The following is a 57,671-nucleotide window of genomic DNA, read 5'->3' on the forward strand; positions in this document are numbered from 1 at the left end:
TTCAGATCCCGTTTGACCAGCTTCGCACGTATCTGAAAACGCTGTGCGAACGATATGGCATTGCGTACATCGAAACGGAAGAATCGTACACGTCAAAGGCATCGTTCTTAGACGGTGACGCGATTCCGGTGTACGACACAAAACATCCGTATGCCGGTACATTCTCAGGCAAACGCATCAACCGGGGATTGTACAGTACCAAAGAAAACACGCTCGTTAACGCAGACATCAACGGAGCGTGCAACATCGCAAGGAAAGGTAAACAGAACCTCAGCGCTGAGGGACTGTGTAGAGGGCTGTTGGCAAGCCCTTTGAGAATAAGGATTGCGTAAGCAATCAGACTTCTCAAGAATCCCACGTGCTTTAGCTGTGGGAGTGTCAAATGCCGTCGCAAAGAAACCGGGTGAGCTTCCGGAAAAAGAACGTGAAGAGCTGCGCAGGATCATCACGGACATCTTCCAGGAGAAGATGAAGAAGCACAACATCAAAAAGGAAACGAAAAAACAGCGTCATGGGCAGTAGGCTCATGGCGCTGTTTTAGTAATGATGTTATTCGGCGCGTTGCTTCTCCTGGTGCGCGGCACGGGTGCGGTGGGCACTCTTGGCCTGAATCTCGGCAATCGCTGCCTTCTGGTTCAGAATGACCGGAATAACGATCGGGTTGCGGTTGGTCTTCTCGAAGAGATACGGTTCGAGAGCGCTGCGGATGCAGTTCTTCAGTTCACCGAATGTCGTGCGCTGCTGCATCTTTTTCTTCAGAGCATCGTAGACGATCATTTCTGCTTCCTTGAGCAGGGTCTGACTGTCCTTGATGTAGACGAAGCCGCGGCTCACGATCGATGGCCGGCACAGGATCTTGTTGTAACGGGAGTCGATGGTCACGATGACGGCAACCAGACCGCTGTCCGCAAGGATCTGACGGTCCTTGATGACAGAAGTGGAGAGGCCGGAGGCGTCGTTACCTTCGACATAGATGGCATCGGTCTGAATCCGCTCATTGGCCTTGAAGGCGGTACCGTTGCGCAGTACGACGACATCACCGTTGGCACAGATGAGGCAGTGATCTGCCGGAATGCCGGTTTCCTGGGCTGTCTTGGCATGCTGGACGAGCATCTTGTATTCGCCATGGTTCGGCATGAAGTAAGCCGGCTTGATCAGATTGAGCATCAGCTTCTGCTCTTCCTGCGGCGCATGTCCCGTCGTATGGTAGCTGGTCAGCGGCGAATTGGTTACGACGTTGGCACCGACCTTGGTCAGCTGGTTGATGACAGCGGATACGGAGACACCATTGCCCGGAATCGGGTTGGAAGAGAACAGTACCGTATCGCCCGGAATAATGTGCAGATACTTGTGCGTACCGTTGGCAATCCGGCTGAGGGCTGCCATCGGCTCACCCTGGGAACCGGTGCAGACGATGCAGATGCGATTGGGCGGCAGCGTATTCAGATCGTTTCCGGAGATGAAATCCGAATCCTTGATCTTGATGAAGCCGACCTTGCGGCCGATCTCGAGAACGTTTTCCATCGAACGACCGAAGACCGCAACCTTGCGGTTGCAGGCGACCGCTGCCATCAGAATCTGGTTGAGACGGTTGACGTTGGATGCGAAGGTCGAGACGAGAAGTCTGCCCGGCGTGCGGCGTACCTGTTCCATGATCGCCTGGGCAACGCGGCGCTCGGAAATCGAGAAGCCCGGGACGGATGAGTTGGTGGAATCGCTCATGAGCAGCGTCACGCCGACCTGTCCGATATAGGCCATCTTCTGATAATCCGACTGCTGACCGATCGGGGTCAGATCGAACTTGAAGTCGCCGGTCTCAACGATGCGGCCGTTCGGCGTGTTGATCAGGACGCCGAGCGAATCCGGAATCGAGTGGACGGTATTGAAGAAGCCGATATGGAAATACTTCGTATCAATGCGCGAATCACCGTTGATTTCAATGATCTTGCATGATTTGGTGAGACGGTGCTCTTCCAGCTTCTTCTCAATCAGATATTTTGCAAAGCGCGGAGCATAGATTTCCTTCAGATGTACCTGCTGCAGGAAGAAGGGAATGGCGCCGATATGGTCTTCATGACCATGGGTGATGATCAGAGCCTTGATCTTGGACTGATTTTTTACCAGATAGGAATAATCCGGAATGACGTAGTCGATGCCGAGAAGATCATCTTCCGGAAACAGGACACCGCAGTCGATAATGACAATTTCATCATTATGCTCGATGCAGTACATGTTCTTGCCGACTTCGCCAAGGCCGCCGATCGCATAGACCAGCGTATCTGTATCATGATTTACATTTGCTTCGGTGAAATTTGTATCCGGGATCTGAACCACAGGACGGGCCGGACGCCTTCTGGTGCCTGCGGATGTTGCTTTTTTCTCCATTAGGGATACCTCTATTCTTTGAAAAACAGGCGAAAATAAGAAAATGATTCTGTCAAGCGAATTATAGCACGCGCTTACGGAACTGATTCAACTGCCTGCATTATATTTTCAATAAATTAAAACAGCTGTTTACAGATGAATTAAAGGACTAAGGCCCCGTCTACGTGCGGGGTAGGATTGTTCTTGTCGATGTGATCGTAGTAGAGCACACCTTTAAAGTGATCGAGCTCATGCTGAAGGACGATGGCGATGTAGCCGCGGGCCCGGATGGTGATTTCCTTGTTGGTCAAAAGGTCGAAACCCTTGACGGTGACACGGGCGCTGCGTACGACATAGCCCGGATGTTCCTCAGGAACAGACAGGCAGCCTTCACCGGATTCGAGATAGGCTTTCTGCATGCTGCTGGAAACGATCCGCGGATTGGCAAGCATGTACTGGTAGGTGACTTCGTTACCGTTTTTGTCCTCATCATGAACAATGACGGCGGTCAGCTGCTTGGGAATGCCCAGCTGGATGGCACTGATGCCTACAGCCGGCTGCAGATTTTCGCGCTTGGCTGTCTCTTCGTCCGTACTTTTGCGGACATAGTCAAACATTTCTCTGAGCAGGCTGGCATCCTCATCACTCAATGGAAGAGGAACGGGAAGGGACTGCTCACGGATTCTCGGGTCGTTATCTTTAATGATCGTATCATTATTAATTGTCATCGTTGTCTGCCTCGCAGTGTATTTTATGCATAACAGCAGTTAATGTCAAAACAATTGCCGCAGACAATGGGACAATGCTAAAATCGGGGCTATGACAGCAGCACGTGCTTCTACCATCAAGGCTTCCCGCCGGCATCGTCTCTTCTACCGGATGCCGCATTATGCGGATCCCTACATTCACTGGAGCCTGATCATTCTGGCCTTCTATGGCCTTCTCATGATTACCAGCGCATCGATGGGACTTGCCATCGGGCAGCCGGGCTACCTTGCCTTTGTCATTGCCAAGCAGGCAGTCTTCCTGATCGCCGGCTACTTTTCGATGACCTATCTGGCTAACCGGTTTTCGCTGAATTTTCTGAAGAGTCAGGATTTTCCAAAGCTTGCCGTCGGCATGGTGTTTGCGTTGCTTGCATGCCTCGCGTTTCCGGAAGTCAACGGCGCCAAGGCGTGGATCCGTGTCCCGGTATCATCTCTTGATATTTCCATTCAGCCTTCGGAATTTACCAAGACGCTTGTTCCGCTGGTCATTGCGGCATACTGCGGCGATGTAAGCCGGCATTATGAAAAGGGTAGAGATCTCTGGGGGCGGCCGTTTCTGTTTGTTATGCTGTTTGCCTTCATCATCTTCATCCTGCAGTCGGACTTTGGATCGATGGCGGTTGTTCTGAGCATTGCCATTGTCTGCTTTCTGATTCCGCAGAATCCGGCCATGCGGAAATTTCAGCGGGTGCTTGGGGTGTTGACACTGGTCGGCATTGCCGGAATCATCTACCTTCTGACACCGGCAGGCATTCAGCTCGTCGAGATGCTGCCGATTGCCGATTATCAGAAAAACCGCTTTATTTCTGCGTTCAACCCGTTTGCGGATCAGTATGATACGGGCTATCAGCTGATCAATGGCCTGATCAGCTTTGCTTCGGGCGGCTGGAGAGGTCTCGGTTTCGGCAACAGCGTGCGGAAATATACAAGTTTTCCGGCGGCGAACACGGATTTCATTCTGGCCATCGTCGTTGAAGAGATGGGCATGATCGGTTTCCTTTTGATTTTCATTCCCTATCTGATCATTCTCTGCCGCCTGTTTCACTATGCGCTGCATATGAAAAGTGAAAAAGGAAGGATCATTCTGATCGGGACGGCAATGTATCTGCTGATTCACTGCCTGTTCAATATCGGCGGCGTCACGGCCATGATTCCTCTGACCGGCGTTCCGCTGCTGATGATTTCCTCGGGGGGAAGTTCGACGCTTGCCTTCATGGTTTCCATCGGACTGGCACAGGCGGTCATTTCTCAGTACCGCAAGGGGCTGATCCAGTGAGAATCGTCAGCGGAAAATGGGGATCCCGGAAGATTGACGCACCGGAAGGAAGAAGTACGCGGCCGACGCTGGATAAAGTCAGGGAAGCAGTCTTTTCTTCGCTGGGCGGATTCTTTGATGGCGGCAATGTGCTGGATCTTTATGCAGGAAGCGGTGCGGTTGGCCTTGAGGCTTTGTCACGGGGAATGGATCACGGCTGGTTCGTTGATAAGAACCGGATGGCCGTTGCCTGCGTGCGTTCCAACATTGAACGGCTGAACGGGCAGCAGCAGTGTACGGTTCTTCCCATGCCAGCGCGCCATGCGCTGGATGTGCTGGCACAGCAGGGGGTATCCTTCGCTCTTGTCTATATGGATCCTCCCTATCAGCAGCAGGAAAACACGGAAATTCTTCATCTTCTTGTGGAGAAGAAACTGCTGGATGAAAACGGGATTGTTGTCATTGAGGCGGCGAAGGAAGATATCTATGAAGAACGCTGCGATTCCCTTATCTTATATAAGAAGGCACTCTACGGCATTACCCAGGTTCTTTATTACCGTCAGGAGGAAATGAAATGAAGGCGTGCTATCCGGGGACATTTGACCCGATTACCAACGGACATCTGGATATCATCGAGCGGGCAAGCAAGGTGTTTGATTCGCTGGATGTTCTGATCATGGCCAACCCGGCCAAGAAATGCATCTTTTCCGAAGAAGAGCGCAAGGAACTGATCGAACAGAGCGTGGCAGCTCTGCCGGATGTTCATAATGTAAGGGTACATATCGGCAGCGGCCTGACGGTTGACTATGCGAAAAAACTGGGTGATCAGGTGATCGTCCGCGGCATCCGTGCCGTCAGTGACTATGAATATGAACTGATGCAGGCGACGGCCAACCAGATGCTCAATGATTCGATCGAGACTCTGTTCTTCATTGCGCGGCCGACCTATTCGTTTCTTTCGTCTTCGGTAGTGCGCGAGGTTGCGGCCAACGGCGGCAGTATCCGGGGCATGGTTCCGGGCCCGATCCGGGAAAGAGTGCTTGCCAAGCTGACGGGAAATCGTCGCTGAAATATTGAATATAATGGCTAAAAACGGCTTCGGAATGCGGTTTTCCGGAGCTTTTTATTTTTAGCACTTAGCTGTTGACAGTGCTAAACCACAGTGCTATAGTTTTAGCAGTCAGGAAGGCGGAATGCTAAGAGAGGTGAAGAAATGCTGACACCAAGACGCATTGAAATCTTTAAGGCAATTGTAGATGAATATATCCGCACCGCTGAACCTGTCGGCTCTTCCACATTGCGTCAGAAGTACAAGCTGCCGTATTCTTCGGCAACGATCCGCAATGATATGCAGGTTCTGGAGGAGATGGGGTATCTCGAAAAGACGCATACCTCTTCGGGCCGTATTCCCAGTACACAGGGCTACAAGTTCTACGTGGAAAATCTTCTTGAAGATTCCAACGTCGACAAGAAGATGCAGATGGCAATCCATGATGCCTTCGATGTTTCGAACATGAACGTTGAAGACGCGGTGCGCCACAGCTGCCAGATTCTGTCTGAAATGACAAACCTGACGACCGGGGCCATCGGACCGGATTCCAGTACGCAGCGTCTGGAACACGTAAAGATCTTTCCGATCGATGCGCGTAATGCTGTGGCGGTGTTCATTACGAATACGGGTCACACGGAGACCAAGAACTTCCGCTTCGATGAAGACATTCCGATGGAGGACATCGAAAGCTGCATGGATATATTCAACCAGCGGCTGAAAGATGTTCCGGTCACCGAACTGCCGGAAAAGATGGAAGAGATCAGGCCGGAACTGAGTCAGATCGTTCAGAAACATGATGTTCTGTTCATGGCGTTCGTTAAGGCATTTATCAAGTTTGCCAGTGAGAATGTGTATTTCTCGGGCAAGGACAAGATGCTCTATCAGCCGGAGTTCGAGGACATCAACAAGCTGAAGAAGCTGATGAGCGTTCTGGATGATCCAAGCTCCTGGCGCCAGCTGGGAACGGGTTCCACTTCTACGAGTGTCACGATCCCCAACGGTGCACAGCTGACCTGGGTCGATGATGTGGCGGTTGTCCGCAGCACCTTCCGGATCAACAAGGGAGAGACCGGACAGCTGATGGTTGTCGGGCCGAGCCGCATGAACTATGACCGCATTGTTGCAATGCTCGAATATGTATCACGGCTGATTGAAAAGATGTACAACAACGGAGGCAGTGAGAAGTAAATGGCAGAAGAAGAAAAGAAGACGGCGGCTGAAGCGGCCCAGCATATCAAGGAAAACGCGGAGCCTGCAGAAAAGGCTTCGGAACCGAAGGAAAAGGTCGAAGAGAAAAAAGAATCCAGGGAAGAAAAGAAGGAAGAGAAGAAGGAAAAGGCGCCCGAGGAACATAAGCCTGATCCCAGGGATGCAGAGATCAAGACGCTGCAGACGCAGGTCAAGGATCTGAATGATCAGGTGGCAAAACTCAAGAATGCCTATGCGATGGCATATGCGGATACAGAAAATACGCGGAAGCGGCTGAACAATGAATTTGATCAGCATATGAAGTATCACATTCAGGAGTTTGCCAAGGAAGTTCTTCCGGTCATCGACAACTGTCAGCGGGCGCTGGCGGTGAAGCCGAAGGATACGGAAGATGAGAATTATCGCAAGGCATTTGAAATGGTGCTGAATTCACTTCTCAGCGCCCTCAAGAAAGAGGGCGTGGAGCCCATTGACTGCAAAGGAAAGGATTTTGATCCCAACTGGATGCAGGCAGTGATGAGCGAGCACGTCGACGGCGTTAAGACCGGCCAGGTGCTGGAAGTATTTCAGGATGGATACAAATTGAAAGACCGGCTGCTGCGGGCGGCGATGGTCAAGGTCAGTGAGTGACCGGGAGGATAAATTATGAGCAAGATTATCGGTATCGATTTGGGAACGACCAACAGCTGCGTAGCTGTTATGGAAGGTTCGACTCCGAAGGTAATAACAAACCCCGAAGGCAACCGCACAACGCCGTCGGTCGTAGCGTTCAAGAACGGTGAGCGCATTGTCGGTGATGCGGCAAAGCGTCAGATGGTCACCAACAAGAACACGGTATATTCAATCAAGCGTAAGATGGGCACCAATGAGAAGGTGACGCTGGAAGGCAAGGAATATACGCCGCAGGAAATTTCGGCAATGATCCTGTCCTATCTGAAGGATTATGCAGAAGCCTATCTGGGTGAAAAGGTAACGGAAGCGGTCATTACGGTTCCGGCATACTTCAATGATGCACAGCGTCAGGCTACCAAGGATGCGGGCAAGATTGCCGGTCTCGATGTCAAGCGTATCATCAATGAGCCGACGGCTTCGGCACTGGCATTCGGCATTGACAAGGGGGCAAAGGAACAGAAGGTTCTGGTGTACGACCTTGGCGGCGGTACATTCGATGTTTCGATTCTTGATATTGCCGATGGTACGTTCGAAGTTCTTTCGACCGCAGGTGATACACATCTGGGCGGCGATGACTTCGATAACGTGATCATCGACTGGATGGCTGACAAGTTCAAGGCTGAGCACGGCATTGATCTGAAGGCTGATAACATGACTCTGCAGCGTCTGAAGGATGCGGCCGAGAAGGCGAAGAAGGATCTCTCCGGCATGGTTGAGGTTGAGATTTCGCTGCCGTTCATTGCGATGGCAAAGGATGGCTCCGGTGCGCTGAACCTGGATTACAAGCTGACGCGTGCGGAGTTCGATAAGATGACGAAGTTCCTCGTTGACCGTACGATGGGACCGGTGCGTCAGGCGCTCTCGGATGCGAAGCTGAGCCCGTCGGATCTGGATCAGGTACTTCTGGTCGGTGGTTCGACACGTATTCCGGCTGTTCAGGAAGCTGTCAAGAAGGAACTTGGCAAGGAACCGAACAAGTCGGTCAACCCGGATGAGTGCGTCGCCATTGGTGCCGCTATTCAGGGCGGTGTTCTGAACGGCTCCGTAAACAACGTGCTTCTGCTCGATGTTACGCCGCTGAGCCTTGGCATTGAGACGCTGGGCGGTGTGATGACGGTTCTGATTCCGCGTAACACGACGATTCCTACTTCCAAGAGCCAGGTATTCTCGACGGCACAGGATAACCAGCCGGCAGTTGACATTCATGTTCTGCAGGGTGAGCGTCCGATGGCTGCCGACAACAAGACGCTGGGCAACTTCCAGCTCGACGGCATTGCGCCGGCCCGTCGCGGTGTTCCGCAGATTGAGGTTACCTTCGATATTGATGCCAACGGCATCGTCAAGGTATCCGCAAAGGATAAGGGCACAGGCAAGGAGCAGCACATCACGATCCAGAATTCTTCCGGTCTGAGCGATGAAGAGATCGACCGCATGGTCAAGGATGCGGAAGCCCATAAGGCCGAAGATGATCAGCGCAAGTCTGACATCGAGACCCGCAATAAGGCGGAGGCGTTCATCAACCAGGTTGATGAGGAGCTGAAGACTGATAATCCTAACGTCACCCAGGCACAGAAGGATGAAGTCAAGAAGCTACGTGATGAGCTGCAGGAAGCTCTGAACAAGAACGATATGGCTACGCTGAAGTCCAGAATGGATGCACTTGAAAAGGCAGCCAATGATATGGCGCAGCAGATGTATTCGCAGCAGCAGGCTAACGGCGGTGGTTCCGCATCTTCCTCCGGCTCTGCGGACAATTCCTCATCCAGCAATAACGATGATGTGATGGATGCGGATTTCAAGGAGAAGAAGTAATTACAATGACAGATCCCGGGGGCTGGTACTTCCGGGATTTGTTCTACGGATGAAAGGCGGGTATTGAGATGGCCGAAAAGAGAGATTATTACGAGGTTCTCGGTGTAGATAAAAATGCCAGTGAAGATGAGATCAAGAAGGCATACCGGACGCTGGCAAAGAAGTATCATCCCGATGTCAACCACGAACCCGGTGCCGAAGAAAAGTTCAAGGAAATCAATGAGGCATATGAGGTGCTCGGCGATCCTGAAAAGCGCAAGACCTATGATCAGTTCGGCTTTGCAGGCATGGATGGAGCCCAGGCCGGCAATGGTTTCGGCGGCTTCTCGCAGGGCTTCACTTCGGGCAGCTTTGATGACCTGAATGATATTTTCTCTGACTTCTTCGGCGGCGGTTTCGGCGGCAGTACCCGCAGTTCCCGCAGGAGTGCAGACAACGGTCCCCATAAGGGTCAGGATGTGCAGATGCGCATGACGATCAGTTTCATGGACGCATGTTTCGGCACGACCAAGACCCTGGATCTGGATGTCGATGAGAAATGCACGGCCTGCGGCGGGACAGGTGCGGCCAGCCCTTCGGATATTGAAACATGCCCCACCTGCCATGGCTCCGGCTATGTGGTGACGCAGCAGCGGACGATGCTCGGCATTATGCAGAGTCAGTCGGTATGCCCGGATTGCCGCGGTAGTGGCAAGCGTATTCGCAGAGCCTGCCCGAAGTGCGGCGGACGCGGATATACGCGTGAGCATGAGCAGGTGGAAGTCAGGATTCCGGCAGGGATTGATGACGGCCAGATGCTCAGGGTTGCCGGCAAGGGTTCCCATGGTACCAATGGCGGTGAAAACGGTGATCTTTACATCGTGATCCATGTGGAAGAAGATTCGAGATTCGTTCGTCAGGACAAGAACATCTATCTGAATGTTCCGGTGTCCGCCGTGGATGCGACGCTTGGTACGAACATTGATGTGCCGACGATCCATGGTGATGTGACGATGAAGATTCCGGCGGGTACGCAGGATGGGACGCAGCTCCGTCTGAAGGGACAGGGCGTTCCGGATCTGCATGATGGCCGTCCGGGCGATCAGTTCTGCACGATTCAGGTGCAGATCGACAAGAAGCTTTCGCCGCGTGAGAAGGAATTGTACCAGCAGCTCAAGGAACTGCAGGACAATCAGAAGAAGTCTCCGTGGGAAGCATTCAAGCAGAAGTTCTCCGGCCGCTGATTTACGGCAGTAACGAAGAACTGTGAAACACAAACAGGAATTCCTTCATGAAAGGAGGTTTTCAGTATGGATATTGAAAAAATGACAGAAGCGCTGCAGCAGATCATCATGTCTGCACTGCGCAAGGCACAGGAACATCACAATCCGGAACTGACGCCGGAACATGTGCTCTCTGCGATGCTGGAGGACGAAGGTCTCAATGGCATCTGGGAGCGGGTCGGTGCCGATAAGGATGCGATGCTCAGGATGGCCAATGAGGCCATCGAACGCCTTTCAACAACTACAGACGGCGGTCAGCCGGTACTTTCTTCGCAATTGAACCGCGGCTATCAGCAGGCGCTTGATTACATGAAGAAGGAAGGCGACACCTATATGTCGTCGGCTGCTCTTCTGATCGGCATTCTTCTGAGCAAGGCTCCGGTTGCAGAAGATCTGGAGCAGAAATTCAACTTCACGACCAAGGACGTCATGAAGGCGGAGGAAGAGCGCCGGGCCGGCATGAAGATGGATGATCAGGGCAACGAGGCACAGGAAGATGCTTTGAGCAAATACGGGCGTGATCTTGTCAAGGATGTCAAGGACGGAAAGATTGATCCGGTCATCGGACGTGATGAAGAGATCCGCCGTGTGATCGAGATCCTTTCCCGCAAGACCAAGAACAACCCGATTCTGATCGGTGAGCCGGGCGTTGGTAAGACGGCCATCGTCGAAGGCCTTGCATGGCGTATCTACAATGGCGATGTGCCGCTGGGACTCAAGAACAAGCGGCTGATCGAGCTTGATATCGGCTCTCTGATCGCCGGTGCAAAATACCGCGGCGAATTTGAGGAACGTCTGAAGGGTGTATTGAATCAGGTGAAGAAGGCCGATGGCAACATCATCCTCTTCATCGATGAAATCCATAACCTGGTCGGCGCGGGCAAGACAGAAGGCAGTATGGATGCGGCCAACCTTCTGAAGCCGATGCTTGCAAGAGGCGAACTCAAGTGCATCGGTGCAACGACCTATGATGAGTATCGCAAGTACATTGAAAAGGATCGTGCTCTGGAGCGCCGGTTCCAGCGGATTCAGGTATCTGAGCCGACCGTGGACGATACGATTGCCATTCTGCGCGGGCTGAAGGAGCGTTTTGAGAACCATCATCATGTGACGATCAAGGATGAGGCTCTGGTGCAGGCAGCCCGTCTGTCGGACCGCTACATTACGGACCGCTATCTGCCGGATAAGGCGATCGACCTGGTCGATGAGGCATGTGCTGCGACCCGTGTGGCGCTCGATTCCCTGCCGCAGGAACTGTATGACCTTGACCGCAAGGTGAAGACGCTCAAGATGGAGCAGGCTTCGCTGAAGGAAGAGACCGATGCCAAGGCTCTGCAGCGGAAAGCGGAGATTGAAAAGGAACTGGCCGATGTTAATGAGAAGTATGAAGCGGGCATGAGCCAGTGGAACAAGGAAAAGGCCGGTCTCAATTCGATTGCCCAGGCGCAGTCGGAGTTGGACAAGGCGCGCCGTGATCTCAATGAGGCAGAAAACAGAGCGGATTATGAGAAGGCAGGCGAGCTGAAGTACAAGACGATTCCGCAGCTGGAGAAGAAGATTGCCGAGGGCAACAAGTCCGGTGACAATGCGATGCTCAAGCAGACGGTAGATGCGGAGGCCATTGCGAAGGTCGTGTCGCGCTGGACGCACATTGAGGTGACCCGTCTGATGTCTACGGAGCGGGAGAAGATCCTGCATCTGCCGGAATATCTGAAGAAGCGTGTGATGGGCCAGGATGATGCGATTCAGCTTGTATGCGATGCCATCATGCGTTCGAAGGCCAACATTCAGGATACCAACCGTCCGATCGGTTCGTTCCTGTTCCTTGGTCCTACGGGTGTAGGCAAGACGGAAGTTGCCAAGGCGCTTGCGGAGCAGCTGTTTGACGATGAGAAGAACATCATTCGTATCGATATGAGCGAATACATGGAGAAGTTCAGTGTGTCGCGTCTGATCGGTGCTCCTCCTGGATACGTTGGCTACGATGAGGGTGGTCAGCTGACGGAAGCGGTACGCCGCAATCCGTATTCGATCGTTCTACTCGATGAGGTCGAGAAGGCGCATCCGGATGTGTTCAACATTCTGCTGCAGATTCTCGATGATGGCCGGGTGACGGATTCCAAGGGTGTGACCGTTGACTTCAAGAATACGATCATCATCATGACCAGCAACCTTGGTTCGCAATACGCGTTTGATCCGGACAAGGAAGAGCGTGAGCAGCACTATAAGGAAGCGGTTCAGAAGTTCTTCAAGCCTGAGTTTGTCAACCGTATTGATGAGATCATTGTCTTCAATGCGCTGAACAAGAACGTAATGCGTCAGATTGCGGATAAGTTCCTCAACCAGCTGCGCAGCCGTCTGAGCGACCGCGACATCAAGCTGGAAGTGACCGATGCGGCGATGAACCGGATCATCGAACTTGGTACGGATGTCGATTTTGGTGCCCGTCCGATGAAGCGTCATATTCAGCGTGAGATTGAGACAGAAGTCGCCAAGAGGATCCTCGAAGATCCGGACATCAATGGCAAGACGATTGTTGTTGATGCGGATGACAGCGGCTATCATGTGACAATGCGCAAATAATCTTTAACCGGAAGTGCTGTGGCAGGGAAATTTCCTGCCCGGGCTTCCGATCTTTTTTTCCCATATTTATATGATAAATTAAAGTTAACAAAGGAGCAGAGCCATGAATCCGATCGCTGTCATTGCCATCATCGTCATCTGCGTCGCAGCGTTCATCTACTTCCGCTCCGCCGGAAAGCATCTGGACCGGATGTCCAATAATTACGAAGATCCGGATGCGGCGGACAGGAAACAGAAGTAGATTGTGGACGCAGGAAGCGGGCAGCCTGTTAAGCGGCCCGCTTTTTCTGTATCCTGATGATCGAGACTTGTATAATGTTGAGAGATTACGGAGGCGATTATGTTAACAATTCAGGATCTTTATGATCTCAATCATACGGCCGCGAAGGATTATCTGATGCAGTTTACGTATCCATGGGAAGCACTGGACGGCATCAAGGATCTGATTCTCTCTCTGGGGGAACATCTTCCGGAAGATGAATATGACGAAGTTTCGGAACATGTCTGGGTCCATAAGACGGCCCATGTGTTTCCGAGTGCCTATCTTGGTGCGCCATGCATCATCGGGCCGCATACCGAGGTGCGCCACTGCGCTTTTGTGCGCGGCTCGGCCCTGGTCGGTGCGGATTGTGTCGTCGGCAATTCGTGCGAACTGAAGAACGTGATCATCTTCGACCACGTAGAAGTGCCGCATTACAACTATGTCGGTGATTCGATCCTCGGCTTCCACAGTCATATGGGCGCCGGCTCCATCACCAGCAATGTCAAGAGTGACCGCAAAAACATCGTTGTCCATAATGGCGGCGAAAACATCGAGACCGGCCGTCACAAGTTCGGCGCGATGCTCGGCGATTATGTGGAGGTTGGCTGCAATTCTGTGCTGAATCCGGGTACGGTGATCGGCCCTCATTCCCGCGTTTATCCGGTCAGCTGTGTGCGCGGCGTCATTCCGCCGAAGTCGATCTGGAAAAATGACGGGACAATCGTTCCGATTCAGGGAGAGTGATAACTATGATCAACGAAGGCTATGCGGCCATGAAGCAACTGCAGCTGGATCATTGCGTGAAGTCTTTGAAGCGCCGCGGTTTCGGGGCGGAAGTGTTTGAAGATAAGTCTTCGGTTCTTTCGTGGCTGAAGGAGACTATCCCGGTGGGATCAAGCATCGGTGTCGGCGGTTCCGTGACGCTGGAGGAAACGGGCGTCATTGCCTGGCTGACAGGTAATCCGGATTATCATTTTCTGGACCGCTATCATACAGATGATCGTGATCGTATCTTCCATGAGAGCCTTTCGGCGGATTACTATCTGATGAGCTCCAACGCGATTACGCTGGATGGTTCGCTTTATAATGTGGACGGCAATGGCAACCGCCTTGCGGCACTCATCTATGGTCCCAGGAAGGTATTTGTCATCGCGGGCTGGAACAAGATCGTGCGTGATGATGCCTCGGCCAAGGAGCGCGTTGAGATGCTTGCGGCCCCGGCCAATACGCAGCGTCTGCACAAGACGACGCCATGCACGAAGACGGGCTGGTGCATGCATTGCGACAGTGCTGACACCATCTGCAATGAAGAGGTGTTTACGCGCCGCCCGCGGCCGCTGGGAAGAATTACGGTGCTGTTAGTAAAGGAAGGTCTGGGATATTGATATGACAATGGCAACCAATATAACGCTGACTGCGATGTTCGGAGCATTGGGCATATGGATGCTCATGAATCTGCTCAGGACACGCAACAAGGTCAAATATAAGGACCGCATGTGGACGGGGACGCGGATTCTGTTTCTGATCTGCGGCATCCTGATTCTGACGACAATTTTTGCCTACAGCACCTGGCTCGACTATCTGCGTCTTGCCTTCATGCTGCTGAGCATCTTCTGCTATCTCTTCCTGCGTGATGGTGTTGGGGAAGAGGGGGTCTGCAGTACGGGCCGCCTTGTTCCCTGGGATCAGGTGCGCAGCTATGACTATGAAGAGGGCAGGAAAGATTTCAAAGCCTGGTTCACGGTCCGTGATACGGATCGCAAGGGACGTGCTTCCGATTTCAATATGAGTATCAGCTTTGACAAGAAGAATGAAGAAGAGGTCCGCAGATATCTGAATGAAAAGATCGGCCGCAAGTATACGCGCCGGCGCAAGTATTGATCAAGGAATGGATGGGAGAAAGAGTATGACAGAGATTCACGCAGTGCCGTATATTCCGGATGAGGATTATGACAATCCGGCGATGGTCACGGATTTCTATGAATTCTCCATGGCCAACTGCCTCTTCATGCATGGATTCAAGGACAAGATCATGGTATTTGACATGTTCTTCCGCGAAAACCCGGACAAGCAGGGATATTCCATCTCCTGCGGCCAGCATCAGCTGGTACGTTTTCTGTTGAATTATCATTTCACGGACCGCGACCTGACGTGGCTGCGGATGAAGGGAATGAGCCAGGAGTTCTGTGACTATCTGCGGGATTATAAGTGGAAGGGGGATATGTATTCCCTCAGGGAAGGAACAGTGTGCTATCCGCAGGTTCCGATGGTACGGATCGAGTGCGACATGGTCGGTGCCATTCTGATTGAGACCTATCTTCTGCAGACAATGAATTTCCATTCCCTGATTGCGACCAAGGCAACAAAGATATCGGGTCTTTCGACACACCGGGAGCGCAATGTCATGGAGTTCGGTACGCGTCGTGCCCAGGGTGAGTCAGCGGGCAATGAAGGCGCCTACGCTGCGGTTCTGGGAGGCTGTGTCGGTACGGCCAACTGCCTGGCAGAAATGAAATACGGTCCTTCGGTCAAGGCGGTCGGTACGATTGCGCATTCGTTCATCGAGTTCTATGGCGATGAGTTCGAGGCGTTCAAGGCCTATGCCGAGACGTATCCGGAAAATGTTGCGGTTCTGCTGGATACCTACAGCATCTTTGGGTCGGGTCTTCCGAATCTGATCAAGCTCGATGACTGGATGATTCAGAAGTATCCGAATGATCCTAACCGGCGTGTCAAGTCGGCGCGCATCGACTCGGGCGACCTTGCCCGCTGCTACAAGCGTCTGCGCAAGGCGCTTGACAAGGCAGGCAAGCCGTACATTAAGCTGGTGGCGAGCAATTCCCTCGATGAGAAGCTGATTGCCAACATGGAGCTGTATGAAAATGCGAAGTTTGACAGCTATGGTGTCGGTGAGCGTCTGATCACCTCCGCTACTTCGCCGGTCTTCGGCGGCGTGTACAAGCTGGTTGCGGTAAAGGAGGCGGATGGCTCCTATTCGCCGCGCATGAAGTGCTCGGATTCCGCCAGCAAGGCGATTATTCCGGGCAAGCTGATGGCTTGGCGTGTCTTCGATGAAGAAGGCAAGGGACAGTGTGACATCATTTCGCTCGACAGTGAGACGATTGAGGCGGGCAAGGAGATCCATGTCTATGATATGGATCCGGATGCCTATCACAAGGACCGTTACTTTACGCCGTATCTGGTAGAAAAGATTCTGGTTCCGCATATTGTGAACGGGGAACTTGCGATTGATCTGCCGACAATTGATGAGAAGAAGCTGTGGGTCCGTACGCAGCTGGAAGGCATGGTATGGGAGTCGGAGCTGCGTCCCGAGATGCCGCACCGCCACTATGTCGATCTGACGGAAGGTGTGCATAATCTGCGGGAGAAGCTGTATCAGGAGCTTCATGGAGGTGAACTGGCGTGAAAGCATTAATGTTCGGCGGCGCATTCAATCCTCCGACGAAGGCTCATATTGAGCTTGGTGATCTGGTGCGCAGGGCACTGGGCTATGACCGCGTTATCTATGTACCGACCAAGTCGGATTACATTGAGAATACGCAGAAGAAGAATTTCGCCTTCTCCAACGAAGAACGTCTGTCGATGCTGAGGGATGTTTCCGTCATGCGTCCATGGATGAGCGTCAGTGACTATGAACTGACGGCATCCCAGCAGCCGCGTACCTACCAGACGCTGCAGTATCTGAAAAAGACATATCACTGCGATGAGCTGAAGCTGCTGATGGGTACGGACAAGCTGGAGGAACTGGATCCGATGAAGGGAATCTGGATGTTCTCCGAGGAGATCTGCCGGGAATTCGGCATCGTTGTCATGGAGCGCAGCCGCGATGATGCGCGCCGCATCATTCAGCGCAATGCCTTCCTGATGAAGATGAACAAATGTTTTACCATTGTTAAGACGCCGGATACCTATGCCGATATTTCTTCGACACAGGTGCGTAAGCTGTTCTGTGAAATCCAGGATGATATGGCAAAGCTTGATGACATGATGCCGAGAGAACTGAACGGCCTGCGTAATGAAATCATGAAAAAGGTACAGTGACATGAGAAACCGCTGGATCAAAGTTTCAGCAGCTGTTCCATCCTTGAAACCGGGCGATCCTTCCTATAACACGGACCATATTCTGAAGATCATGAAGGCGCATCCGGATTGCGGCCTTCTGGTGTTTCCGGAGCTTTCCATTACGGGTTATACGTGTGCGGATCTGTTTCAGCAGAGTGTTCTGCTGGACGGGGCAATGGAAGGGCTGCTGCGCATAAAGGAAGCGAGCAGGGAGTTTCAGGGAACGGCCGCTGTCGGCATGCCGCTTCGTTTTGAAAACTGTCTCTACAATTGCGCAGTCTATGTTTCCAAAGGACAGATCGTCGGCATTGTTCCAAAGACCTATCTTCCGACCTATGGTGAATTCTATGAGGGGCGCTGGTTTACTTCTGGCAAGAGTGTCATCGGACGCAGCCTGGTCATTGACGGAGAAGAGGTTCCCTTCGGTGTCGATGTATTGATTGAAGACAGCGAAAGCGGCGTCCTGATCGGGACAGATATCTGCGAGGACCTCTGGGTTCCGGATGCGCCGAGTACGCATGCCGCAATTGCGGGTGCCAATGTTCTGGTCAATCTTTCAGCGAGCGATGAGGTCATCGGCAAGGAAGATTATCGTCGCAGCATTGTTCTGAATCAGAGTGCATCCTGCCTGGCTGCCTATCTGTATGTATCTTCCGGGACGGGAGAAAGTTCGACGGATCTCGTGTTCAGCGGCCATACGATGCTGGCGGAGAACGGACGGATGCTCAATGAGATGCTGTATCCGGAAGAGGATGCGGTGCTCAGCGGGCTGATTGATCTGGAGCTTCTGGAACATTGCCGTATCCACGAGACGACTTTTACCAATGAAGACGGGGCGTGGTATCGTCATTGTCCTGCCTCTGTTCCTGCGGTCAATGGCAAAGAGGAGATCACTGCTGAGGAAACGGTCGAAGCTCTGAAATCATCACCTCGCAGCTATCCTAGAATGCCGTTTGTGCCGAGTGATGACAGCGAGCTGCGCAAGCGCTGTGAAACGATTCTTCGCATCCAGGCCAACGGCCTTGCGACGCGTGTGAAGGCAACCGGTCTGAATACGCTTGTCATCGGTATTTCGGGCGGCCTTGATTCGACGCTGGCACTGATCGTTGCCCATGAGGCGCAGAAGATTGTTCCGTCGATCCGTATCCTCACGATTACGATGCCCAATGAAGGAAACACATCGTCGCAGACCTATGACAATGCGATGGAACTGATGCGGGCGATGCATTCCGAGATCCGTGAGATTCCGATCGGTGCTGCTGTTCGTCAGCACCTCACTGCCATCGGCCATTCGCTGGAATATCAGGGAGAAGGCGATACCGCCTATGAGAATGCCCAGGCACGGATGCGTACCTATATCCTGATGGATACGGCCAATATGGAAGGCGGATTGGTTGTTGGAACAGGTGATCTCAGTGAGCTTGCGCTGGGCTGGTGCACCTACAATGGCGACCATATGAGCATGTATGGTGTCAACGCTTCGGTGCCCAAGACGCTTGTACAGTACATCTGCCGCGCCTATGCATTGACATGCGGAGATGAGAGGCTGAAGAAGGTGCTGCTGGCAATCGTTGATACCCCGATTTCTCCAGAGCTTACCCCCAGCAATAACGGTGCAATTGCGCAGAAGACGGAAGACAAGATTGGAAAGTATGATCTGAACGACTTTTTCCTGTACTACACGCTTCGTTACGGCTTCCGTCCGGCCAAGACACTGGCCCTGGCAATGTATTCCTATCCGGAACTCTCGAAGGAACAGATTAAGGAGGCGTTAACCCGTTTCCTGAACCGTTTCTTCCATCAGCAGTTCAAGCGTTCCTGTCTGCCCGATGGTCCCAAGGTTGGTTCTGTCACACTTTCGCCCAGAGGCGATTGGCGCATGCCCAGCGATGCCAGCGTGAATCTCTGGCTTGAAGAGCTGAAAGAAAGCTGATAACAAAGCAAGATATCGCATTATTAAGCCAAAACAAAAGGCTCCTGCCCAATCGCGGGAGCCTTTTCAAATGGGCAATACCGGTCAATCCGCCAATCTCCGTTGACTGCCTGACACGTCCGGTAACGCGCGTATACGCTCACACACGATTTCGATCCTGCGTTAAATCTGCGTTGCGGCTCGGTCAGGACGAAGCTATCGCGTTGCAGGTCGATGATGAGCAACACGATAGGTTTTGATATGCAGTATAATTAATGTCAGAAACATCATCTGGCAGCTGTAAACATCTAATTGCACTTGGAAAAAATTTGGAAAATCTGACGATACATCAACCAATGCTGAATTGGCACGGGCGGATAATTGAAAGCAATGAGACACTTCAGCAAGAAAATACTGTGTTTGGAGGAGAGATAATGGGACAAATTTTATTCTTTGATTGTGAAACGCCAAACCATCGAAATGATCGGATATCCCAGATGGGAATTATTATTGATCGCGATGGAAAAGAGATTTTCAGGAAATCCTATTTGATCAATCCTGAGGAACCATTTGATGAATTTAATGTGAAATTGACTCATATTACCCCTCAAATGGTATCTGATAAGCCTACTTTTCCTGAAATCTGGCCAGAGATTTCCAACTACTTTAACGAATCTCTCTTAGTTGCACACAATGCGAAGAGCGCAGATCTTTCGTATCTTAACAAGGTTGTTCAGCATTACAGACTTGATATCAAAGTTGTCCAGTTTATTGATACTATGCGCAGTCCGTTCGGGTACGATGGCCCGCTACGTCTGGATGCTCTATGTGATTTTTATGGGATTGATTTGAGCAATCATCATGATGCATTTGCAGATGCGGAAGCATGCAGGTCCGTTTTCTATAAGCTGAATGAAGAGAGACCATGGACGAAGGATGATCAGGAAACGTACTGGTTTCATGAAATTGAAAAACACGCTGGTGCGGATGTGAAGGAATCTGCTTTTGCAGATTTGAGTGGACTGCTTGCGGGTATCAGTTTTGATGAAGAAATTGATGAAGACGAGATGCAAGTGCTGAAGAAATGGTTGGAGAACAATCAATACAATGGCGATTGCGAGGAGTTTAAGGAAGTATTCACTATCATTAACCATCTTCTCGAAAGACGTGTGTTAAATGCCGAATTGTACAATCAGCTTTCTGCTGCGCTTGATCATGGCAGTCGTCAGCGGTACAGCAGTGTAACGCATGAGCTGCAAAAACTGAAAGGGATGCTGTCTGGGGTTTCTGCCGACAAGACAATCACAGCGGAGGAAGCATTTCAAATAGAACATTGGATGGAGTCTCATTCCGAGCTTCAAAATAATTATCCTTTTAGTACCATCTTTTCTCGGCTGAAAGAAGTCCTGAAAGATGGTGTATTAACAGAATTGGAAAGTGAAGAGCTTTATCATCTTTTTGATAAATTTGTTGATCCGCTCAAGTATCAGGATCAAGAAGATAATAATGAAATTGAAATTGCTGATAAAAATGTCTGCCTCACTGGAACATTTGATTATGGAGATAAAAGCAGTGTAAAAAAGTGCCTTTCATCAAAAGGGGCTCACATGGTCGATTCGGTGACGAAAACAACAGATTTACTTATCGTTGGTGGTCAAGGAAGCACATCCTGGTCAATGGGAAATTATGGTGAAAAAGTGAAGAAGGCTTTGAGAATGCAGGAAAAAGGAAGCTCAATAAAGATCATTGCTGAGAAAGATATTCAGAATCTTCTTTCTTAGTTGGAAATTTGCGATCTAAGGTCAAGCAAGTATCTTTTTCTTCATGGAATAAGGTTAGTTACAATGTAAATTCGGGGATAAGAAATAGGAATTGTTGATTCGAAGAGATTGCTAACCACTTCTTCGGTAAAGAAGCAACATTAAAGAAACGCATGATAAGGATTATTACAAGACGCAGGTAGCAGAGAAACTGGCAGATGTATTGAATTACTGCATTCTGATGGCAGATAAACTAGGCGTAGATCTTGATCAAATCGTCCAGGACAAACTGGCTATCAATGCCAAAAAGTATCCGGTTGAAAAGGCAAAGGGGACCAGTAAGAAGTATTCAGAATTATGACAGATTAGCCATTGGTTTTTAAGCTAATCAGTCTTGACCAGCATCATGAACCAGAAGGAGGGGAATATGGGGATGTTTGACGCAAAATCAACAGTCAGTATTGTCACTAATGTTGAACTATTGGGAGTTGTAAATAAAGTGGTCGATACAAAGCTTCATGCAGTGCTGAATTTTGCTGAATATGTTCAAGGTGATGAATATTCCTTCTTTGTTTCGACTGAGAATGGCTCTAGGCGGATAACTACCTGTGATCCACATGAAGTTGATGTTTTAACGAGAGCTGCAAATGCTTTTAAAAAGGATAAAGAACTATTGAAGAATCAAAATGGTTTAAGCGATGGGACCGCACAAATAATAAATCAGCTATCGCAGCTGACGGACTTGTTGGAGAAAAATGTTATCTCCAAAGCAAAGTATGAAGAACTGGCCGGCCCCTTGCTAAATTCATTAAATGGTCCAAAACAATCAGCTCGAAAAATACCGGCAAATAATTTCTACGTCTATGAAGTCGATCATGCCACATCGAAAATGATGAGCGCGGTTATTCTTCCTGTCATTGATGGAAAGAAATATAAGAAATCCTCCGTAGGAGCTAATACATATGGTGCTTTTAGCCTTCCGATTGGGGAACATACTTTTCAAGCTAAAATGGGAGCTTTTACATCACTGGAATGGAACTTTAATATTGAAAATGAATATGAGCAAATCGTCATCGTTGTTGAACATGACACCAACAAAGGACAAACACTAAATCTTTTTGTTGAAAGACATAAATAAACCCTGGATCAATTCATTAGACAAGGTTATAGAGATTGCTGATCCAATAACTGAAAATAGTTAAAAATGGATAGGAAACTCTGGAACTTTTTGGATAAGGAAAGGTGTAAGAAGGTCTTCAACTATGACCGGGGTTTATGAGTGTTCTTCTTGTGCTGCAGTCGATTCTCATTGTTTACGTTGTCAAACGCGTATGGAATCTTTCCGTAGCTTTGCATTTATTGGCGACGATGACAGAGGATTTGATTGCGAAGGTCGAGGGATGTCAAATGCCAGTCCGGGAGCATTAAAGCGGGGAATAAACTCCATAATCAACGAAGGGCAATACTGTCGATGAAAAAAACGCATAATAGGGCGTATGCGAAACATCCGCTAATAATTAGTATCTCGGAATTGATTTTTGCTAAAGGAAATGAGATATATTTGTGAAGCGGCAGATTAAGATCCGCGCAGGCAGCAGATTATAATCAGTGAAGATACCGGAAGAAACGTGATGTTCTTATGCACGCAGCACTTTATTGGAAGTAAAAATGCATGCTTATTCCTGCATCTTTGGATTACAAAAAGAACCGGTTTCTGGCCGATTCTTAGCGTAAATCTTTTATGTACATCCCACTTACCTTCAGATAATTGGATAATCCTTGCAGGCATAAATTTGGGTGGCGTTGGTTGTTGTTTTCAATATAACCATGTGCCTGTTTTTTCATCCGCCGCATAAATGCCCGTGTTTCAAACGGATCTTTACCATTGAGATATTCCTTAACAAATTGATTATAGGCCGGTTGATCTCTGAACTCCGGTAATGTTGATGTGTAGATTTCATCTCTCAGGTCTTGTCTGTGTTCATCACACATGCATGTAGATAAGAGATAGCGCAGAGTTATTATTTCCAGCTCAAGTTCTCTGGTCTCCTGAATCATGGAATATACCAGAGTCGCATATTCATTCTCAGTACTGCTCATACCGCCTCTCTTTAAAATGATCTGTTCTGCGCAGCTGCACGGACGATATCTATATTGATCGTCATCGCATTCTGCTGTTCCCCGATATTGATTGAGTCATACATAATATTGTCGATGATACGGGGGTCTCCACCTGCATATCCGTTGATCACACTGATTGCGGCTGGGTCAACGATCGCTTCTGTGCCGCCGGCCTGTTTCAGCTTGAAGAAGATATATTCCTTTACTTCTTCACCAGACAGGCCATTGTATTCATAATGCACCAGTATTCTTTGTTTTAGGGCGGCGTGCACCGGCTTATTGATGACTGTGTTCAGATAGGGTTCGCCGCTTAGTACCAGCGCAAAACAGTTTTTGGAGTCGTAGTCGAAGTTCATCAACATTTGTAAATCATTCAGAATGCCCTGATTCAGATATTGGGCTTCATCCAGGATCAGAATAACTGTCTGGCGTTTTTCTTTGTAGGTATAGGCGATCTGTTCCTTCAGAGCCCTGACCCTGGCAGTCTTGCCTTTGACGTCCGTAATCCCGAACGTATCTGACAACTGTCGATAGAATTCAGGAACGGTTACAGTAGTGAAACTAATGTATACCGGTCTGTACTGATTTGGGTTCAGGCTGTCCGCAAAGACCTTCAGTGCCATTGATTTTCCCATCCCGGGAGGAGCCGTAATCATTCCAATACCACGGGTTGTTTTCAACAGATTCAGGCGGGAAAGAACCTGCTTCAAATCATCTGACTCAAAGTACCGGCCTCCGAAGCTGAAATTCTTATCAAATGGATTTCCAGTCAGACCATAGATATTACCTGACATGTTCGTCACTCCTCATCTTCGAATAATCCAGAATCAGATTCTTCCGCTTCGTATGGGCATTGGCATTCTTATCTGTCCTGTGAATGGAATAATGCTTTCCGTCATAGAGAATATATGCGGTCCGCATATCCGATGGAACATACCGGATTTCTACAGTCTGACGAATGAACTCCATCGGCACATCATACAAAACCCCGCCAATCCGTACTGTGGAGTCCAGGTGTACAAGACGCCTGATCCGGTTGAGGAAACACTCATCCAGCCATTCCTGCGATTTAGGCTTTCGGATATAGTCCTTCGTCTTCTCGTAACGTTCAAATGGTGTGCAGCCGATAGAGCTATGAACCGTTGTATTGTAGCTTCGCACATAATCCCGATACATTTCATTGAACTGTTCAAGAGAATGGATCTCTGAAGGATTCAATTTGAAGAGGAAACGTTCATCCAGTGTTCTCCATGCTCGTTCCCGTTTTCCCTTGGCGGCGCCATCCCGAACAGGCGCATGAATCAACACAATACCTAGTTCTCCGCAGATCAGCTCAAGCTGCTCATTCAGGTAGGAACAGCCGTTATCAACATAAAGCTTATCGGGAATTCCATAGGCGGCGATGGAATCCTTCAGCACCTTCTGGAAATTGACTGCGTTATCCGCGTAGAATAACTGGCTTTTCAGCTCCATTCGGCTATAGTCATCCAGAATGCCTATGCAGTAGACACGGCGGCTGATGCCATCTTCCGTAATGTAGGGGAGATATTTCGTATCGGCCTGCCATATCTTGCCAAACGAGTCTTCTTCAAAGGCTTTTCGATCTTTCACATTTGGATTTCTGGCACTTTTCAGATCGTGATTTTTAATAAATCTCTGCACAGTACATACGTTTACTGTTGAATCGATGAAGGATTCTTTAATGAGCTGATGATAAATCTGAGTGGCATTCATTCTGGGAAATTCCTGCTTCAGGGCATATATTCTCTCAATCGCAATGTCAGGCAGAGCACGGCTGGCTCCCTTATCTTTCCGCGTCACTGGCATAAGGGCATCAAATCCGTAACGCTTATAAAGAGACGTCCATTTTTCAAGCGTCTTCCATGAATACTTCATAGGCCTCCCATCAGGCATCGTAATGGAGGCTGTAGCGGCAACGCGCTGATAGTACTTTTTCGCACTCTTATCAGGGCAGGTTCCCTGAAGAACAGGCGCAATTAAACCAAAACGAAACTGCGCAGCTTCCGCCGCTTTTGCAAGATCAGGATTCATATTAGGGCCATTTTTCATGATGATCACCTCCATTCGTAATGATAGAAGTGATGATGAAAAGGTAAATTAACACGCCGTGCCTATGGCTGGAAAGGAAAAATCAAACTTAGATGTACTGCCCGGATCGCGCATTTCTATGCCCTTGCAGGAAACGATGGTGGTCCGGCATAAGCTTCATGAATCCTCTTTCAAAGTTCATGAAGTCCGGGAAATTCAGCAGATCTTTCAGGAACTGAATCTCAGAGGTAACAGCGTCTTTCAGAACACCGAGCCATAATGATTTGGCATGGAGAAATCTCGCTTTCCACCGATAAAGTGTAGGAGCCGAGATTTTGTACTTTTCGCATATCTGCCTGACTGTGAGCCGATGAGAAAAATAGTCACTCAGAGCCCAAAGGACCGTAAGCAGGCTATAGGGGGAATACGGAATGATCAGCGCCACCAAAAAGGCGTGTGATGAATGACAACTGCCGCAGCGGAACCGCTTTGTATGCAATTCACTTTGGATAATTTGCCCGTTGCGATATTCAAGAATCCAGCGACTGTAATTTCTGTATTTCCTAAGATTCCCAGCGCCGCACAGTGGGCAATGACCGGAAGAAAGGAAACGCGTCAGAAGCAGATCTGTCATTTCCTGCGCAGAAATATTCAGTTTTGATAGCTTGATTAGTTGAACGAAAATGCCTACCATTGCATTTGTAGCCTCCTTTTTGACACAAAAAGGATGTGCTTACACATCGGACGGAGAGAAGATTTCGGTTTGGCGACTTAAGGTCTTCTCTCCCTTTTTATGTCCTTTGATTACAGCATAGAGCATAACGAAAAAATGTGCAGTTATTCACGGCACATTCTCATCACAACATGAAATCTGCTCCTATTTTTATCTGCCGTATTTCTGCTGTCCGCGCTTATTTTATTATGCAGGATTACACTGTGATGNTACAGCATAGAGCATAACGAAAAAATGTGCAGTTATTCACGGCACATTCTCATCACAACATGAAATCTGCTCCTATTTTTATCTGCCGTATTTCTGCTGTCCGCGCTTATTTTATTATGCAGGATTACAATATATTTTTCAAAAGGATGAATTTATATGGATTGGTTATCGAAATTCATTAATAAATTGAAAAAAGACTTAGCCCTTGATATTAGCGATGAAGAATTTAAACAAAATCAAGCAATAATTGCTGAATGGGAGCGTCAGCATCCTGAGGAATACCACAAACATTTTAATTCTTGGGAAGAGAAAGTGGCATATGCGAAGGCACATGTAACCAATCCCCGAACCTTTGAGGAGATCACAGCAGATTACAACAATGTTTTTCATACTTTAGATAATGAAGATTACGTTGTGGCTATTTTAATCGGCGTAGTAGCGTATGGAGTTGCATATTCGACAGACGATCACGGAAAAGATTTGGAGAAAGGCATCGATGATATGCTTCCGAAGGATTATGACAAAAATAATCCTTTTGATATGAAAGAAGGCTGGGGACATCGCGTTTTCGGACATGATGTTGCAGCATTTCCGTTGAAAAATATTCCAGGTAATTATGCTCTTCAAATTAAAGTGAGCAAATATCAAACGAAATCTGTGCGGATCGCTGATTATATTGGTCAGCCAGATGCAGAGTATGTGTCAATGCTAGATCTGGTCTGGTTTTTTTACGGGAATGATGATGACAAATTAAAGGGGATTTTCAATTGTCTTGCGCATATCTTTGTTCATTTTGCCAAGGATTTATGTACGCCCGCAGGGCTTCCTCTCCCATTTGTTTCATTAGGAAATACGTATCGGGAATATGAGCACGTTAATTTTTCTACGTTGCCATATAGAGATTCATTGATGGCTAAGCTTGATAAAGCAAAGTTAAACATGAAAATGAGTGATTTTGCTTCTTTTGCCACAATTGAAATTTTGTCCACTATTGTTTGCCATAATAAGCAAGTAGAAAATAAGGAATGCTTTTTACGGGAAATAAGATTGATCGCAATGGGAACGTGCATCAGTGTTCAGATGGCTTCGATATTGCTTCATAAGGATTTGATTACGGCAGACTCATATAACCCGAACAAAATCATCCCTGGAGCAAGAGTCAATGCATTGATGACAGCTGATTGTACGCGTTTACTGTTCAAAGAAGCAATGGACTTCTCTAAACAAGAGAAAGAAATAATGGGTAGATATCAGGAAATATCGAAAAGTACAAAATGAAAGACGACGATAAAAAGATAAAGCCAATATTAGGTGTTCTCATTATTGGCGTTAGTGCAATCGCAAATAAGTTCTTGGGATGGATATGTGCACGCCGAAAAGAGGCAAAATTTCGTAAAGCGGCAGAGGATGCCGAAATGAGGAAGGGGGAAAAGGAAGACTAATGTCGATAATTTTTGCTTTTGTTGCGGCTGCTATTTTGGGCATTATTTCTTTACTTATTTCTTATTTTAAGATGCAAATTCTGGTTCGTCGGTACATGTCTTCCGCTAAAACCGGTGCATTTATGTTGAGTTGATGGTGCGGGCGTGTCGCTTTAACGGTGCGCCTTTTATTATGGTTATGTAGTTTGATGAAAGGAGATTACAATGCAAAACTACACTGCCATTATGGGCATTATCCGTATGAGACAGCAGGGTCTCTCATACCGGCAATGCCACGATCGCTTCAAGGTCGGAAACAGTACTATCACCCTGCTCATGGCCAGATACCAGGACCTTGGCTTATCCTTGACAGACCTGGAGAAAATGGATCCCCAAAAGGTTGTCCAGGCGTTCTATCCACCGGATGAAAAACGGCGCAAAGATGTTCCGCTGCCTGACTTCAAGAAGATCCATGAACGTCTTATGGAGAAAGGAAGTAAAGCCAACCTGTTCTTCCTCTGGACCGAGTATAAGCAGGACAATCCCAACGGCTATCAATATTCGCAATTTGCGGAATACTACCACCGCTATGTCGAGCAAAACTTCGGAAGCCAGGATGTCTCCATGGCTGTCGAACGTATCCCTGGTGAGAAGGTATTTATCGACTGGGTCGGTGACCAACCGGAAATCATTATGAATCCAGAATCAGGTGAGCTTCAGAAAGTTCATGTGTTCGTCACGACGGTTGGAGTGAGCAGCTATCTATTCGCCGAACTGTTTCCTGACGAGCAGCTGCCGAACTTTATGAAAGGCACTAATGATGCCCTGGCATTCTATGATGCGGTTCCGAAATATTTAGTCCCTGATAATGCGGCTACAGCGGTTACCAAGCACACAAAGGATGTTCTGCTTATTAACAGCACTTATCAGGATCTTGAGAGTTTCTATGACACCATTATTCTCCCACCGCCCGCCTATAAGCCAAAAGGAAAACCAACTGTGGAAAAACATGTTCAACTTCTTGAAACATGGCTTTTGGAAAAACTGAAGGAGAATGTTTACAGCAGCTTTGCCAGCGCCAATGAGGCCTGTAAAAAGATAATAGCGGACATCAATGACAGGAAGCCAACTGGTTGGGAACATTCCCGTAAAGAGATGTTCGAGCTCTACGATAAGCCGCAGATGAAGAAACTTTCCGACGGTGCCTTCACAACCTGCGACTATGTAGCGTTTGATCATATCCCAGCAAACTATCACTTACCATATGATGGCCACTACTACTCTGTATTGTACACGTACTATAACAGGCCAGCCATTTTGAAGGCCACTATGACAGAAATTCGGATCTGTGATGAAAACAACAGACTTCTCTGCACTCACCCAAGATCTTACAAGAAATTTCCGAAATACATCACTAACGATGAGCATATGTCGCCAGAGCACCGCTTCTATAAAGAAGTAAACATGCATGATGGTGATTATTATCGCAGATGGGCATCGGCGATCGGAAAGGATATGTTTACACTGATTGATACCGTCCTCCATAGCTCCAAGCACGAAGAGCAGAGTTACAATTCGTGCAACGGCATTCTTCACATGTGCGACGGAAAATCAAAGGTTATTGTCAATATGGCTGCACGCAAATGCATAGAGCTTAACAGCTGTAAGTATTCATACTTCAAGAGAATTCTTAATGACATTCTGAATAACGGAGGCAGGCCTTCTGGAGATTCTCTTCCGGAACATAAAAACATCCGTGGAAAGGACTTCTACAAATGACCGACCGCAGAATCCTTGAAAGTACTGAAGAGCTTTGCATGAAGTTAAGACACATGAAGCTATCGGGCATGGCTGATGAACTTGAGCGTCAGAATAATGACCCTAATCACGACCTTGTTTCATTTGATGAACGCTTGAACGGCATTATCAACGCTGAGTGGAATCTTAGATATAACAAGAAGCTCAACCGCTTCATCAAGAAAGCCACTCTCCGATATCCTGAAGCTGACCTTGACGACGCTATTTATGATCCCGCCCGTCAGCTGGATACCGATACTATTGAACGCCTGTCCAAGTGTTCCTGGATTGAGGAAGGAAGAAACCTTCTCGTTACAGGGGCCTCCGGCAGCGGTAAATCATACATTGCCAATGCGTTGTGCATATGTGCGTTACGACAGTTCAAGACCGTTCGCTATAGTAAAACCAGCACGCTCATATACGAACTTGAAAAGGCGGATCTTGAGAAGACTCACCTGGAATACATATCCAAACTAGTAAAGCTGGATCTGGTTGTGCTGGACGACTTTGGACTCATGGACCTCGATCCAGATAAGTGCAGAAATCTCTTTGAACTGATAGACGCCAGAGAAGGAAGAAAATCCATTATTGTGATATCGCAGCTTCCAGTCTCCTCATGGTATGAGCTGTTCAAGGACAACACTTACGCAGATGCCTGTCTGGACCGATTGGTCAACAGAGCATTCAGACTACAATTTAATGGCAAGAATATGCGGAACCCGTCCCTTTAACTAGCGTTCCGCTAAAGCGGAACGGCGCACCGATGAAGCGGAACAGCCGTTCCGTTTTTCCGGATTGTGCAAATAAAACGACAATACATATAACAATACATATCACTCCCGTTCGTTAAGATTTTCTTGCAATCGCGATTTGCAAATCTAACGAACAGGAGTGAATTTTTTATGTATTTCAATCAAAACGAAATCGGAATAAGAGTCCGAGATTTGCGTAAACGTCGCGGTTTAACGATCGAGAAATTAGCCAATGAGCTGAACTACAGCCACAGCCATATGAGTAAGGCAGAGCGTGGCGTACATTGTTATTCTATTGATCTCTTGATCGACCTTTCTGAGTACTTCAATGTCAGTCTCGATTTCCTGATTCTTGGCAGGGAGCGGGCTAATCATCAATTCAAAAAGCGTCTCCGGTTCCTCATTCAGGAGCTGATCGAGATTGAGGAGAAACTGTGATGCACCTAATTACTGCCTGCCGATAGGCTGTGTTGCGCCCTCGAAAGAGCAGTTGATCCAAGTTAAGCTTTTCTCAGAACAGATAAGATCTGTTCTGAGAAAAAACTGCTCTTTGACAACTGAATATACATTCATCAGGTACATTCCCATGCGGGTGGAGGCGAAACCACGCCAGCCAGTTGAACCGCACGCCATGATCCTTTATCGGGGAGCGAGAAATGCGCTGTTCATATATGCCGGATCGCTTCCGGTACGGCCATGAAACGCATGGGGACAATGATACTTCTGTTCAGTCACAGCCCTGGGTGAAACCGGGATAACGCAATGAGAGCAGCTCGCAGAGATCCTGGGAGGGGTGAGAGGCCCATGGAGCCGGGAGCACCCGGACGCCTGATGATTTCCCGCTGCCGGGGTGTTGAGGACAAATTGGCAGAGAAAAATGAATGTCTGGGGGACTGTAACAGTTTGAGCATATTTAGAATCTGCTCAGGCTGCTACGGCCCCTTTTCTTGCATGGTGAATGATAGTGCTCGAGCATTCATTCTCCGGCAATATGAAAAAGCGGCTGACGGTATCAAATCAGCACGCATTAAAAACATCTTTGTTAGTTCCATGAAAATTTCTTACTGTCTTTCGCTTTAGTTCATCAGTGAATTCTGCTCTGGCTTCTTCACAGTCAGACGCCAGTGGTGATATTTGCGGAGATTGTATCCCATGATTACCAGAAGAAATTCCATTTTTACGTTTTTCATTCCTCTTCTATGGAATCGGGTAAATCTCATGTCTTCCTTAATCACTCCGAAGGCACCTTCCGCCTGCTCGCTGCGCTTGGTTTTCAGTTCGATTCCTTTCTCTGAATCCAGCTGTTTTCTGGCTTCCGCTTTCAGCTCTTCACCCACAACATTCACGCTGTTCTGACGATATCCACGCTTGTTGTACTTCGGTATACATTTGTCTCTCAGTGGACAGCCTTCGCAATGTTTTGGCTCTGAATAATTCTGCAGAATGGTCAGATTTCCTGCCCGTGAAATTGAACTTCTGTCTCCGTCATAATGATCGAACTTTCTTCCATTCGGACAGATCCGATAGCCATCTTTATCAACACCCCAGTTGAATGTATTAAATGGGTGATTCTTCCTGAACATTCTGTCGTGTTCCTTGCCGTACATCGGGAACTTCTGAACCAGATTTATTCCATGCCGGATGTTATACAGATAATTGTCATAACCTCCATATCCGGCATCAGCCGTCGGATCCCTGGGATAATAACCGTATAAGCTGTGGAATCGCTCCATAAATGGTTCCCAGGTGACCGTATCTCCAGGCGTCTGATAGATATCGCTGTTTACAATGAATCCCTCTGAAACGGCGATCTGGCAGTTATAGCAGGGGCGTGTTACACCGGAACGGTTGTAATAATCCCATTTGGTAGCCATGAAGGTCGCATCATGATCCGTCTTTGAGCAGCTGTTCCTGTCACCAATGATAGAAAGCCAGGTCTCATAGCCGCTGAGCCGTATTGCGTAGCCAAGCAGAAGATCATACCGCTTCTGAATGTCTGACTTGCGCTTTCCTTTTCCGTACTGAATTTGAATGTTTTCATGAACCATGACATCCATCAGATACTGAACGATGAACCATATTTCCAAAGCAGAGTATCTCACTTTGGTTTCGTAATAGTACCCATAAGCGAGATTCAGTGAGGTGACCGCTTTGGTAATATCGCGGAAGAGATCTGCACGTGCATTCAGAATTCGTTTCTTATAAACAAAGGAATTCTTGTACGCATTCGCCTCGATCTTCGTGCCATCTACGAACTGAGTGTTCGGATCAATTCCAGTCTCGTTGATAATATCCAGGTTGAGATCCTTCATGAGGCTGTCAATGGATTCAGTGAGCTGATTCATCACACGCGAAAAGGCCATTTTACTGGGCATTTCCTGATTAGAGAGATAGATGAACCGGATATCGGTCCGACAGTGCTGGACGATATCTTCCAGGGAATAAATGCGATTCATGTAGGCAAAGAGAATGACTTTAACGAGCATACCTCTGTCATGACTGCGGGAGTTATTCGAACGGATTGGTTTCACATAACGGCTGAAGTTCACTCCTTTCACCGCACCGAGAAACGAATAAAGGGTGTCATCCTGAGGCACTTTGATAAAGAGATTAAGAGGCAGGGCCAGCTGAACAGCGTTATAATAAGTGCGCTGATCGGGTCCTTCGAAAACAAGATCAGCATTTTTCATACCTTAATTATACATGCAAGCATGTATTTAATCAACATGGATTTCAACTTTCTTGAACTTCTTTAACATCAGACCGCCGAAAAAGGACTATCTAAAAATAGATGGGGTTTGGGGGTGCCTCTAAGAAATCCTGGGATTGATGATCCGGGGGGAGTTAAAGAGCTGTAAACCCTCATGGGGAGGCACAACGGCCTTCTCCTTTTCGAATTTACCGATTATCATGCGGTTAGAGACATCAATAGAAAGGAAAAGGTTCAGAGACTAGTTTCCAGCCATCTCTGAACCCATAACCAAAACCATGGTTAGTGTACCACATTCACAATACAAAATTGTTAAACATCCTAATCATCTGAATGATTTTTGATGAAATGCAGCGAACCTGTTTTGGATCCTGAAACAGGCCTGCCAATGAGATTCTGCGGAACTGCCAGAAGGTGCGTTAAAACGCCAAAAGGTTCTTACTGGATCTGGATTCCTGTCGCCGTCTCTTCCAACGGAAGACATCACCGTGTTCTCCCTGATTTCCTTGTCCCTTACAAGCACTACTCGGTGCAGACCATCGAATCGGCTCTGGACAATGATCTGGATCTTGATCGTTATTCGCTTCCTTCCGATTCTTCCGTTTACCGTTGGAACAAATGGCTCGATAAGCTCATTGTGCAGCTCCGGATTTTCCTGAAGCTGGTTGATCCGCCTGATTCGCTGCTTCAACAGCTTCGTGTTCTATTCCGGCGTGATGTCCGCCGGGCTCCGGAATATGATTCTTCCAGTGGCTGGGTGGCCGGAATCAATCTCTGCCTGAATGGGCCAAATGACTTTGACTTGGGCCTTTCCTGATCTTCCCCTATGCTGGGCTCAAAGGAGAAGATCTATGTCCGAACAATCTGATAAACAGGCCATTCTTGAATTCTTTAACCTCGATACAGGCAGTGTGGAGAATGTCATCTTCCATAATGACAATGGCAGTGCGTCTGTCCATGTTTTACTGCGGCCGGATCATCCGCCTTGTCCCGATTGCGGCTGTACCCTGCCAAGGGTTAAGGACTACATTGACAAGAAGATAAGCCACGGCGTCTTTACTGATCGTGAGTGCACCATCTTCTATCATGCCCGCAGGTACATCTGTCCTGTCTGTCATCGAACGTACTATGAGAACAATCCATTCTGTTTCAGGAAGCAGCACATCTCCGCCCTCACGGTTGAAAACATTCTGAACGATTTGAAGATTCAGACCGAGACCTTCGCTTCCGTCGCTAAGCGGTATCACATCTCTCCCACAACCGCTGCCTCCGTCTTCGATGCCCACGTAAAGGAGGCGCGAAGACCTCTGCCCACATTGATGTGCTGGGATGAGAACTACGCATTTTATCATCCGGGAGAGAACTCAAAATATGTGTTCGTTATTCTCGACTTTGAGTCACAGGAGCCGGTGGATATCCTGCCAAGCAGAAGAAAAGATTATCTGCTCAGCTACTTTCTCAAAATCCCAGTGGAAGAGCGAAAGCGCGTCAAAATGATTGCCACGGACATGTATAGTGAATACCGCGCCATCATACGTCAGCTGTTCCCTAAGGCCTATCATTCCGTTGACCATTATCATGTCAGCCAGGAGCTCTCCAGAAAGGCTGACAGCGTCCGGATCAGAGTAATGAAGCAGACTCCAAAATATATTGAAGGCACAAAAACACAAACCAACGAGTATTATCTGCTGAAGACATTCAACTGGATGATATTCAAGCGGCTGGACGCCAGAGACAAAGATGGTAAAAAGCTGTTCGATCCCGGCCATCCAAGGAAAATGAACCGCAAGCTGAACCGGTTCCTCAATTATTACGAAATTAAAGCCATGATCGAAGCCGTTCATCCCGATTTGAAAAAGGCATGGGACCTCAAGGATGACGTTGTGGACTTCTATGACAACTGCACTTACGATACTGCTCCCCAGGAGCTGAACAAACTGATTCAGTCCTTCGCAGCCAGTGGTATTCCGGAAATGAAAGAGTTCTCCCGCACCCTGATCAGCTGGAGAGAGGAGATTATCAACTCCTTCATTGTCGTAAAGCAGCGTCATACAGTCGATAAGGACACAGGCCAGGTGGTAGTGTCCGACATAAAACTGAATAACGGATTGATGGAGAACCGGAACTCAATCATCAAGACGATCAAGAAAGCAGCCAACGGATATACCAACTGGGACAGGTTCCGCAGCCGCTGCCTCTATGTGCTCAGAAAGAGCTCCAAGCCAATGTTGAATCCTGTCATTCCGCCAAAGAAGGTTAAGCAATGACTTCAACCAGCTTTCAGCCCCTGAGTCCCGAACAGGCATGGATCACTGCAGAAGGAGCCTGTTTGTATGGCAAAGAAGCAGAACAATATCTGCAGGCCAGCATTCGTTCCATGAACCGAATATGCCGCTCAGCACAGCGATTAATGCGCGGCATTGAATGTGAGCTGAAGCAGCGTAACCAAACGAGCAATATGACTCTGTATGCCATGAACACAGACGAGATGCTTGCCCGCATCGCCATCTATTGTGAGATGTTTCTGGACGAATACGAAGAACTTCAGGAGACGCAGCCGTAACAGGCGGTCTCCTTTTCTTTTCCATTCAAAAACCGCCTGTTTTACCAGACGGTTTCGTGGTGGGATAAACCTTCATGGGGTACCCCGACTCCCCAAGTTTTTTTACTTCGTTTTCGAGGCATCCCCAGATAAATTTAGATCGCCCGAAAAAGGAGCCATAACAGTCATTCAACTGTTACAGCCCCCACATGTCGGAATCACTGGTTCCGAAATTCCGGATCGGTGGACTCAAGCTACCGGATTATCCGGCCTCAAACGTCCGGCATTTGCAGCTGGGGAATTTAACGCGTAAGTTGAAAATTAAGCTGCTTATTGTTGCGCTTGAGATAATCACTAAATCAAGCAGTTTATTATTATTTACCTTAACGCAAAAACCTACCCAGAGGTGACTGGCGCATGCCCAGCGATGCCAGTGTAAATCTCTGGTTCGACGAACTGAAAAAGGAATAATAACAAGGCCTAGAATCGCGTTTATTCGCTAAAAAAGGATTCCTGATTGCGGGAATCTTTTTTTGCTTTCCGGAAACTATGATCCGCCAATCTCCGGTGACTGCCTGATACGCTCGATTGCATGGAATGGATAATAGAAGCCGGAGAACGTTTCACCATTCAATTTTCATTTGATGGATTTCGATAAATGATTCATCTGGTCTATTATTGCTGACAGAAACGATATCCCCAACCCAAGGCCCGATGCCATGTTCATCTCCGAGCGGATTTCTGTTAGACAATCCAAGGAGAAATGGTAGAGGGTTAATTTCTAATGGACCATTTCTGTCAATTCTGTAAGAGTACACACCTAGCGTTTGAATATCATAAAAGACTTTTTTACTAAGATTGATCGTATAACGAATATCTTTACCGGTACGCTCAAATAAACCCTCCATTGGATTCTTAAGGTTAAAAATATATTGTTTACCAAATTCATCTGGAGGTTCCTTATCGTAAAGATAGCTTTCTACCATTTTTTTGACATCTTCATCGGCTTCCTTAAATTGTCCTGAAAAATTTCTGCCATTATCTAAAACCCAATCAACCCATGGAATGTTTTTTTTTAGCAGTTCTTTCAGGGCAGGATTCTTTGTGTCAGAAGAGATCGGACATTGATCGCTCCAAAAAATCAACCGACTATTCTTCCAGTCAGTTTCAATCAGCTCATATAGTGCTCTCATGGGAGCAATTGCAGGTCCGCAGCTTTCTGTAATTCTAGGGCCGTATCCAAGGTCAAAGGGATCAAAAAAATCCAATGTATCAATATTTACCCAGTAACAATCTTCGCTCATAAATCGTCACCTTTTCATTCGTTTTTTCTAATGCCAAAATATCCTTTATACATGAATGCAGTTTTGGTTTTCAAAGTGTCCTTGGAGATTAATGACCGGCACCGCCTGCAGTATAAACTGCAGGATCCAGCTCGTAAACGGATGAGAGGGAAACCTCGCTTCCCGGCTCATAGATGGTCATGATCACCCAGCGCGCTGTGTCCGGATCTTCTGCATTCTTCAGAGCAAGGAAAGCGTGTTTGCTGGTGAGACTGTCTGATCCCAGTTCAGCAATATAGCTGTAGGTATCTCCTGTGTTGTTTTCAAGCGTCTGTATAGCTCTTTCAAAGACAGCGGCTGCGCTTTCACTGATATCCTGTCCCTTGTCCTGCGAAGGATAGTACTCAGTGTTGATCACGAAGCCTCCAAGCGTATCCGGATCGACAGAATAGGTATGGTCCAAGTCCGTAACATCCGCAAGGTCAAAGGGAACGATGGACATATCCTCGATATTGCCATCCGGATCCTGATAGACCGTAACAACGTCGAGATGGCTGGCACTGTCTGGATCATCCGGTGTAATTTTGCAGAGAATGGAATAGTTCATTCCGCTCACTACCTGCCTTGCAAGCAGAGCAATCGGATCATAGGCTGCTTCCGTGACGGATTCCAAAGCCTTGTCCAATGCAGTCTGGGCATCTTCGGGCAGTTCTGCTGATGCAAGGAGCGGATTTACCATATAGCCTTGTTCGGTACTCTCTGGGGTTGGTTCGATCTGGACTTCCGCTGTCGCAGCTGGTGTGGTGCTGGCAGGGGAGCCGGCTGCGGAGGTTCCACAGCCTGCAAGCACTGAAACTGAAAGAAATACAGATACGGTTAATCTAAATTGATTCATCTTCTTTCCTCCTGAATTGTTCTTTTTGAAGTGATTGTGGGGAAGCCATTCACACCCGGAAAAAAACTGCCTGCTGCAGAATATCGGATCTGTCCTCTTCCCGTATTGTAGGGGATGATGTGATTCCTGTAAACATTGACACTGTGGTAGACAGGGGGTGTTTTATAACTACACTTTCAGGTAATGGACTTTCTTAACATTTTCACGTTTTCAGGGTAATCCTGCAGCACATGGAAAAGAAAAACCGGATGATATTTCTGGCAATAACGAAAATCCTGAAATGGAGGTTTTGCATTTTTATATGCGACTGGCGCATGCCAAGCGATGTCAGCGTGAATCTCTGGCTCAAAGAGCTGAAAGAAAGCTGATAAAAAAGCGCAATATAGCATTATTGGCGATCTAAATTTATCTGGGGATGCCTCGAAAACGAAGTAAAAAAACTTGGGGTGTCGGGGTACCCCATGAAGGTTTATCCCACCACGAAACCGTCTGGTAAAACAGGCGGTTTTTGAATGGAAAGGAAAAGGAGACCGCCTGTTACGGCTGCGTCTCCTGAAGTTCTTCGTATTCGTCCAGAAACATCTCACAATAGATGGCGATGCGGGCAAGCATCTCGTCTGTGTTCATGGCATACAGAGTCATATTGCTCGTTTGGTTACGCTGCTTCAGCTCACATTCAATGCCGCGCATTAATCGCTGTGCTGAGCGGCATATTCGGTTCATGGAACGAATGCTGGCCTGCAGATATTGTTCTGCTTCTTTGCCATACAAACGGGCTCCTTCTGCAGTGATCCATGCCTGTTCGGGACTCAGGGGCTGAAAGCTGGTTGAAGTCATTGCTTAACCTTCTTTGGCGGAATGACAGGATTCAACATTGGCTTGGAGCTCTTTCTGAGCACATAGAGGCAGCGGCTGCGGAACCTGTCCCAGTTGGTATATCCGTTGGCTGCTTTCTTGATCGTCTTGATGATTGAGTTCCGGTTCTCCATCAATCCGTTATTCAGTTTTATGTCGGACACTACCACCTGGCCTGTGTCCTTATCGACTGTATGACGCTGCTTTACGACAATGAAGGAGTTGATAATCTCCTCTCTCCAGCTGATCAGGGTGCGGGAGAACTCTTTCATTTCCGGAATACCACTGGCTGCGAAGGACTGAATCAGTTTGTTCAGCTCCTGGGGAGCAGTATCGTAAGTGCAGTTGTCATAGAAGTCCACAACGTCATCCTTGAGGTCCCATGCCTTTTTCAAATCGGGATGAACGGCTTCGATCATGGCTTTAATTTCGTAATAATTGAGGAACCGGTTCAGCTTGCGGTTCATTTTCCTTGGATGGCCGGGATCGAACAGCTTTTTACCATCTTTGTCTCTGGCGTCCAGCCGCTTGAATATCATCCAGTTGAATGTCTTCAGCAGATAATACTCGTTGGTTTGTGTTTTTGTGCCTTCAATATATTTTGGAGTCTGCTTCATTACTCTGATCCGGACGCTGTCAGCCTTTCTGGAGAGCTCCTGGCTGACATGATAATGGTCAACGGAATGATAGGCCTTAGGGAACAGCTGACGTATGATGGCGCGGTATTCACTATACATGTCCGTGGCAATCATTTTGACGCGCTTTCGCTCTTCCACTGGGATTTTGAGAAAGTAGCTGAGCAGATAATCTTTTCTTCTGCTTGGCAGGATATCCACCGGCTCCTGTGACTCAAAGTCGAGAATAACGAACACATATTTTGAGTTCTCTCCCGGATGATAAAATGCGTAGTTCTCATCCCAGCACATCAATGTGGGCAGAGGTCTTCGCGCCTCCTTTACGTGGGCATCGAAGACGGAGGCAGCGGTTGTGGGAGAGATGTGATACCGCTTAGCGACGGAAGCGAAGGTCTCGGTCTGAATCTTCAAATCGTTCAGAATGTTTTCAACCGTGAGGGCGGAGATGTGCTGCTTCCTGAAACAGAATGGATTGTTCTCATAGTACGTTCGATGACAGACAGGACAGATGTACCTGCGGGCATGATAGAAGATGGTGCACTCACGATCAGTAAAGACGCCGTGGCTTATCTTCTTGTCAATGTAGTCCTTAACCCTTGGCAGGGTACAGCCGCAATCGGGACAAGGCGGATGATCCGGCCGCAGTAAAACATGGACAGACGCACTGCCATTGTCATTATGGAAGATGACATTCTCCACACTGCCTGTATCGAGGTTAAAGAATTCAAGAATGGCCTGTTTATCAGATTGTTCGGACATAGATCTTCTCCTTTGAGCCCAGCATAGGGGAAGATCAGGAAAGGCCCAAGTCAAAGTCATTTGGCCTATTCAGGCAGAGATTGATTCCGGCCACCCAGCCACTGGAAGAATCATATTCTGGAGCCCGGCGGACATCACGCCGGAATAGAACACGAAGCTGTTGAAGCAGCGAATCAGGCGGATCAACCAGCTTCAGGAAAATCCGGAGCTGCACAATGAGCTTATCGAGCCATTTGTTCCAACGGTAAACGGAAGAATCGGAAGGAAGCGAATAACGATCAAGATCCAGATCATTGTCCAGAGCCGATTCGATGGTCTGCACCGAGTAGTGCTTGTAAGGGACAAGGAAATCAGGGAGAACACGGTGATGTCTTCCGTTGGAAGAGACGGCGACAGGAATCCAGATCCAGTAAGAACCTTTTGGCGTTTTAACGCACCTTCTGGCAGTTCCGCAGAATCTCATTGGCAGGCCTGTTTCAGGATCCAAAACAGGTTCGCTGCATTTCATCAAAAATCATTCAGATGATTAGGATGTTTAACAATTTTGTATTGTGAATGTGGTACACTAACCATGGTTTTGGTTATGGGTTCAGAGATGGCTGGAAACTAGTCTCTGAACCTTTTCCTTTCTATTGATGTCTCTAACCGCATGATAATCGGTAAATACGAAAAGGAGAAGGTCTTTGTGCCTCCCCATGAGGGTTTACAGCTCTTTAACTCCTCCCGGATCATCAATCCCAGGATTTCTTAGAGGCACCCCCAAACCCCATCTATTTTTAGATAGTCGCATTATTAAGCCAAAACAAAAGGCTCCTGCCCAATCGCGGGGGCCTTTTCAAATGGGCAATACCGGTCAATCCGTCAATCCCCGTTGACTGCCTGACACGTCCGGTAACGCGCGTATACGCTCACACACGATTTCGATTCTGCGTTGAATTTGCGTTGTGGCTCGGCCAGGGTGAAGCTATCGCGTTGCATGTCGATGATGAGCAACACGATAGGTTTGAATTTCATAAATCGCTCAAGTGAAAAGTTAAATTCCACTTTAGAAGGCAAGTGGAAATAAGTCGTACAGAAGCGATGAACAGGGCATAATTTCGCTCTCGTTCATCGCCTTTTGCTTGCGTTTCTGCCTTTTTGGCCTCAGAATAATAGTGTCGAGAGATCTAAAGAGACGCGTTGAAAGTCAATGAACTTTTAGCAGTTCATTGCCGTGAAAGAGTTATTTCAACTTGCGGATCGACGGCTTTTGCTAAACTATCGTCTCTTTAGCACGTATGGCTTCAGAATTACTTCATCTGAATTTGAAATGTTATGGAGCCCAAATTCATAGAATTTCTTTGCCGTGGTGGGACTAAGAAATTCAAGGAGCTGAAAGGATGACTTGCCGTTCAGCTTTTCTTTTGGGTACGAGTTGATGTTTTCAGAGATGATATTGCATGCATGCTGGTTGACAGGGTCTTTTTGGTATTTGATTTCAGGTATGTGGAACTGCTAATATTTAGAAACTGTGCGGAGCGAATAATAACGATATGAAGTGGTATGAAGAACATTATGTGAACCGGCGCGACTGGGTGCTGGATCATTTGGAGTATCTTGCCCTGACTCCTGCGGAGCTGGAGATTGTGATGCTGATTGATTTCAGCAGCCAGTATCAGCTGCCGATTTCCATGGACAGTCTTTCGAGCAAGAGCGGCCTGACGATGGATGAGGTCAATGATGCTGTATCGTCGCTGGTGGCCCGCCGCTATCTGACGATCCGGGCTTCGGGAGGAAACGTTGCTTTCCGTCTGGACGGTCTGTTTTCGACGGATACGGCAAAGGAGAAGAACGTACTGGATGCGTCGCTGTTTGAGACGTTTGAAAGCGAGTTCCGCCGCACCCTCTCCCAGAAGGAGATGGAGAAAATCAGTGAATGGAGCCGTACCTATGACAAGAAGCTGATTCTGGAAGCGCTGCGTCAGGCTTCGATGTATCAGAAGCTGAATCTTCCCTATGTCGAAAAAATTCTGATCCGTCTGAGTGAGAAGGAGGCAGGTGCATGAAACCGGAGGAAATTCTTGCGCAGCTGGATCAGCTGTTTCCAGATGCGCGCTGTGAGCTGACTCACCGCAATGCATATGAGATGGCAGTTGCGGTCATTCTTTCGGCGCAAACGACCGATGCCTCGGTGAACCGGGTGACGCCGGCGCTGTTTGAAGCCTATCCAACCGTGCAGGATCTTGCGGCTGCGAAGCAGAGCGATGTAGAGAGGTATATTGCCACTTTGGGGCTTTACCGCAATAAGGCACGCTCGATCATCGGCTTTGCCAGGGACGTTGTGGAGCGTTACAACGGCGAGATTCCTTCCTCGATGGAAGATTTGACGTCGCTTCCCGGAGTCGGCCGCAAATGTGCCAATGTCATTCGCAGCGAGTGCTTTGGAATCCCTTCGCTGGCCGTCGATACGCATGTGTCGAGAATTGCCAAGCGGCTGAAACTGGCGGCAGAGAAAGACGATGTGGATACGATTGAGAGGAAGCTGTGCCGCAAGTTTCCGAAGGAAACCTGGATTTCTGTGCATCATCATATGATCTTCTTTGGAAGATACCTGTGTCATGCGCGCAATCCGGAATGCTGGCGCTGTCCGTTTGTTCAGGACTGCCGCGAGAAAAAGAAATACTTTGGCAAAACGGAAAAGGCCGGGGAACGGTCGTGATCACAGATCTGTGACCATGACCGTCTCCGGTCTTTTTTTTAAAAAAATCCTCATTTGCACCAAGGTGGTGGAAGAACGGGTTGCAGTTCTGATCCAGGGCTATAATGATCGTGTCCTGGAAAGGGGACAGATCAGGAAGTCTCCAGGAGTTGATTAGCGCTGACTTGGCGGTTTCGTTAGTCAACTCCTGGAAACTTCAAACCGCCAAACAAATGAATAATCTCAAGAAGAACCGTCACTTCTGGGGACGGTCTTTGAGAAAGCTTGAATGGGACAAGTACCATGACATTTCAGATTCTCAAAAGCTCATTTCCCATACCATTCACGAATGGTATAATGCCAAACACCCAGAGTTTTCGGCAGATGAAATCAAATTTCTGAATAACAGAAATATTGAATCCTGCCCGCATTGCGGCAGCACGAATTTCATCAAGTATGGTTTTTATAAGAATGGCATGCGCTGTTACCTCTGCCATGATTGCGGGCATAAGTTTTCACCTATTACCAACACAATATTTGATGATCGGAAGATTCCAATCTCCGAATGGATTGAATATCTTCTGTATCTGTTTGAATTTCATTCTATTAATTCATCTGCCAGGGATAATCGAAACGCCGAAAGCACAGGCAGATACTGGCTGAAAAAGGTATTTTTTGTTCTGAATGGAATTCAGGATAACATTGTGCTCAAAGGGAAAATATACCTTGATGAAATGTTCTTCCCTGTCATAAAGAGAAGAACGATTACGAAAGACGGAAAGAAACTTCGCGGCATATCAAAGAATAAGATTTGTGTTGTCGCAGCACACGACGGGCACGGGACAAACCTCATCATAGTTGAACATGTCTCCAAGCCCTCCCGCAAAAGCACATGGGCGGCGCTCGGGAATCATATACAGCCAGGCTCTGAACTGATTCATGATGGTGACAATTCTCATTCTGTTCTGATCGAGAAACTGGGTCTGTCAGAAGAGATCCATCTCGCAAAAGAAACGAAGGGATTGCCTGACGAAAAGAATCCGTTAGACAAGATCAACAACCTTCATGCTCTGGTAAAGCAATACATGCGCATGCATGGAGGATACAACAGAGAAGATCTACAAGACTGGATGAATCTGATCTGGTTCATCCTTTCCAAGCCGGACAACAGGTATGAAAAGATCGACTTATTTCTCAACATGGCGCTAAACGCACCAGGAAAAGTGCGATATCGGGACCGGATGGCTAAAAATGTCAATAAATAAGCCTATGAATACNTCTGGTTCATCCTTTCCAAGCCGGACAACAGGTATGAAAAGATCGACTTATTTCTCAACATGGCGCTAAACGCACCAGGAAAAGTGCGATATCGGGACCGGATGGCTAAAAATGTCAATAAATAAGCCTATGAATACCACCCTGGTGCAAATGATGATTTTTTTTTAAATAAGGATTTTGGATATTTGTCAGCCCTGATCCGTGTTGTCCTGCGACCCGGCATCCGCCGAAGGAGAGGCAGAAGGGGAAGCGCTTGGCGAAGGAGTAGGCGCCGGTTCTGGCGTCGTGATCGTAATTTCGCTGTCCGATCCGGAGTCGCTGCCGGAATCACTGCCGGCTGGCGTTGTGAAGGTGACACACACCTCGTTGGAACCGCCGCCGGCCGTTTCATAGGCATAATAGCCGCAGGCTTCGGTTTCCGTGTTCGGTTCGAGGTCGACGCTCTGGGTACTGCTTTCCGTTTCACTGATCAGCTCCGCCTTCACCTGGCCATTCTGCGAGATGCGGCAGCGGTAGCGGATCGGTCCGTAGACCCAGCTCCATGAGAACAGGCGTTGACCATAGGCCTCGACCAGCAGGTTGCCATTGTCATCATAGAGAGAAATATCCATCGTACTGTCATCGACGGCGTCGGTGACCATGCTGGAATCAGGGTACGGCGTCCATTGCATCGTAACGGTTCCGTCATCGTTGGCACTTGCCTGGAAGCTGTCAAGATTATCAACTTCAGGTGCGGTTGGATCAACGAGCGTCGCATATTCGCTCTTGATCTTTCCCGTCGTAATCAGAGACGGATCCATACCGTCTATCGGTGAAGCGTAGGGGAAGGTACCCAGAATATGGGTGATCGTTGAGATGCCGTCCGGCTGCTGCAGATCGGCCGGCGTCCCTGAGGAGGCGGTACATGCATCAAGGATCAGAGAGACAATATGGCCGCGGGTATTCAGCTGCTGCTTGGCCGTACTGAAGTAGGTTCCTTCATCCTTGACACCCTTTTCATAGCCGACCCAGGTACAGATCGTGTACTGCGTCGTCTGGCCGACCATCCAGGTATCTTTTGCGGATCCCGTTGGAATGTTGTACTGGAGACCTTCTGTTCCCCAGTCAGAGGTTCCGGTCTTACCGAAGGTCTGATAGTCGCGGTCCAGAATCTGCAGGTAGTTGTATACGCCGCCATGGATCGCTCCGTATTCCAGCTGTGCCGCCAGATAGGCAGACTGGGAGGAGAGTACCTGTTCCTTCTGGTAGACGGGTTCAATCGGTTCCGAGGTCCCGTTTCGATATTCGATGCGCTTGATGGTATGGGGCTGAATGTAGCAGCCGCCATTCATCAGGATGGCATGGGCAGCCGCATTTTCCACCGGCGAAACAACAAAGGTAGAGCCGCCGATCGCATAGCCAACATCATAGGCCGAAGCATCAACCTGCGAAAAGTGGAAGCTGGCAATGTAGTCGCTGACGGTCTGCCAGCCGGCCGTGTCAATGACCTCCTGGAACGTCTGGATGGCAGGCGTGTTCAGGGAGGCGGCAACCGCATAGGCCAGCGTCACCTCACCATGGTACTGGCCGTTGGCATTCTTGATGACGATGTCAGTGCCACGGTACGTGACCGGCTTATCCGTTACAACGTGACTGGTTGCCCAGCCGAGATACTCGAAGGCAAGGGCATAGTCGAGCCATGGCTTGACGGTGGATCCGGGCTGCTTGTACTGATCCGTCGCATGATTCAGCAGCATCGATCCGCCGCGGCCGTAGTTGCGTCCGCCGGCGATGGCGACGATTTCACCGGTCTGGTTGTTTTCAGCGACCGCGCCGATTTCCATCAGATCGTCAGGGTACTGTACCTCTTCATAGTTGCCGGCCTGAATATCATCCATGACCTTCTGCACGGATGTGTCGAGGCTCGTATAGATGTCCATGGCGACAGAGAGAGGATCCTGTCCGGTCAGATTCTGCGCCTCGGTGATGACGGTGTCGATATAGGCCTGGTAAGCGTAGGAGTTTCCGGCGCCGCCGCGGGTAGAATCATTGGGATCGATAAGGGTATCTTCGACCTTGATGCTGGTGGCAAGCTGATATTCCTTCTCGGTGATGTAGCCATGGCGCTTCATCAGGGAAAGAACGGTGTTGCGGCGCGACGTTGCGTTATCAAGGAAATTATGCGGATCATAGAGGTAGGGCGCATTGATGACGCCTGCCAGCATCGCCGCTTCGGCAAGATTGAGCTCTCCTGCCTTCTTTCCGTAGTAATATTCGGCGGCCTTTTCGATGCCGCGGATATTGCCGGTTCCGCCGAAATTCATCTTGTTGAGATACATTTCGAAGATGGCTTTCTTGTTGGATACTTTTTCCAGCTGACGGGCCAGATCAATCTGCTGCACCTTGTATTCAATGGAGCGGGCAGCGGTCTGACCGGTTTCATCGTTCTGGAAATAGGTCAGCTTCACCAGCTGCATCGTAAAGGTGGATCCGCCGGAGAGGCCGTTGCGGCCAAGGATACGGTTGCGAACGTTATCGAGTGCCGACTTGGTGAAACGGGGAAGATCGAAGCCGTTATGTTCGAAGTAGCGGCTGTCTTCGACGGCCAGAAAGGCATCAATGAGGGATTCACTGATCTGGTCGTAGGTGATGTTTTCGCGCAACTGGGTACCGACGTCTGCGACTTCGTTGCCGTCCTTATCGTAGATATGGGAACTTTCGGCGGAGAAAAAATCATCGACAACAAGCGTAGGTTCATCCTGAACCATGCGATGAAGAACGATCATGCCGGCCGTTGCGACGATCATTTCGAGACTGACCAGGATGATCAGGATCATGGTCCATAGATTGCGCCGGTTGATGCGGCGCTTCGGTTTCCTTTTCCCGTTATGAGAAGTATGTCTTTCTGCTGTCATTGGTTCTCCTTGAAATACAGTTTATCGACAATCTTGAGATAGTCGACGGGGCAAAGATAATTTCCGCTGATCCTGTGTCCGTTTTCCTGAAACCATGCATACGGGATGGAACTGCGCCCGCAGGTGCGGATATAGTCAGTCATTGTTGAGGCAACTACATAGTAGGTAATATCATACGCGATGAAGCGGACGACGACAAAGGCAATGGCACCATGCCGCGTCACATCATCGAGATGGCGGATCTGGTGCGGGTGGATTGACTTGATGGGAAAGGATGTGCGTGAGCGGCATTCCTTGGCCTCAAAGTCAATGTATTTTTCCCGGTAGATTCCGTTGTAGTCGGTCGTGCTTGGAACCTTGAAATAGGCTTCGGTGATCTTGGCCGCCGAGCGGGCCGGATAGTCGACCTTGACGATCGTGACCGGCGTCGGCTTCTTGTAGATGACGGCCTTGTCCTGCTGCAGGTACCATTCGTTGGAGCGGTTGAGATCGTGCTCCAGCGCCATGCCGCGATCGGCAGCGGATACTTTCGTGCTCGCTTTTTCTTCGGCGGCCGTGGTGGGGCTGCGTTTGATGTGTACGGGATAGTTGATCATCTTGTTTTTCTGCCTATGGGATGATTATACAGTTTATGGCGGCAGAAGAAAAAGAGGCGGGCTTCGCATTGCACCGGCGGGAAATAACTGCGATAATAAGAAGGGCACGGGAGGCGTGCATTCGCTATGGCAGGGAAAGTAAATCTGGACATTCAGACGATTCTTGATAAGGAGTTTGACATTGACCTGAAGGGCTATAGTGCTTCGCAGGTCGATGCGTTTCTTGATCTGGTAATGGAGGATTATGAGACGTATCAGAATACGCTGAGTGAGCTCAATGAGAAGATTGCTGAGCTGGAGCGGACAAATGCGTCGCTGCGTGCGAAACTGATCGAGGAAGAGGGCCATACCAGGGCTCTGGAGGCAAATACTCCGGCGGCCAGCGGGGCGGCAAACGTGGATATTCTGCGGCGGCTGTCGCGCCTTGAGGAGCAGGTGTTCGAGGATCAGAAGAAAACGGAAAATCAGTAACATTCGGGCAGCCGCTGGTCTGATGAGGATCAGAGGAAAGTCCATGCTCGCACCGTCTGTGATGGCGGTAGTGTTTGTGCAGGTCCAATCAATAAGGCCTGGCAGTTCTTCGGAACTGACGGCAGGCGGACACCTAAAAGGGAAACCTCATGGTCGATGCCTCGAACGTGTCACAGTGACGTAGTCCTTCTGGAAACAGTGGGAGTGGAACGCGATAAACCCCGCAAGCGAGAAATCCAAATTTGGTAGGAGAATTCCGGGATGCGAAGCGAAGCGGACCGGAGGGGCTGAAAGGCTCAGATAAATGGCTGCCACCGGGAATCCGGGACAGAACATGGCTTACAGAGTGTGATGATTCGGAGAGGGTGGCCGTTCACCCTCTCTTTTCTGTTGAATGCGGCAGGACGAAGGGCAGGAATGGGTTGTGATATACTGAGAGAGATATTTTTAAGGAGAGAACGGGGATGAATCTTCCAAATCGTCTGACAATATTCCGTATTATTCTGGTGCCGGTTGTGGTGCTTGTTTATCTGTTTCCGTATGCGCAGTTCGGCATTGAGCCGGTGACGTATTACATCGGGGCTGTGCCGCTGTCGATGGTGAACATCGTGAGTCTGATCATTTATGTGGTGGCGGCGCTGACCGATGCGCTGGACGGGCACCTTGCACGCAGCCGCAACATGATTACGACATTCGGTAAGTTTGCGGATCCGATCGCTGACAAGATGTTGACGACGACGATGTTTCTGCTTTTTGTGAGCCGTGGCATCATTTCGCCGGTTCCGGTGATCATCATGATCTGCCGTGACATTGTTGTGGATGGCTGCCGGATGCTGGCGGCGACCAACGGCAAGGTTGTGGCTGCCCAGATGCTCGGCAAGGTGAAGACAGTTCTGCAGATGGTTACGATTGCGCTGATTCTTCTGAACAATCTGCCGTTTGAGCTGTGGAGTCTTCCGGTGAGCGATGTGCTGCTGTGGATGTCGGCGTTTGTGTCGCTGGCTTCGGGCATCAGCTATATGAATCAGCTCAAGGGCGACATCATGGAGTCGAAATAATCATTATTTTCAACTTTGTTTCGGTATGGCGGCATCGTTTGACTATGAAAACGGTGTAAGGAGAAAAATGATATGGCAAAAGAGAAAACGGATGCACCTGTTCGCAGCAGCGACGACAAGAAGGATCAGCTGCTTGCGGAGGCGCTGAAGACCATTGAAAAGGAGTATGGCAAAGGGGCGATCATGCGTCTGGGCGACCGGGCGGATGTTGCTGTCGATGCGATTCCGACGGGTTCGCTGGCACTGGATGCGGCACTTGGCATCGGCGGCTACCCGAAGGGAAGAATCATTGAGATCTACGGTCCGGAATCTTCGGGCAAGACGACGCTGGCTCTGCATGCGATTGCGGAGTGTCAGAAGGGCGGGGGCCGCTGTGCCTTCATTGATGCGGAAAATGCAATTGATCCGGTCTATGCGAAGCATCTTGGTGTCAATATCGATGAGCTGATTCTTTCGCAGCCGGATTCCGGGGAACAAGCCCTGGATATCTGCGAAGTTCTTGTTAAGAGCGGTGCCATTGATCTGGTGGTCGTTGACTCGGTTGCGGCCCTTGTTCCGCAGGCGGAGCTGGATGGCGAGATGGGTGACAGTTCGGTCGGTCTGCAGGCACGTCTGATGTCAAAGGCGATGCGCAAGCTGGCCGGCGTCATGAATCATTCGCAGACGACGGCAATCTTCATCAACCAGCTGCGTGAAAAGGTCGGCGTGATGTTCGGAAATCCGGAGACGACGCCGGGCGGCCGGGCGCTGAAGTTCTATGCTTCGGTGCGTTTGGATGTGAGACGTTCGGAGACGCTGAAGGACGGGCAGGATGCCTATGGCAACGTTGTGAAGATCAAGGTTGTCAAGAACAAGGTTGCGCCGCCGTTCCGTACGGCTGTTGTGAACATGATTTATGGCGAAGGAATTTCGCATGTGGATGAGGTGATTACGCTGGCGGTGGAACATGAGCTTCTGGAAAAGGCCGGCGCATGGTTCTCCTACAAGGGGGAAAAGGTCGGCCAGGGTCTCGCGGCGACGCGGGCGTGGCTGCGGGCGCATCCGGAAATCGATGCCGAACTGACGCAGCAGCTGCGTGAAATCCTCTTCAAGAAGGACGGCGAAACCGACGCTGCGACAGCGGCAAATCAGGAATAAGGCAATGAAACAAAGGGGAGGATTCTGTATTGCAGTGTCCTCCTTGCTTTTGCTTCCTGTCATTGACTGTTTATAATAAGCTGACAGGTGAAGGAACAGATATTGATGAGTAACTATTTGATTGCGACGGCTTCCACTTGTGATATTGATGCGTCGTGGCTGGCCTGCCATGATGTTCCGTTTGTTTCCTATTCGTTCTCCATTGACGGACAGGAATACCAGGATGACTGTACGAGTGCGACGCGAAACTTTGTATATAAAGAGATGCGGGCGGGGAAGATGGTTCATACGTCTGCCATTTCGGTCTTTGGGTATTACAACTTTTTTTCGAAGCTTCTGATGCGGGGGAAGGACATCATCTATGTGGATATGTCGCGGGCGATCTCCTCATCGGTATCAAACTGTGAAAAGGCTCTGGAACAGATCCGTTCGGAGTATCCGGAGCGTAGGATCTATTTCATGGACAGCTACTGCATTACGGCGGGTCTCAATCTTTTTGTGCGGGAACTGGTGCGTCGTCATGAGGCGGGTACGTCCTATGGGGATCTGATTGCCTGGGGCGAGGCTCATAAGCTGGAGTATATTCACCGCTTCATGGTTGAAGATCTGACGTGGCTACGCAAGGGCGGACGGCTGTCGAATGCTTCGGCGCTTCTGGGAACGATTCTTGCAATCAAGCCGGAGCTGTATGTGGATTGTGAGGGAAAGCTGATTGCCTTTGAACAGGCACATGGGAGAAAGCGGGCAATCAAGCGGATGCTGGAGGAGGCTTCAAAGGATCTGGCTCCGTATACGGCAGATGAGCCGGTGCTCATTGAGACGGCCGATGATCCGGAAGATGGTGAGAAACTGATTCCGGTTGTGAAGGAAATGTATCCGCAGCTGGCGAAGGCAGACTTTGAAATTCTGGCTGTGGGGCCGACGATCTGTGCCCATGTGGGACCGGATTTTCTGGCGTTTGCATATCATGGTACGAAGCGCATTCTCTAGGCGGGGATGCGCTTTTCCTTTCTTGAGAACAACCGGCTGTGCGGTATAATATTTATCGAGAGCAATCTCAGTTAGTTACGATATCAGAGAAAATGGAGGAGAATCTATGAATTACGGATTTCTCATTTTAGCTGGTATTGTCGGAATTGTTGTTGGAATCGTCATCATGATGATTTCCAGCAAGGCAGGACTGGATAAAGCCAAGATCGAGGCAGACTCCATCCTGGAAGAAAGCAAGTCCAAGGCAGATACCATTGTCAAGCAGGCACAGATCGATGGCCAGAAGGCGGCATTTGATCTGCGTCAGCAGGCTGACAAGGAGATCAAGGATCGCGAAAACAAGATTCAGCAGATGGAAAACCGTCTGAACCGTGACCAGGATCGTCTTTCAGTACGTGAGGAAAATCTGACCGCTAAGGAAAAGAAGCTCGATGAAAAGGGCAGACTTGCGGACGCAAAACTGGCAAATATCAGCAAAATGGAAGCGGATCTTCAGCAGAAGATCGACAGTCAGATCGAGGTCCTGGAACGGACCGCCTCTCTTTCGCAGGAAGATGCGAAGAAGGAGCTGATGGATGCGGTCGCCAAGAAGAGTGAGAAGGAAATCTCCGCTTACCTGCATGAGCAGGATGAAATTGCGCAGTCGCGGGCAGCTGACCAGGCGCGCAATATCATTGCGACAGCCATTCAGCGCTACAGTCAGGAAGAGACCATTGACCGTACGGTTTCAGTTGTGACGCTTCCCAATGAAGATATGAAGGGACGCATCATCGGCCGTGAGGGCCGCAACATCAAGGCGATCGAGCAGGCGACGGGCGTTGACCTGATCATTGACGATACGCCGGATGCGATCACCATTTCGTGCTTCAACCCGGTACGCCGTGAGATTGCGCGGCAGTCGCTGGAAATCCTGATGAAGGATGGCCGTATTCAGCCGGGCCGCATTGAAGAAGTAGTAAATAAGGTAACCAAGGAGCTGGATGAGTCCATTATGAAGATCGGCGATGAGGCGATCTTCCAGCTGGGCATCAACCGGATGAACAGGGAGCTGACGCGTCTTGTCGGTACGCTGCGCTACCGGTACAGCTATGGTCAGAATGTTCTTCAGCATTCGATGGAAGTCGCTACGTTTGCCGGCATCATGGCGGCGGAGCTGGGCCTGAATCAGCAGCTTGCGAAGCGGGCAGGTCTTCTGCATGATATCGGCAAGGCTGTTGACTTCGAGCAGGAAGGCAGCCATGTGGAGCTTGGCGCAAAGGTTGCCAAGAAGTATGGCGAGAATGCGATCGTTGTGAATGCAATCGAGTCGCACCATGGTGACAAGGAGCCGGAAGATATCATTGCGGTTCTGGTAGCGGCGGCAGATACGCTGAGCGCTGCGCGTCCGGGTGCACGCTTTGAATCAATGGAGAACTACATTGAGCGTCTGGAGAAGCTGGAGGAAATTGCCAAGAGCTTCGATGGCGTCGATAAGGCATTTGCGATCCAGGCGGGTCGTGAGGTACGCATCATGGTTCAGCCGGAAAAGGTCAACGATGAACGTATGACCAAAATCGCCCACGACATCAAGGATCGGGTGGAGAGTGAGATGACCTATCCGGGTCAGATCAAGATCACACTGATCCGTGAGGTACGTGTGCAGGAAGTAGCCCAGTAAACGATGAAGATTCTTTTTCTCGGCGATGTTGTCGCAAAGAGCGGACGGCAGGCTGTATCCCTTCGGTTAAAGGCACTGCAGCAGAGCTGCGGGGCGGATTTCACCATTGTCAATGGTGAAAATGCCGCCCATGGCAAGGGCATTACGGCCCGTATCTACCGTGCTTTCAAGGATGATGGCGTGGATGTGGTTACGCTTGGCAATCATGCGTTTTCGAAGCATGAGATTCTGGATCATCTGAATGAATGTACGGATCTGGTGCGGCCGGTGAACCTGGAGCCTGCTGCGGGCGGTCAGGGCTGGCTGGTGCGCAGTGTGAAGGGTGTGCGGGTTGCGGTTGTCAATCTTCTGGGGCAGGTCTATATGGACGTTGCGACAGAGGATCCTGTGGTGACGATGCGGCGGCTGATGCCTGAGCTTCAGCGGTGTGCGGATGTAATTTTCATTGATCTGCATGCGGAAGCGACCGGGGAAAAGGAACTGTTCTTCCATCTGTTTGCGGATCAGGTGACGGCAGTCATCGGGACGCATACACATGTGCAGACGGCAGATGAGCAGATTTTTCATGGCTGTGCCTATATCACGGACGCCGGCATGTGCGGCTCGTTTGATTCGGTGCTTGGCCGTGATACGGATGAGCTGATCCGCCGTAAAAACGGTGAAGCTGCGAAATTTACACCGTCCCAGGAGCCGGCCATGATCTGCGGCGTTCTGATCGATGTAGATGATGCGACGCAACGGGCAGTGAAAATAACAAGAATTCAGGAACGCCCTGCGTGAGCAGGGCTTTATTTTGCGCTATAATGTGGGACAGGAGGACATAGAAATGCCAGTTCAGGTTGATAAGGATCTCTGCATCGGCTGCGGCGCTTGCACAACAGTCTGCCCGGTCACTGCGTTATCGCTGGATGCGGATGGCAAGTCTCAGTGCGATGAAGCTACATGCATCGACTGCCATACATGCATCGGCACATGCCCGGTATCTGCTATCTCTGTTAAGTAAGGAAATCGGGGTTCAAGGGAAAACCGGCACTGCCGGTTTTCTTTTTGGGTTATAATGGGGCGGCTATCTATGAGAGACAATACATTTATTCTTCCGGATCATGCGCAGGAAGGAAAGCGGGCAAAGTCCGTTGAGCGTTCTCAGTTTATGCTTGATGAGGATGCGCTTGATCTTGGAAAAGGGAAAACCTATTTTATCCGTACCTATGGATGTGCCGCCAATGTGCGTGATGGTGAGACAATTGCGGGGCTGCTGGAGGCCATGGGCTTTCAGCGCGCAGCTGATGAGAAGAGTGCGGATGTTCTGATCTTCAATACGTGTGCGGTGCGGGGAACGTCAGAGGAACATGTGTTCGGTGAAATCGGTACTCTGAAGCCATGGAAGCAGCAGCATCCGGAGAAGATCCTTGCGCTGTGCGGATGTATGGCCCAGGAGGAGAGCGTCGTTGAGGCGATTCTGAAGACCTATCGTCAGGTGGATCTGGTGTTTGGAACCCATAATCTTGACGCGCTGCCGCGGCTATTGGCAAAGGCGATGCGGGGCGAGAAAGCGATTGAAGTCAAGAGCGAGCAGGGCGGCATCGTTGAAGATCTGCCGGTGAATCGTTCCAGTGTGATCAAAGGATTTGTCAATATTGCCTACGGGTGCGATAAATTCTGTACGTACTGTATCGTTCCCTATACCCGGGGCAAGGAGCGTTCGCGTCTGATGCCCTACATTCTCGATGAGATCAGGCAGTTTGAGCAGCGGGGCGGAAAAGAAGTGATGCTGCTGGGACAGAATGTCAACAGCTGGGGCAAGGATCTCCGCATTGAAGACGGTTTTACGAAGCTGCTGATTGCGGCGGCACAGACGGGGATCCGCCGGATCCGCTTTGATTCTTCGCATCCGCGTGACTATTCAGAGACGACGATTGATGCGATGCGTGATTATGAGAACATCATGCCTTCCCTGCATCTGGCGGTACAGTCGGGAAGCGATACGGTGCTGCAGCGGATGAACCGCGGCTATACGATCGAGCATTACAAGGAACTGTTCGATACGATGAAGGCGAAGATTCCTTCGATGACCTTCAGTACGGATCTGATCGTCGGGTTTCCGCAGGAAAGCGATGAGGAGTTTCAGAAGACGCTGGATCTGGTGGACTACTGCCGGTTTGATCAGGTTTATTCCTTCATCTATTCGCCGCGTGAAGGGACGCCGGCGGCAGCGATGGAGGATGATGTTCCGCGTCATGTGAAGGAAGAGCGTCTGCAGGAGCTGAACAGGCACATCAACCACTGGGCGTACGAAAACAATCAGAACTATCTGAACCGGACGCTGGAGGTGCTCTGTGAAGGGCCTTCGAAGAAGCGGGCCGATGTGCTGGCGGGCTACAGCCGTGAGTTCAAGCTGGTGAACTTCACGGGCAGGAATGTGAAGGCCGGTGACATTGTGCAGGTGAAGATCACGGGGGCAAAATCCTTTTCGCTGGATGGTGTCGCGATTGAATGAGTTTCGTCTATAATATGGGTGTTCAATTCCATTTCGTTTGTCTCATTCTCCAATAGAAAGTTGAGGAACATATCATTTATGAGCAAAGTTCGTCTGTTCGCTCTCGGTGGGCTTGACGAAGACGGCAAGAATATGTATGTCGTCGAAAACAATGAGGATATTTTCGTTATTGAGTGCGGTCTTCGCTATCCGGAAGGTGAGAACCTCGGTGTTGAGAAGATCATTCCGGATTTTCAGTATCTGGTGGATCATCAGAGTCAGATCAAGGGAGTCATCATTACCCATGGTCATGATGATGTGATGGGTGCGCTGGTCGATCTTGTGCGTACGATCAAGGTGCCGCTGTACATGGCACCGTTGACGGCACGTATCTTTGAGCGTCAGGCGCGCAAGGCGGGTCTGAAGGACTATACGATCAACCGTGTCCGCCGCGGCAACAATTTCAAGATCGGATCGACAGAGATCCGTACCTTCGGTACGACGCAGTCGATTGCGGACGGCTTCGGTGTCGCAATCAAGACCGATGATGGCTACGTTGTCTATTCGTCGGAGTTCGTCGTTGACTACGATATGAAGATGGAAGCCTTCAAGTTCGGTATGAGTGAGATTACGGAGCTTGGTCATCGCGGCATTCTGGCGCTGATGACGGAGTCGGTCGGTTCGACGCGTCCGGGTCATTCGTCTCCGAACCACCGGATTACGGATCAGATTCTTCCGTACTTCGAAGATGCGAAGGGAAGAATTGTGGTTACTGCCTATTCGCAAAACATGTATCGCGTGATCGAAATCATCGAACTGGCGAGCCGCTTCAACCGCAAGGTCATGATCTATGACGATGAGCTTCGCAATCTGATGCGTGATATGGCGGATCTTGGCTATTACCGGATGCCGGTCGGCCTGGAGATTGCGCCGTCCAATTTCAACAATGATCTGGATAATGTCGTCATCATCATTGGCGGCACGGGATCAACGGTTTTCCGCAAGGTGCACAAGATTGCCTCGCGTGAAGATGAGACGATTCAGCTTCGCTCGACGGATACCGTGATCGTCGCTTCGCCGGCCGTTCCGGGAACGGAAAAGGATGAGGCACAGATGGAGGACGACCTCTACAAGGAGACCGATAATGTGTATGCGGTCGATGCGCGCCGTGCGTTCTCGATGCATGCGTCGGTCGAGGATCTGAAGATGATGGTCTATCTTCTGAATCCGCAGTATTACGTTCCGGTCAAGGGCGAGTATCGGCAGCTGATTTCCAATGCGAACATTGCGCTGGATATGGGATATCCGGCCAATAACATTATCGTTCTTGAGAACGGGCAGGTGGCTACGATTGAAAACGGTCAGCTGGCGCGTTCCTACGATACGGTGCCGAGTGATAATGTGATGGTTTCCGGTTCGGATTCCCTGGATGCGCAGGGAATGGTTCTGAAGGATCGTGAGCTGCTTTCGACGGAAGGCGCGATCGTGATCGGCGTGGTGGTAAACCATGCGACGAAGGAAGTGATCGGGGGACCGGATGTGCAGAGCCGCGGCGTCATTTATCTGAAGGATGCGGACTACATTATTCAGGAAATCGGCAATATTATGGAAAATACGATCAAAGAAGCCGTTGCGTCGGGACACTATGACAATCTGGAGTGCCGGGCTGCGGCGCGGGAGAAGATTGCCCGTTATGTTCTGAAGACGACAGGTAAGCGGCCGATGATCCTGCCGGCAATTATTGAAATCAATGCGGCCGAGTAATAAGGCGCTTCATGGCAAAGAAGAAAACAACAACGAAACAGAAAAAGGGCAGAGGCAGACAGACCAAAGCGGAACAGCTTCAGAATGAGCAGTTGAAACGGATCATCTGGGTGGTCGTTCTGGCGGCGATCATGATCATCGCCTATTCGCGGATGGGCATAGTGGGCCTGTATCTGAATCGCGTGTGCCAGTATCTCTTTGGCCGTGTGTATGCATTGATTCTTGCGATCATTGTGGCGCAGATTCTGATCTCCATGATCAACAGTCAGCGCCCGGATTCCGCCGTCAGTAATAATCCGACGGCGGTGTTTCTGATTGCGATGGCAGTTCTTCTGACAGCTTCCTATGGTCCGGGCAGGGATTCTTCCCTGAAGGGAATGGACCTGCTGCAGAATTTTATTGATGAAACCGGTGCTGTTTTTTCAGGCGCTTCGACTATGGATCTTGGCGGTGGCTTCTGCGGAAGTTTTCTGCTGAGCCTGACGACGACGGCATTTGACTATGTCGGTACGATTCTGATCATCGTTGTACTTTTCATTATCGCCGCATTGCTGCTGGTAAATCTGGATGTATACAAGCATGCATTCTCAGCGATCATGAGCTATCTTTCAACGACCGAAGAGATCGATGACGGCGACGATGACGATGATGACGATGAAGCGGAGGTTGAGGAAACAGCTCCCGCTTCTGTAAAGGAACATAAGCCTTTGTTTTCCTTCCTGCATAAGAAAAAGGCAGAGCAGCCAACCGAAGAGGAAGAAGAGCCCGTCAGCGGGCCGGCTGCGACTACAATGGCCAATATCCTTGCGGACGGTGACAGGGAACCTTCTGTTCAGGCCCAGCCGGAGCAGGAGAACAGCGCTCCTGTCCAGCTGACTAAGGCGCACCCGCAGGATCCTTTTGATATACGGGCGGATGC

The 57,671-nt window shown here is 49.3% G+C and carries 56 protein-coding genes and 1 other RNA gene (1 of these 57 cut by a window edge); 43 read left to right on the plus strand and 14 right to left on the minus strand.

Features of this window, described 5'->3' with window-relative positions:
- Both C1714_RS08250 and C1714_RS14050 read left to right on the plus strand, forming a co-directional pair.
- The coding region (locus tag C1714_RS08250) for a zinc ribbon domain-containing protein (protein ID WP_210115280.1) at nt 1-332 on the plus strand (332 nt) is incomplete at its 5' end.
- Between the two features lie 37 nt (nt 333-369).
- Complete coding sequence (locus C1714_RS14050) at nt 370-522, plus strand: hypothetical protein (RefSeq protein ID WP_167849862.1); 153 nt, start codon at nt 370-372, stop codon at nt 520-522.
- A gap of 27 nt (nt 523-549) precedes the next feature.
- On the opposite strand, the gene rnjA is transcribed toward C1714_RS14050, so the two are convergent.
- Both rnjA and def read right to left on the minus strand, forming a co-directional pair.
- Nucleotides 550-2,385, minus strand: a complete 1,836-nt coding sequence (rnjA, locus tag C1714_RS08255; RefSeq protein WP_102342732.1) for a ribonuclease J1 — start codon at nt 2,383-2,385, stop codon at nt 550-552.
- 140 nt (nt 2,386-2,525) lie between these two features.
- The gene (gene def / locus C1714_RS08260; RefSeq protein ID WP_102342733.1) at nt 2,526-3,092 is read right to left on the minus strand and encodes a peptide deformylase; all 567 of its coding nucleotides are present in this window, start codon (nt 3,090-3,092) and stop codon (nt 2,526-2,528) included.
- 91 nt (nt 3,093-3,183) lie between these two features.
- On the opposite strand from def, the gene C1714_RS08265 reads away from it, so the two are divergent.
- From C1714_RS08265 to C1714_RS08345, 18 genes are all read left to right on the plus strand, one after another.
- Nucleotides 3,184-4,407: an FtsW/RodA/SpoVE family cell cycle protein gene (locus C1714_RS08265; protein ID WP_245305083.1), complete on the plus strand. Its 1,224-nt coding sequence runs from the start codon at nt 3,184-3,186 to the stop codon at nt 4,405-4,407.
- Entirely contained in the window at nt 4,404-4,964 is a 561-nt protein-coding gene (rsmD, locus tag C1714_RS08270; protein WP_102342734.1) for a 16S rRNA (guanine(966)-N(2))-methyltransferase RsmD, read from the plus strand. Before C1714_RS08265 ends, rsmD begins: the two co-directional genes overlap by 4 nt.
- Nucleotides 4,961-5,455, plus strand: coding sequence for a pantetheine-phosphate adenylyltransferase (coaD, locus tag C1714_RS08275; protein ID WP_102342735.1), 495 nt, complete (start codon nt 4,961-4,963; stop codon nt 5,453-5,455). The genes rsmD and coaD overlap by 4 nt, the downstream gene beginning before the upstream one ends.
- A 144-nt stretch (nt 5,456-5,599) precedes the next feature.
- Nucleotides 5,600-6,625 carry a heat-inducible transcriptional repressor HrcA gene (gene hrcA, locus C1714_RS08280; RefSeq protein ID WP_102342736.1) on the plus strand — a complete coding sequence of 342 codons (1,026 nt, stop codon included), beginning with the start codon at nt 5,600-5,602 and terminating at the stop codon, nt 6,623-6,625.
- Nucleotides 6,626-7,276 carry a nucleotide exchange factor GrpE gene (grpE, locus tag C1714_RS08285; protein WP_102342737.1) on the plus strand — a complete coding sequence of 217 codons (651 nt, stop codon included), beginning with the start codon at nt 6,626-6,628 and terminating at the stop codon, nt 7,274-7,276. It begins immediately after the preceding gene.
- Between the two features lie 15 nt (nt 7,277-7,291).
- Nucleotides 7,292-9,130: a molecular chaperone DnaK gene (dnaK, locus tag C1714_RS08290; RefSeq protein WP_102342738.1), complete on the plus strand. Its 1,839-nt coding sequence runs from the start codon at nt 7,292-7,294 to the stop codon at nt 9,128-9,130.
- A 68-nt stretch (nt 9,131-9,198) separates the two neighbouring features.
- On the plus strand, nt 9,199-10,353 hold the full coding sequence (gene dnaJ / locus C1714_RS08295) for a molecular chaperone DnaJ (protein WP_102342739.1): 1,155 nt from the start codon (nt 9,199-9,201) through the stop codon (nt 10,351-10,353).
- A gap of 66 nt (nt 10,354-10,419) precedes the next feature.
- Nucleotides 10,420-12,975, plus strand: a complete 2,556-nt coding sequence (locus C1714_RS08300; protein ID WP_102342740.1) for an ATP-dependent Clp protease ATP-binding subunit — start codon at nt 10,420-10,422, stop codon at nt 12,973-12,975.
- Nucleotides 12,976-13,078: 103 nt separating this feature from the next.
- Entirely contained in the window at nt 13,079-13,216 is a 138-nt protein-coding gene (locus C1714_RS14055) for a hypothetical protein (protein WP_167849988.1), read from the plus strand.
- A gap of 99 nt (nt 13,217-13,315) precedes the next feature.
- Nucleotides 13,316-13,981 carry an acyltransferase gene (locus C1714_RS08305; protein ID WP_102342741.1) on the plus strand — a complete coding sequence of 222 codons (666 nt, stop codon included), beginning with the start codon at nt 13,316-13,318 and terminating at the stop codon, nt 13,979-13,981.
- Between the two features lie 5 nt (nt 13,982-13,986).
- Complete coding sequence (locus C1714_RS08310) at nt 13,987-14,622, plus strand: lactate utilization protein (RefSeq protein ID WP_210115281.1); 636 nt, start codon at nt 13,987-13,989, stop codon at nt 14,620-14,622.
- Nucleotides 14,623-14,629: 7 nt separating this feature from the next.
- On the plus strand, nt 14,630-15,118 hold the full coding sequence (locus C1714_RS08315; RefSeq protein ID WP_135567921.1) for a DUF5673 domain-containing protein: 489 nt from the start codon (nt 14,630-14,632) through the stop codon (nt 15,116-15,118).
- Between the two features lie 25 nt (nt 15,119-15,143).
- Nucleotides 15,144-16,664 (plus strand): nicotinate phosphoribosyltransferase, encoded by a 1,521-nt coding sequence (locus tag C1714_RS08320; protein ID WP_102342743.1) that lies wholly within the window; start codon nt 15,144-15,146, stop codon nt 16,662-16,664.
- The gene (locus C1714_RS08325; RefSeq protein ID WP_135567922.1) at nt 16,661-17,299 is read left to right on the plus strand and encodes a nicotinate-nicotinamide nucleotide adenylyltransferase; all 639 of its coding nucleotides are present in this window, start codon (nt 16,661-16,663) and stop codon (nt 17,297-17,299) included. The genes C1714_RS08320 and C1714_RS08325 overlap by 4 nt, the downstream gene beginning before the upstream one ends.
- 1 nt (nt 17,300) lies before the next feature.
- A complete protein-coding gene (locus C1714_RS08330) occupies nt 17,301-19,253 on the plus strand; it encodes an NAD(+) synthase (protein WP_102342745.1) in 1,953 nt (650 codons plus the stop codon).
- Between the two features lie 254 nt (nt 19,254-19,507).
- Nucleotides 19,508-21,013 (plus strand): exonuclease domain-containing protein, encoded by a 1,506-nt coding sequence (locus C1714_RS08335; RefSeq protein ID WP_102342746.1) that lies wholly within the window; start codon nt 19,508-19,510, stop codon nt 21,011-21,013.
- A gap of 139 nt (nt 21,014-21,152) precedes the next feature.
- Nucleotides 21,153-21,353, plus strand: a complete 201-nt coding sequence (locus C1714_RS14570; RefSeq protein ID WP_102342747.1) for a MazG-like family protein — start codon at nt 21,153-21,155, stop codon at nt 21,351-21,353.
- A 66-nt stretch (nt 21,354-21,419) separates the two neighbouring features.
- Nucleotides 21,420-22,130 (plus strand): hypothetical protein, encoded by a 711-nt coding sequence (locus C1714_RS08345; protein ID WP_102342748.1) that lies wholly within the window; start codon nt 21,420-21,422, stop codon nt 22,128-22,130.
- A 587-nt stretch (nt 22,131-22,717) separates the two neighbouring features.
- On the opposite strand, the gene C1714_RS08350 is transcribed toward C1714_RS08345, so the two are convergent.
- From C1714_RS08350 to C1714_RS08365, 4 genes are all read right to left on the minus strand, one after another.
- Nucleotides 22,718-23,092 (minus strand): hypothetical protein, encoded by a 375-nt coding sequence (locus tag C1714_RS08350; RefSeq protein WP_102341464.1) that lies wholly within the window; start codon nt 23,090-23,092, stop codon nt 22,718-22,720.
- Nucleotides 23,093-23,103: 11 nt separating this feature from the next.
- On the minus strand, nt 23,104-23,907 hold the full coding sequence (locus tag C1714_RS08355) for an ExeA family protein (RefSeq protein ID WP_102341463.1): 804 nt from the start codon (nt 23,905-23,907) through the stop codon (nt 23,104-23,106).
- On the minus strand, nt 23,897-25,183 hold the full coding sequence (locus C1714_RS08360; RefSeq protein WP_210115222.1) for a DDE-type integrase/transposase/recombinase: 1,287 nt from the start codon (nt 25,181-25,183) through the stop codon (nt 23,897-23,899). Before C1714_RS08360 ends, C1714_RS08355 begins: the two co-directional genes overlap by 11 nt.
- 88 nt (nt 25,184-25,271) lie before the next feature.
- Nucleotides 25,272-25,856: a helix-turn-helix domain-containing protein gene (locus C1714_RS08365; protein ID WP_102341462.1), complete on the minus strand. Its 585-nt coding sequence runs from the start codon at nt 25,854-25,856 to the stop codon at nt 25,272-25,274.
- A 405-nt stretch (nt 25,857-26,261) separates the two neighbouring features.
- On the opposite strand from C1714_RS08365, the gene C1714_RS08370 reads away from it, so the two are divergent.
- The 5 genes from C1714_RS08370 (at nt 26,262) to C1714_RS08385 (ending at nt 30,513) form a co-directional block, all read left to right on the plus strand.
- Complete coding sequence (locus C1714_RS08370) at nt 26,262-27,383, plus strand: hypothetical protein (RefSeq protein WP_102342749.1); 1,122 nt, start codon at nt 26,262-26,264, stop codon at nt 27,381-27,383.
- Nucleotides 27,380-27,547 (plus strand): hypothetical protein, encoded by a 168-nt coding sequence (locus C1714_RS14060; RefSeq protein ID WP_167849989.1) that lies wholly within the window; start codon nt 27,380-27,382, stop codon nt 27,545-27,547. The genes C1714_RS08370 and C1714_RS14060 overlap by 4 nt, the downstream gene beginning before the upstream one ends.
- A 204-nt stretch (nt 27,548-27,751) precedes the next feature.
- Nucleotides 27,752-29,305 (plus strand): IS21 family transposase, encoded by a 1,554-nt coding sequence (gene istA / locus C1714_RS08375; RefSeq protein ID WP_102342372.1) that lies wholly within the window; start codon nt 27,752-27,754, stop codon nt 29,303-29,305.
- A gap of 53 nt (nt 29,306-29,358) precedes the next feature.
- Nucleotides 29,359-30,054, plus strand: a complete 696-nt coding sequence (istB, locus tag C1714_RS08380) for an IS21-like element helper ATPase IstB (protein WP_425349057.1) — start codon at nt 29,359-29,361, stop codon at nt 30,052-30,054.
- A gap of 171 nt (nt 30,055-30,225) precedes the next feature.
- Nucleotides 30,226-30,513 carry a helix-turn-helix domain-containing protein gene (locus C1714_RS08385; protein WP_102342374.1) on the plus strand — a complete coding sequence of 96 codons (288 nt, stop codon included), beginning with the start codon at nt 30,226-30,228 and terminating at the stop codon, nt 30,511-30,513.
- Between the two features lie 638 nt (nt 30,514-31,151).
- On the opposite strand, the gene C1714_RS08395 is transcribed toward C1714_RS08385, so the two are convergent.
- Nucleotides 31,152-32,765, minus strand: coding sequence for a transposase (locus C1714_RS08395; RefSeq protein WP_102341520.1), 1,614 nt, complete (start codon nt 32,763-32,765; stop codon nt 31,152-31,154).
- A gap of 363 nt (nt 32,766-33,128) precedes the next feature.
- Between C1714_RS08395 and C1714_RS08400 the strand changes: the two genes are divergently transcribed.
- Genes C1714_RS08400 through C1714_RS08410 form a run of 3 tightly spaced genes read left to right on the plus strand, consistent with a single transcriptional unit; the run spans nt 33,129 to nt 35,348 of the window.
- Nucleotides 33,129-33,602 carry a DUF6431 domain-containing protein gene (locus tag C1714_RS08400; RefSeq protein ID WP_135567852.1) on the plus strand — a complete coding sequence of 158 codons (474 nt, stop codon included), beginning with the start codon at nt 33,129-33,131 and terminating at the stop codon, nt 33,600-33,602.
- A gap of 34 nt (nt 33,603-33,636) precedes the next feature.
- On the plus strand, nt 33,637-35,052 hold the full coding sequence (locus C1714_RS08405) for an ISL3 family transposase (protein ID WP_167849870.1): 1,416 nt from the start codon (nt 33,637-33,639) through the stop codon (nt 35,050-35,052).
- Complete coding sequence (locus tag C1714_RS08410; RefSeq protein WP_102342750.1) at nt 35,049-35,348, plus strand: hypothetical protein; 300 nt, start codon at nt 35,049-35,051, stop codon at nt 35,346-35,348. The genes C1714_RS08405 and C1714_RS08410 overlap by 4 nt, the downstream gene beginning before the upstream one ends.
- A 602-nt stretch (nt 35,349-35,950) precedes the next feature.
- Here the strand turns inward: C1714_RS08410 and C1714_RS08420 are convergent.
- A complete protein-coding gene (locus tag C1714_RS08420; RefSeq protein ID WP_102342752.1) occupies nt 35,951-36,631 on the minus strand; it encodes a hypothetical protein in 681 nt (226 codons plus the stop codon).
- Between the two features lie 88 nt (nt 36,632-36,719).
- Entirely contained in the window at nt 36,720-37,505 is a 786-nt protein-coding gene (locus C1714_RS08425) for a hypothetical protein (RefSeq protein ID WP_167849990.1), read from the minus strand.
- 230 nt (nt 37,506-37,735) lie between these two features.
- Here C1714_RS08425 and C1714_RS14065 point away from each other — a divergent pair, with 230 nt between their 5' ends.
- Complete coding sequence (locus tag C1714_RS14065) at nt 37,736-37,873, plus strand: hypothetical protein (RefSeq protein ID WP_167849991.1); 138 nt, start codon at nt 37,736-37,738, stop codon at nt 37,871-37,873.
- 169 nt (nt 37,874-38,042) lie between these two features.
- Here the strand turns inward: C1714_RS14065 and C1714_RS08430 are convergent, their stop codons facing one another.
- Genes C1714_RS08430 through C1714_RS08440 form a run of 3 tightly spaced genes read right to left on the minus strand, consistent with a single transcriptional unit; the run spans nt 38,043 to nt 40,262 of the window.
- Complete coding sequence (locus C1714_RS08430; protein ID WP_102341426.1) at nt 38,043-38,342, minus strand: hypothetical protein; 300 nt, start codon at nt 38,340-38,342, stop codon at nt 38,043-38,045.
- Nucleotides 38,339-39,754 (minus strand): ISL3 family transposase, encoded by a 1,416-nt coding sequence (locus C1714_RS08435; protein ID WP_167849870.1) that lies wholly within the window; start codon nt 39,752-39,754, stop codon nt 38,339-38,341. Before C1714_RS08435 ends, C1714_RS08430 begins: the two co-directional genes overlap by 4 nt.
- Before the next feature lie 34 nt (nt 39,755-39,788).
- The gene (locus C1714_RS08440; RefSeq protein WP_135567918.1) at nt 39,789-40,262 is read right to left on the minus strand and encodes a DUF6431 domain-containing protein; all 474 of its coding nucleotides are present in this window, start codon (nt 40,260-40,262) and stop codon (nt 39,789-39,791) included.
- A gap of 1,024 nt (nt 40,263-41,286) precedes the next feature.
- On the opposite strand from C1714_RS08440, the gene C1714_RS08450 reads away from it, so the two are divergent.
- From C1714_RS08450 to C1714_RS08460, 3 genes are all read left to right on the plus strand, one after another.
- A complete protein-coding gene (locus C1714_RS08450; RefSeq protein ID WP_102342755.1) occupies nt 41,287-41,799 on the plus strand; it encodes a DnaD domain-containing protein in 513 nt (170 codons plus the stop codon).
- Complete coding sequence (gene nth, locus C1714_RS08455; protein ID WP_102342756.1) at nt 41,796-42,452, plus strand: endonuclease III; 657 nt, start codon at nt 41,796-41,798, stop codon at nt 42,450-42,452. The genes C1714_RS08450 and nth overlap by 4 nt, the downstream gene beginning before the upstream one ends.
- A 212-nt stretch (nt 42,453-42,664) precedes the next feature.
- Entirely contained in the window at nt 42,665-43,696 is a 1,032-nt protein-coding gene (locus tag C1714_RS08460; RefSeq protein ID WP_102342757.1) for an IS1/IS1595 family N-terminal zinc-binding domain-containing protein, read from the plus strand.
- Between the two features lie 201 nt (nt 43,697-43,897).
- Here the strand turns inward: C1714_RS08460 and C1714_RS08465 are convergent, their stop codons facing one another.
- Both C1714_RS08465 and recU read right to left on the minus strand, forming a co-directional pair.
- Nucleotides 43,898-46,603, minus strand: a complete 2,706-nt coding sequence (locus C1714_RS08465) for a transglycosylase domain-containing protein (RefSeq protein ID WP_102342758.1) — start codon at nt 46,601-46,603, stop codon at nt 43,898-43,900.
- On the minus strand, nt 46,600-47,199 hold the full coding sequence (gene recU, locus C1714_RS08470; RefSeq protein ID WP_102342759.1) for a Holliday junction resolvase RecU: 600 nt from the start codon (nt 47,197-47,199) through the stop codon (nt 46,600-46,602). The genes C1714_RS08465 and recU overlap by 4 nt, the downstream gene beginning before the upstream one ends.
- A gap of 126 nt (nt 47,200-47,325) precedes the next feature.
- Between recU and C1714_RS08475 the strand changes: the two genes are divergently transcribed.
- The 11 genes from C1714_RS08475 to C1714_RS08525 all read left to right on the plus strand — a co-directional run.
- Nucleotides 47,326-47,670, plus strand: coding sequence for a DivIVA domain-containing protein (locus C1714_RS08475; RefSeq protein WP_102342760.1), 345 nt, complete (start codon nt 47,326-47,328; stop codon nt 47,668-47,670).
- An RNA gene (gene rnpB, locus C1714_RS08480) (RNase P RNA component class B) lies at nt 47,670-48,017 on the plus strand. The genes C1714_RS08475 and rnpB overlap by 1 nt, the downstream gene beginning before the upstream one ends.
- 117 nt (nt 48,018-48,134) lie before the next feature.
- Entirely contained in the window at nt 48,135-48,728 is a 594-nt protein-coding gene (gene pgsA / locus C1714_RS08485) for a CDP-diacylglycerol--glycerol-3-phosphate 3-phosphatidyltransferase (RefSeq protein WP_102342761.1), read from the plus strand.
- A 72-nt stretch (nt 48,729-48,800) separates the two neighbouring features.
- The gene (recA, locus tag C1714_RS08490; protein WP_102342762.1) at nt 48,801-49,865 is read left to right on the plus strand and encodes a recombinase RecA; all 1,065 of its coding nucleotides are present in this window, start codon (nt 48,801-48,803) and stop codon (nt 49,863-49,865) included.
- Nucleotides 49,866-49,970: 105 nt separating this feature from the next.
- Complete coding sequence (locus C1714_RS08495) at nt 49,971-50,855, plus strand: DegV family protein (protein WP_102342763.1); 885 nt, start codon at nt 49,971-49,973, stop codon at nt 50,853-50,855.
- A 106-nt stretch (nt 50,856-50,961) separates the two neighbouring features.
- Nucleotides 50,962-52,512, plus strand: coding sequence for a ribonuclease Y (rny, locus tag C1714_RS08500; RefSeq protein ID WP_102342764.1), 1,551 nt, complete (start codon nt 50,962-50,964; stop codon nt 52,510-52,512).
- 3 nt (nt 52,513-52,515) lie between these two features.
- Nucleotides 52,516-53,292, plus strand: coding sequence for a TIGR00282 family metallophosphoesterase (locus C1714_RS08505; RefSeq protein WP_102342765.1), 777 nt, complete (start codon nt 52,516-52,518; stop codon nt 53,290-53,292).
- A gap of 46 nt (nt 53,293-53,338) precedes the next feature.
- A complete protein-coding gene (locus C1714_RS08510; RefSeq protein WP_102342766.1) occupies nt 53,339-53,515 on the plus strand; it encodes a 4Fe-4S binding protein in 177 nt (58 codons plus the stop codon).
- 69 nt (nt 53,516-53,584) lie between these two features.
- Nucleotides 53,585-55,009, plus strand: a complete 1,425-nt coding sequence (gene miaB / locus C1714_RS08515; RefSeq protein ID WP_102342767.1) for a tRNA (N6-isopentenyl adenosine(37)-C2)-methylthiotransferase MiaB — start codon at nt 53,585-53,587, stop codon at nt 55,007-55,009.
- A 78-nt stretch (nt 55,010-55,087) separates the two neighbouring features.
- On the plus strand, nt 55,088-56,752 hold the full coding sequence (locus C1714_RS08520; protein ID WP_102342768.1) for a ribonuclease J: 1,665 nt from the start codon (nt 55,088-55,090) through the stop codon (nt 56,750-56,752).
- Between the two features lie 11 nt (nt 56,753-56,763).
- Nucleotides 56,764-57,671 carry the 5' end (the start) of a DNA translocase FtsK gene (locus C1714_RS08525; protein WP_245305085.1) on the plus strand. The gene runs 1,795 nt beyond the window's last position, so the window shows 908 of its 2,703 coding nt (coding positions 1-908); it begins with the start codon at nt 56,764-56,766; its stop codon lies beyond the right edge, outside the window.

This window comes from Galactobacillus timonensis (genome assembly GCF_900240265.1).
Lineage (GTDB): Bacteria > Bacillota_I > Bacilli_A > Erysipelotrichales > Erysipelotrichaceae > Bulleidia > Bulleidia timonensis.

What these genes read in the sequence shown, in the direction of transcription:
- recA (WP_102342762.1), top strand. Translation starts at nt 48,801, where the DNA reads ATGGCAAAAGAGAAAACGGATGCACCTGTTCGCAGCAGCGACGACAAG.
- istB (WP_425349057.1), top strand. Translation starts at nt 29,359, where the DNA reads ATGAAGCTATCGGGCATGGCTGATGAACTTGAGCGTCAGAATAATGAC.
- grpE (WP_102342737.1), top strand. Translation starts at nt 6,626, where the DNA reads ATGGCAGAAGAAGAAAAGAAGACGGCGGCTGAAGCGGCCCAGCATATC.
- C1714_RS08360 (WP_210115222.1), bottom strand. Translation starts at nt 25,183, where the DNA reads ATGAAAAATGGCCCTAATATGAATCCTGATCTTGCAAAAGCGGCGGAA.
- C1714_RS08355 (WP_102341463.1), bottom strand. Translation starts at nt 23,907, where the DNA reads ATGTCAGGTAATATCTATGGTCTGACTGGAAATCCATTTGATAAGAAT.
- C1714_RS08405 (WP_167849870.1), top strand. Translation starts at nt 33,637, where the DNA reads ATGTCCGAACAATCTGATAAACAGGCCATTCTTGAATTCTTTAACCTC.
- C1714_RS08335 (WP_102342746.1), top strand. Translation starts at nt 19,508, where the DNA reads ATGTCAGAAACATCATCTGGCAGCTGTAAACATCTAATTGCACTTGGA.
- C1714_RS08450 (WP_102342755.1), top strand. Translation starts at nt 41,287, where the DNA reads ATGAAGTGGTATGAAGAACATTATGTGAACCGGCGCGACTGGGTGCTG.
- miaB (WP_102342767.1), top strand. Translation starts at nt 53,585, where the DNA reads ATGAGAGACAATACATTTATTCTTCCGGATCATGCGCAGGAAGGAAAG.
- C1714_RS08365 (WP_102341462.1), bottom strand. Translation starts at nt 25,856, where the DNA reads ATGGTAGGCATTTTCGTTCAACTAATCAAGCTATCAAAACTGAATATT.
- dnaJ (WP_102342739.1), top strand. Translation starts at nt 9,199, where the DNA reads ATGGCCGAAAAGAGAGATTATTACGAGGTTCTCGGTGTAGATAAAAAT.
- C1714_RS08465 (WP_102342758.1), bottom strand. Translation starts at nt 46,603, where the DNA reads ATGACAGCAGAAAGACATACTTCTCATAACGGGAAAAGGAAACCGAAG.
- C1714_RS08310 (WP_210115281.1), top strand. Translation starts at nt 13,987, where the DNA reads ATGATCAACGAAGGCTATGCGGCCATGAAGCAACTGCAGCTGGATCAT.
- C1714_RS08425 (WP_167849990.1), bottom strand. Translation starts at nt 37,505, where the DNA reads ATGAATCAATTTAGATTAACCGTATCTGTATTTCTTTCAGTTTCAGTG.
- hrcA (WP_102342736.1), top strand. Translation starts at nt 5,600, where the DNA reads ATGCTGACACCAAGACGCATTGAAATCTTTAAGGCAATTGTAGATGAA.
- coaD (WP_102342735.1), top strand. Translation starts at nt 4,961, where the DNA reads ATGAAGGCGTGCTATCCGGGGACATTTGACCCGATTACCAACGGACAT.
- C1714_RS08435 (WP_167849870.1), bottom strand. Translation starts at nt 39,754, where the DNA reads ATGTCCGAACAATCTGATAAACAGGCCATTCTTGAATTCTTTAACCTC.
- C1714_RS08315 (WP_135567921.1), top strand. Translation starts at nt 14,630, where the DNA reads ATGGCAACCAATATAACGCTGACTGCGATGTTCGGAGCATTGGGCATA.
- dnaK (WP_102342738.1), top strand. Translation starts at nt 7,292, where the DNA reads ATGAGCAAGATTATCGGTATCGATTTGGGAACGACCAACAGCTGCGTA.
- C1714_RS08420 (WP_102342752.1), bottom strand. Translation starts at nt 36,631, where the DNA reads ATGAGCGAAGATTGTTACTGGGTAAATATTGATACATTGGATTTTTTT.
- C1714_RS08305 (WP_102342741.1), top strand. Translation starts at nt 13,316, where the DNA reads ATGTTAACAATTCAGGATCTTTATGATCTCAATCATACGGCCGCGAAG.
- def (WP_102342733.1), bottom strand. Translation starts at nt 3,092, where the DNA reads ATGACAATTAATAATGATACGATCATTAAAGATAACGACCCGAGAATC.
- C1714_RS08345 (WP_102342748.1), top strand. Translation starts at nt 21,420, where the DNA reads ATGGGGATGTTTGACGCAAAATCAACAGTCAGTATTGTCACTAATGTT.
- C1714_RS14055 (WP_167849988.1), top strand. Translation starts at nt 13,079, where the DNA reads ATGAATCCGATCGCTGTCATTGCCATCATCGTCATCTGCGTCGCAGCG.
- C1714_RS14060 (WP_167849989.1), top strand. Translation starts at nt 27,380, where the DNA reads ATGAAAGACGACGATAAAAAGATAAAGCCAATATTAGGTGTTCTCATT.
- rnjA (WP_102342732.1), bottom strand. Translation starts at nt 2,385, where the DNA reads ATGGAGAAAAAAGCAACATCCGCAGGCACCAGAAGGCGTCCGGCCCGT.
- C1714_RS08330 (WP_102342745.1), top strand. Translation starts at nt 17,301, where the DNA reads ATGAGAAACCGCTGGATCAAAGTTTCAGCAGCTGTTCCATCCTTGAAA.
- C1714_RS08395 (WP_102341520.1), bottom strand. Translation starts at nt 32,765, where the DNA reads ATGAAAAATGCTGATCTTGTTTTCGAAGGACCCGATCAGCGCACTTAT.
- C1714_RS08370 (WP_102342749.1), top strand. Translation starts at nt 26,262, where the DNA reads ATGGATTGGTTATCGAAATTCATTAATAAATTGAAAAAAGACTTAGCC.
- C1714_RS08505 (WP_102342765.1), top strand. Translation starts at nt 52,516, where the DNA reads ATGAAGATTCTTTTTCTCGGCGATGTTGTCGCAAAGAGCGGACGGCAG.
- C1714_RS08495 (WP_102342763.1), top strand. Translation starts at nt 49,971, where the DNA reads ATGAGTAACTATTTGATTGCGACGGCTTCCACTTGTGATATTGATGCG.
- C1714_RS08320 (WP_102342743.1), top strand. Translation starts at nt 15,144, where the DNA reads ATGACAGAGATTCACGCAGTGCCGTATATTCCGGATGAGGATTATGAC.
- C1714_RS08475 (WP_102342760.1), top strand. Translation starts at nt 47,326, where the DNA reads ATGGCAGGGAAAGTAAATCTGGACATTCAGACGATTCTTGATAAGGAG.
- nth (WP_102342756.1), top strand. Translation starts at nt 41,796, where the DNA reads ATGAAACCGGAGGAAATTCTTGCGCAGCTGGATCAGCTGTTTCCAGAT.
- istA (WP_102342372.1), top strand. Translation starts at nt 27,752, where the DNA reads ATGCAAAACTACACTGCCATTATGGGCATTATCCGTATGAGACAGCAG.
- C1714_RS08265 (WP_245305083.1), top strand. Translation starts at nt 3,184, where the DNA reads ATGACAGCAGCACGTGCTTCTACCATCAAGGCTTCCCGCCGGCATCGT.
- recU (WP_102342759.1), bottom strand. Translation starts at nt 47,199, where the DNA reads ATGATCAACTATCCCGTACACATCAAACGCAGCCCCACCACGGCCGCC.
- C1714_RS08385 (WP_102342374.1), top strand. Translation starts at nt 30,226, where the DNA reads ATGTATTTCAATCAAAACGAAATCGGAATAAGAGTCCGAGATTTGCGT.
- pgsA (WP_102342761.1), top strand. Translation starts at nt 48,135, where the DNA reads ATGAATCTTCCAAATCGTCTGACAATATTCCGTATTATTCTGGTGCCG.
- C1714_RS08350 (WP_102341464.1), bottom strand. Translation starts at nt 23,092, where the DNA reads ATGAGCAGTACTGAGAATGAATATGCGACTCTGGTATATTCCATGATT.
- C1714_RS14065 (WP_167849991.1), top strand. Translation starts at nt 37,736, where the DNA reads ATGGAAAAGAAAAACCGGATGATATTTCTGGCAATAACGAAAATCCTG.
- C1714_RS08510 (WP_102342766.1), top strand. Translation starts at nt 53,339, where the DNA reads ATGCCAGTTCAGGTTGATAAGGATCTCTGCATCGGCTGCGGCGCTTGC.
- C1714_RS08300 (WP_102342740.1), top strand. Translation starts at nt 10,420, where the DNA reads ATGGATATTGAAAAAATGACAGAAGCGCTGCAGCAGATCATCATGTCT.
- C1714_RS08440 (WP_135567918.1), bottom strand. Translation starts at nt 40,262, where the DNA reads ATGAAATGCAGCGAACCTGTTTTGGATCCTGAAACAGGCCTGCCAATG.
- C1714_RS08410 (WP_102342750.1), top strand. Translation starts at nt 35,049, where the DNA reads ATGACTTCAACCAGCTTTCAGCCCCTGAGTCCCGAACAGGCATGGATC.
- C1714_RS08460 (WP_102342757.1), top strand. Translation starts at nt 42,665, where the DNA reads ATGAATAATCTCAAGAAGAACCGTCACTTCTGGGGACGGTCTTTGAGA.
- C1714_RS08520 (WP_102342768.1), top strand. Translation starts at nt 55,088, where the DNA reads ATGAGCAAAGTTCGTCTGTTCGCTCTCGGTGGGCTTGACGAAGACGGC.
- C1714_RS08400 (WP_135567852.1), top strand. Translation starts at nt 33,129, where the DNA reads ATGAAATGCAGCGAACCTGTTTTGGATCCTGAAACAGGCCTGCCAATG.
- rny (WP_102342764.1), top strand. Translation starts at nt 50,962, where the DNA reads ATGAATTACGGATTTCTCATTTTAGCTGGTATTGTCGGAATTGTTGTT.
- C1714_RS08430 (WP_102341426.1), bottom strand. Translation starts at nt 38,342, where the DNA reads ATGACTTCAACCAGCTTTCAGCCCCTGAGTCCCGAACAGGCATGGATC.